Origin of the sequence: Leptospira alexanderi serovar Manhao 3 str. L 60 (assembly GCF_000243815.2) — a bacterium.
Lineage (GTDB): Bacteria > Spirochaetota > Leptospiria > Leptospirales > Leptospiraceae > Leptospira > Leptospira alexanderi.
Map to the genome: position 1 here is coordinate 32,501 of NZ_AHMT02000036.1, position 56,694 is coordinate 89,194.

Sequence of the window (56,694 nt, forward strand, 5' to 3'; positions counted from 1 at the left end):
CAGTTTTTTTTAACTGATATAAGAACGGACCGTCGAAGACAAACGATTCTCCTTCTTGATAGCGATAGAATAAATGAACGGGAGAAGTTGGTTTCTTTTTCATATTCGATACCGCTTCCTGAGAAGAACGAATTACGTTATAGCCCGGGAGGTTTCCTAATTTCTTTGTTTCGGAACTTTCGGCGATCCAAGGAGTATCCGATTTCTTTACCCAGGGGGAATTGTTTTTTAAACGTTGTGCGTCTTTCAAAAGCGTTTCGACCCAAGCCGGATCCCCCACCGAAAGAATTCCGGTAAAACCGTGGGCAAAGAAGGATTGTAGTGAAAGAAAAATTCCGGCTCTGTCTTTTTGTCCTCCGAGCGAGTCTGTCGAAAGAGTGACATTCGCATCACAAAAACCGGGAAGCGCATAAGAAACTTTTCCCGAGAAAGAATTTATTTTTCTGATCGAGACGATTTTGCCTTTTTCAATTCGAATCTCAGAAGGCTCGGAATATTCTTTTTTTCCGGGAAGAAGATATCTTACGGGGTTTAAGATTATGGATTCGGAATTCACTGATGAAGTGATAAACAGCAACATGAGAGAAAAAAAAGAAGATTTTAAAAGAGCGCCGATTTGTTGGAATCTTGAAAAATGCCTCTTTTTTCCCTTTCCTAAAATGACTCTCTTGACAAACAAAACAGATTCCGAAATGTTCATGGATGATGGAGCAGGAAGTCCGAGATATATCCGACAATATCCGGTTAACAATCGAGAACGGAAGAATTCTGTCTCTGAAAACCCACAGGATGACTCGTTCTGTCGAAGAGCATATCCAAAAGGCAGTCGGACTGATTCTGGATAGAGTAACTCATCCTACTTTAATTCCTACGGTTTATACTATAATAAAAGAGTTGGTGATCAATGCCTGCAAAGCAAACCAAAAAAGGATTTTTTTCAAAGAAAAAGGTTTGGATCTAAACGATGTTTCCGACTACGAAAAAGGAGTCAGGGAGTATAAGAGTATTTTCAGCGAAGAGATGTCCGAATCTTACGGGCAAAAGGCGAAGAAAGAGGGATATTATTGTCTGATTAGTTTTTATTACTCTTCGGACGGAATTCGTATCGAAGTAGTCAATAATGCTCCCATTACAGAACAGGAAGAAAAATCTCTCCGCGAGAAATTAGAAAAAGGGATGCGTTATAACGACATCGCGCAGTTTTATTTGGACAACGAGGATAACACCGAAGGCGCCGGCCTCGGACTGGCTCTCATTTTAATTATGCTCAAAGGCGAAGGAATCGATCCTTCCTACTTTAGAATCATCATTCGAGAAGACATTACGATTGCAAGATTGGAAATCCCTCTCACCCCTAATTTTCAGAGTGTCCGAAAAACTCGATCATAAAAATTAAATGCGGCTTCCTCTCTCCGTTTGTATTATCACACTCAACGAGCAAGACAATATAGAGCGTTGTCTTAAACCTCTAAATTTCGTTTCTGAAATCATCGTAGTCGATTCCGGTTCTAAGGATAAAACCGTAGAGATTGCCAAAAAACATAAGGCCAAAGTTTACAAAAGAAAATTCGACGACTACGTCAGTCAGAAAAACTTCGCTCTTTCTCTCGTTAAAAACGAATGGGTTTTAACTCTAGACGCGGACGAAGAAGTCTCTTTGGAATTAAAAGAGGAAATTCTGGCTTTGTTTCAAAACGGACTTCCCGCTGCGGACGGATATTCCACTCCGAGGCTTACTTGGTATTTGGGGAAATGGATCCGTCATGGAGGTTGGTATCCCAACCGAAGGATTCGACTCTTTCACAAATCCAAAGGAAAATTCGGAGGTGGACTCGTTCACGAGACGATTCAACTTCAAGGTATATGCAAAAAATTGAATTCTCCCGTATATCATTATTCCTATAAAAGTATCGGAGATCATGTCCGTTACATCAATGCGTATTCCGAATTAGGCGCTCGGGAAAAATATGGAGCCGGGAAAACGAGCGGTCTTTTTTACGCGTTTCTGGAGGGATTCTACAAGGCGTTTTGGATGTATTTTATTCGATTCGGATTTTTGGACGGGAAACAAGGTTTTGTTCTGGCGATTTTGGGATTCTATTATAATTTTCTAAAGTATATTAAATTGTACGAATTGAATTCGAAGGATAAAAAGAAAGTTTAAAACGTCCGTATCCCGGAAGCGATGTCGTTTCCCGGGATACGGATTCGTTTTGACAAGGGTTTTTCGTCGAATCATTTTTCTCGACCGAGTAAAGTCTATACCCAAGGATATGATAAGTTTAACGTGAGCAGGGTCGTAAGAAAGTTTGGGCAAATAAGAAACTAAAGTGCAACGACTCCCTGAACTCAGGCGCAGAGCTTTCCTGAACTCAGCAAACACCTTCCTATGGGTCGGTGTTTAGGTTGCTCTGCGGGTCGTCGTCACAACTCGCGAATTTCATAGATAAAATGACTCGCGACCGCGCTTTAACTCAATGTTGCCGCCTACGATCGCAACATAATGCTCCAATCGCTTTTGCATTTTGTTATACCGAAGTTACGTTTTTTTAATCTCCATCCGAATTGGAAGGGAGGGCGTTTGCTCCTAAGATTCCTATGATTTCCGTCGCAAAGATTATGCGAAGTTCCCTGAATCTTAAATAAATTTCCGTATTTACGAAGTTGAGATTCCCGGCGAGGTCTGTCTTAAGTGTTGCGGATGAGTTAATTCTTTCTTGAATGAGAGATTTTAATGTGGTAATTTTCGTTTTAACGCGAGCATCTAACGCGCTGTTTTGAAACTGAACGAGATAGCTTAGGGATCTCGCTTCGTTATCTCCCGCATTACCGTAATAAACGAGTTCTAATCCTTCTAAAGACGACAATAGGTCTTGATAGGCGGTATCGCTATAAATTGATTCCAGTTTTGCGGGATATTGAGTCGTTCCTGCAACCGTGAGACCCGCCGGAATTCCGACTCGAATGTCTTGATTCGTATATTCCAACTGAACTAATCCGTTGATGAACGAGTCAGTCGCATCCTTGATTCCACCGAAGGAACCTTTTCCTGAAGCCAATTCTTCCGCAAAATTCCCGGAAGAAGAATTCCAGGAACCAAGAAGTCGTTGTGCGTCCAATTGAATCACATTTGCGAGAGAGACGATGTAGGCTCTTCTTCCCGCATTTGCATTTGCCGCGTTAATTGCGGCAGTCGTATGCACCCCGTTACCGTCATCGAAAATGAAATATTCCAATGCGGCAAATCCCTTTCGAGTAAGAGGGTACGAATCGACCGTACTCGTGTTGGGATTGGTTGCGGCGGCTAGATTCAAATCGTTTGCCGTCGGACGGTTGTTTTCTCCTAAAATATAACCGTCCAATTTGTGAAAGAAGTTCGAAGGGAGATAGGACCGGTTGATATAAAAGGTTTCGGATTGTTTGAAAATTCTTCTCGCGGCTAACCATTTCGTTTGAAGATCCGTAAGGGTGGTCGCGTTCTGATTCGCTTGGTACGAAGCAGCGCTCGTTTTTAACTCGTCGGCTGCGGTTAGAAGACGGGCGAGTTGAGGAACGGCGACTCGGTTGGCCGTATAATTCAGAAATTCTCCTGTACTTGCGTTTGCAAATAACGCGACTAGTAAGGTTTCTGTTCCCGTAATTTTTCCGAAGTCTCCGCAGCGAATTTTCGAGAATACGATCACCATGCTCAGAGTGAGAATTTTAATTCCTTGGGCGAGAGATGTTCTCGTCCAAGGAATATTCATAGATTCTAAAATTCTCATAGAGATTCCAGGAATAGAATCAACTTATCCCGATCTTCTTTCGGAAGATTGACAAATTTATTTCTGGATGTCAAAGCTTCTCCCCCGTGCCAAAGAATCGCTTCTTTATGGCCTCTTGCACGTCCGTCGTGAAGGAGATGGTTATGACCGTTGACTTTTTGGATGAGTCCCGTTCCCCAAAGAGGAGGAGTTCTCCATTCCGTTCCGGAAGCTTCGAAGTCTTCCCGGTTGTCTGCGAGATCGGGTCCCATGTCGTGGAGAAGAAGATCGGTATACGGTTTTATGTGTTGAAAAGAAATTTCAGGAAATCCCTCCGAGTGACCTGTGAAAATATAAGGTTTATGACAGGCGTTGCATCCGATTTCCGAAAAGATTTCTTTCCCTCGAATCACATCGGGACGGGTCCAGTTTCTTCTTCCGGGAACACCCACAAGTTTGGTATAAAAAGTCACTAACTCCGCGGTTTTAGTCGAAATTTCAGTTCCTTCGGGGGTTCCGTTAACGCCGGGAGGGGAAGCGAAACAAGCCGCCTGTGCGCCTACGCAGTTTTGATTTGGAAAAAGAGGGCTCGTGATTCCTATATCTCCTAAAAATGCTCCCTGATTTTGTTGTGATAAATTCGGTTCGTTGGCTTTCCATCCGAATCTTCCCAATACTTTCTTTTGCAGTTTTGCGTCCCAAACGAAATTTGGCTTTCCGGAGATTCCGTCACCATCCGAGTCGTTTTCATCCGCAAAGGAAAGGATGGTCGATTCTGGAATCGCTTCTAAAAGTCCGAGTCCTGGGATCATAGGAGATGTCCGAGGAGATTGATGTACGACCGGAGGTTGCCCACCAAAATTCCAGTTCGAAATGATGAACGTAGGTCTTCTCAGAGAATACGCCTCTCCGTCGGGAAAATGTCCCGGTTCTTCCGCAAAGTTTACGGTTGTAGTCGCTTCCGCTGGGACTCCCGCAATTCCACGATTATTAATCTGAAGTCCGTAGTTGTCGAGTCCTACCGGTCCGCCTGTGATCGGATCTTTTCCGTTTTGGCTGACTCGAATCAACATAGTGGAAAAAACGTTGCTTCCGCTGGGAGGAGGAGTTCCTCTTCCGTCCTTTACGTGACAACCGTCGCAAGAGGTGCTGTTAAAAACCGGTCCCAATCCGTCGGAAGCGGAGTTTCCGCCTTGAACCCAAGTTCGGTTGAAGAATGAGTTGCCGCCTTGAAAGTCTATGTTTCCGTCTTCTCGGAGGTTTGCTGCGGCAAGGTCGAAGGCGTTTACGGTGGTATCGAAAACCGTCGTCAAACCGCCGGAATATTGTTCACCGGGATCCATATTTGCAAGGATAAGTAGAATCAACGCCAATTCTTGATCGTTGTTTTTTTTATGGTCGAAAATTTTAAGGTTACACTGAGTGAGTAAACAGAATAGGATTCCGCTCAGGAATCCTATTCGAATTTTTGAATTGATTGAAATCATAAAGGGGAACTCTTTTTTCGTCATGATCTTTTGATTTTCATAATGATTGATCTTTCCTATTTAACTTAAATAGAAAAATCGGTGATCGAAACGCCAACTCCTTTTGCGGCATCTGTGATCGTTTTTTTCATCGTATCTCCGATCAGTTTCTGGGTATCAAAAAGGATTTTATACTCGGAATCCGTATTTCTGATAATTTGGTCGTATCTTCCCGTTAAAGATTTAGGTGGGCAAGTAGTTGTGTAATTCGGATCGGCTGTTTGTTCCGGAAGATTGATGCAAAATACATCTCTGGATGCAATTGCCTGGGCGGCGATCGGAGGAGCGCTGAGAGTTCCAAAAAGACTTCTTAGTCCCGGTCCTGTGGAAACTACGGTTCCTTTTTTCAGTTCGTAAGATCCGGACCAAATGTTCAATACGCTTTGAGCATTGTAGTAAAAGTCAGCCTTGGTAGTATCGCTGAAACAGGAATGTTCTTCTTCTTGTTGTCCATCAAAGGTTCCGGTGAGTCTTTCTCCACCCCATTCTCCTGCGATGAATTTTCCAAGACCCTGAAAGATGGCAGTGATTGCGGCGTTAGGATTGGATTTCAGTGCGTCCGAATATCCGGAACCGTCTGCAAATTGGTCTCGGATCAGTCCTAATTGAAGAACGAGTCCGTCGGTAACGGCTTTCATATAAGCTCTTTTTTTCTCTCCGTCTGTTCCTACGCCTCCTGTAAGTTCCGCTACAGTACGCTGTCCTGCAATTTCATTGATTCCTCCGTTAGACAAGTCTTGTCCCCAGAGAATATATTCGATTGCGTGCCATCCTACCGTGATTGCGGTTTCGTCGTCACCATCGACGGCTCCGTTGTTATTTGCCGCAGCGTCGCCGTTTGCGGCTAAGATTGCATCATAAGTTATCTGTGCTGCGTTATTACCTATGTGACTATCAATCGCACTTTCGTCTAACGGCCACGAGTTGATCAGTCCCTCGCATTCTTCTTCTCCGGATCCGTCCGCGTTGCTTCCACAACCTAAGACGTCTACGTTATCGATCGGTCCGGAAGAAAAACGGAATGCTTCGGTTACTAGATAAGAAGCTCTTGCGATGATGTATAGATTTTTAAGATTTGCATGATCCGCTGCGCTCGGGTTTGCGTTTGCAGCGAATGCCGTTACTGCGGTTTGCAGTTTGACTGCGTCTTTGTAGCTTTGATCGTACGATTCGTAGCCGAGCTGTAGATAACGATCTACTACTTGAGCTTTAGTCGCAGTTGGTTGAAATCCTAATCCAAGTAGAGCCAGCAGGGAATCGTTCGATTTTTCTCCCGGCTTACAGTTTAACAGTAAGAGCTGCGCTACGATTGAAAGAAAAAAGGGGAAAGTAAATTTTTTGAGATTCATTCAAGTTTCCTGAAAGTTTTTAAAAAGATCCCGGCAGCGTTATCCGCAACCGGGGAATTTTCGATGAACTGGTTGTTATGATATTGATACCAATTCTCAATATCAAAATTATAGTCAAACGAAAATTTTGTTTTAGGGTGAATTTGTGGGAACTCCCACGAAAAATTTCTAGTTTGAGGGGAGTTTATGCACTTTTCGCATAGAAGTCCGGATCCGAGAGAGAAATTCTTTCTAGAATTGTGGGAACTCATACAATTTTTCGATTCTTGAGGGACTGAAATTACTAAAAAAACATAGATCAGAGTTCAAAAGTGACACCGACATTGATTTGGCGAAACGGACCGACTTGAATTCCTTCGGGAAGGCGACCGGAAATGTAACGAACATCGGCTAAATTCTTTCCGGTAACAAAGAGATTCCAACGTTTAATCGGGTCCTTATAACCCAGAGAAAAGTTAATGAGCCCGTATGCGGGGATCACACCGGTTTCACCGGAGCTGTTCGAAGTAATATTAAGATATTGTAATACTTTTTTGCCGAGAGGATCTGTGATCAGATCGGCCCAGTATACGGTTCGGGTATTTGAGTCGTCGTGATATTGGGCGGAGAAATATTGATATTCTACTCTTGAGTAAAAGCCCTTTTGATGGATAAAACCGAGAGCGAGGGTCACTGTGTCTCTGGAAACGTAAGGGACGTAGTTGCCGTTTTTATCCTTCTGAGTGACGATAAAATCGAGAAGAGATTGATTTGGTGTGATTTTTGAGGCGTCGATGGAATACTGATTCATTCTTGCGTCCGCTCTTGTGTAAATCAAATCAATCGGAAGTTTGAAGGAGGCTTCAAACAATTTGGCCGGATCGAACGTGACGTTGGTTTCCAGACCTCGACTGTAAGTTCTTCCTCCGTTTTTTGCGGAGGAGGCGGAGTCGTTTCCGGAAGTGGAAGAAGTGATTATGATCTGGTTGATGTAGTTCAGATCGAAGTAACTTACCTGGGCATTTAAGTAATTTGTAATATCTCCTCGAAAGCCGGTTTCGTAGTTATAGGAATATTCTGGATCGATCCGATTGACGATACCGGAGTTGTTCAATGCGTCCTGATATCTCGGAGGTGAAAAACCTTTGTGCGCGCCTGCAAACCAAGTCACATCTTTATTGAGGTCGTAAGTAAGCCCGAGACCGGGAATTACAACATGATACGTGTGTTTGCTTCCTTTATCCACTTCTTGGGAGGGGGAATTCGGAAGAGGTTGATTGGTAGCCGGATCCAGGGACTGTTGACGAAGAATTGTTCTGTTTTGTGAAAACGATTCGTAACGAATCCCGGGAATCACCGAAAAACGATCGTAGAACTTGAGACTGTTTTGAGCGAAACCTGCGATGGATTTTGTGTGATTGACTTCGTGATCTCTTATATTTCCCGATTTGGAAAGGGAATATTCCGAAGAAGCGGCTCCGGTTGGGGGTTTGTCAAAGCCGTTGCCGAAGATCGCATAATCGGGAGTAGGCGGCCCGTCTAAGTATTTGATATCCGCAGTTTCATAGTGGTAACGCAGACCCGCGTCGAGCTGATTCTTGATTCCAAAAAACTGATAGTCTTGTTGATAGCGGGATTCCGCTCCTACAAAACGATAAGAACGGTTTCTGTGACCTACGCTGTCCAACATGTAAACCGTATCGCCTGGGCGATTCACAAACGGTTCCGTATCGTAGGTTTTAATTACGTTGCCCGGAATAGCACCGAAGTTGGAACCCGTGTTTCTAAGGTAATTCTGTCTTGCCCAGTTCCTTTCCGTATATGCGGCATAAACTTTTGTCACGAGTTTAGAATGATCGGCGAGTTTCCATTCGTGGCCGATATCGCCGGAATATCTCTGAAGTTTTCGGTTATCCTGTTCCGCAAAGTTGGAAGAAGAATGATTCCAAAACTGGGCGGTCGTCAAGCCGAGATAAGTCATGTTTGCATCTTGGGCGGTTGCTAAAAATTTAGAAGTAAGAATATGTTTTTCATTCAGATCGGTAATGGACTTAAAGGAGAATTCATGCAATCGAAAGTCTTGGTGATCTCGAAATCCGTTTCCTTGTTTTCTAAGAAACGAAATATCGATACCGGTATTTCCGAACGTTCCTCCGTAAGAAACTTGAGAGGAAAAGAATCCGTAGGACCCGCCTTGTGCGGACACGGAAAGAATCGGTTCTTTCGAAGGACGTTTTGTGATAAAGTTAACCACTCCGCCGATTGTAGAAGGACCGAAAAGAATCGCCCCTGAACCTTTGATGACTTCGATTCTTTCCATACGATCGATATTTGGCGTATAATATTGTTCCGGCGCGGAGTAAGGATTGAGAGACGTAAAAATTCCGTCTTCTAAAATGAGAACTTTTCTTCCGAGATCGTTGTTCACTCCTCGAAAACCCAGGTTTAAAATCAAACCAGTATCTTGGTAACGGATGGAAGCTCCGGGAACTCTTCTCAGAACTTCCATCGAATCAACCGGTCTGGTCTGTTCCAAAAATTCCTTCTCAATGACGATCGCCGAGCCGGGAATTCTTTTGAGGTCGACCTTTCGTTTTCCTATCACCGAAATGGCTGCGCGTTCCGATTCTTCTCCGTTAGAAGAAGGACGTTGTGTCGGATTTTCTTCTGATTGTGCGAAAACTCCCCAAGAAAGTAGGAAAAAGAGAAAAATACAAAGATACGAGATTGATTTTTGTTCCATTTGGCTTTAAATTTTGAAAATGATTCTCAATATTTGTCGACGGCTTTTAGAGTCAAGGGAGAATGAAGTGAAAAGATTCGGGTTCGAAGGAAAAATTTAGGAATAAGACTCAAAAGATAACGGAGTTTATGGGAACTCCTCGAAATTCTTTCTTGAAGACAAGTGCGTAATTTCATCGCAAAACTTTTTCGACCATCCGCACGTGTCTTGATCGTCGGATCCAAATCCGCGGCACGGATTGTTTTTTCTAACTCGCTAAACGCGATCTTACCCGGACCCATCATAGGAGAAAGCAACCATTGAGTTTTTACCATGTCCCTTGTGGATTGTAATATGGGATTTCCTGCATTTTCAAAATGTTTCTTTGTAAAAAGAATGTGGAGTGTTCCAACGATAAAGACAGTTAGAAAGTTCAGGGACGTACTCTGTAGGAACTCATCACCAACCCCACAAGTTAAGAAGTTTGGGATCATAAGGATCAAAAGCTGATATTTTTCAAGTGTTCCGACGTGTCAGTGATTAGGGGTTAGATTTTAGTGGATAGAACTTTATGTACAATAAAACGCAAGTGTTCCGACGTGTCAGTGATTAGGGGTTAGATTTTAGTGGATAGAACTTTACATACAATAAAACGCAAGTGTTCCGACGTGTCAGTGATTAGGGGTTAGATTTTAGTGGATAGAACTTTACACAATAAAACGCAAGTGTTCCGACGTGTCAGTGATTAGGGGGTTAGATTTTAGTGGATAGAACTTTACACAATAAAACGCAAGTGTTCCGACGTGTCAGTGATTAGGGATTAGATTTTAGTGGATAGAACTTTATGTACAATAAAACGCAAGTGTTCCGACAAGAATGAGGCTTTTTACTTGCGAAAAGTATCATTTTCTGATAGAGAAAAATTTCCCGAACCTTTCCACCCCCACCCAAAAATAAGGGGAAACTCAGGCACAACGCTTCCTGAACTCAGCAAACACCTTCCTATGGGTCGGTGTTTAGGGCGCGTTGTGGGAACTAAGTTTCACGGTGGATTTTGTCGTAATTCCGACAAATTGATCTTGAGATCCCATTGCTTGTGGGTAGGGTTATGGTAGGAACTCCTACGCTTTATACGAACTTATGGAATGGTTGTAACTGACTTTTCTTAAGGTTTTTGGACAGGTTCTTAAGAATTCCGGAAGTAGTTCGTATTAAAAGATCACTGCGAGTAAAGCCGAACCGAGAAGATCGGACCGGAATAAAAATGAAAGATTTCATCCTTTTCAAATTGAACTCGTCTTTCTCTTACGAATCCAATACACTAAGATTCCGGACCAAACCGCCGATAAAATCAAACCGCCCATTTCCCTCGTGACTTCGTCGTTAAAGGATAAGTTTTGGATTTGCATCGCAGCAAGTACGGTTCCCGCTGAAAAAAGTACCAAAAGAAATAGAGACGTTCCAAGCCAAAGTTCCGTTTTTTTAGGATATATTAAAAAACCTGCATATAATGCGACGATACTCATATAAAGCGGAATCCAAAGCCAAGGATCGGGATCGTTCCACTGAAGTCCCGCAAAAACGAGCCAGATCGAAATCGTAACGATTGAAAAAATTTTCATGATTCGTAAATCCATTTGAGTTCGTAGAGATCCTTTCTTCGATTGGAAAGATTTCGAACGGAACCTTTTTTACGGAGTTCCTTTAAAAGATCCAAATCCAAGTCGGCGATCAAAGTCATTTCCGTATTCGGAACGGATTCCGCAGCCACACAGTCGTGAGGAAACGCGAAGTCGGAAGGAGTAAAGACCGCGGACTGAGCGTACTGAATGTCCATATTCTCCACATGAGGAAGCGCGCCGACGGAACCGGAAATCACGACGTAACATTCGTTTTCGATCGCTCTTGCCATCGCACAGTGCCTGACTCGGTTGTATCCGTTTTTCGTATCTGTGTAGAATGGAACAAATAGAATGTCCATCCCTTGTTCTGCTAAGAACCTAGGAAGTTCCGGGAACTCCACGTCGAAACAGATTAGAATTCCGATCTTACACGCGTCCGTAGTAAATACCGAAAGATTGTATCCGCCCTTGACTCCCCAGTAAAAATCTTCGTCCGGAGTTACGTGAAGTTTATACTGCTCTTCGTAGGTTCCGTCCCTTCTGCAAAGGTAGGAAACATTATGAAGGGTGTTATCCCGATACTCGGGCATACTTCCCGATATGATATTAACGTTGTATGAAACCGCAAGTTCGACCATCTTTTCGATGATGCTTTCGGTGTGACTCGAAAGCGCGCGCATCGCGTCCGAAGGGCTTCTGTCGTTGTATCTGGCAAGCAAAGACGCATTAAAAAATTCAGGAAATAATACGAAGTCAACGTTGTATCCTGCCACGGTATCGACGAAAAATTCCACCTGATGCATCAATTCCTCGATTCCCGCCACGGGACGCATCTGCATCTGAACGACTCCCACACGGACGACGGTTTTTTGTCCTCCGATCAGGGCGGTCTCTTCCTTCTCGTAATATATATTCAACCATTCTAATAGAACTGCATAAGAGCTGAAACCTTTGGTATGTCCGAAATATCCCCGTTTGAGTTTTCGAACGTGGAATCCGTTTGCGAGTTGAAAGGAAAGAACCGTATCGTAGATTTCCTTGTCTCTTACTTTTTCGATGTATTGGGCTGGAGTCATGGAATCTTCGTAGTTTTCATAACCGGGCATCCAGGCTCCGACTACGATTCTCTTGAGATTCAGTTTTTCGCAGAGTTCTTTTCTTGCGTCATACAATCTTCGCCCAAGACGCAAACCTCTATACTCCGGATGAACAAAAATATCCACACCGTAGAGAGAATCTCCGTTTTCGTTGTGATTTTTGAGATCGCCCTTTCCTACGATTTCCTCGTAGGTGTGATTATCTCCGTAATCGGACCACTTGACGATTTGGCTGATGGCCGCCCCGACGACTTTTCCGTTGTCTTCGATACAAATTTGTCCTTCGGGAAATTTAGAGATCTGAGCTTCGAATTGATTTTTTTTCCAGGCTCCGTCGAATTCCGGGAAAACAATATCCATGATTTCCTTTACGTCCGGGTAATCTTCCAGAGTAAGGCTTCGCATAACAATCCTGTGCTCGGATTGAATTTTTCTTTTTTCTTACTCGGTTTTTTGCCGCCGGAACCGTTTGTGGAAATCATTGGAACACTTTGCCCGGATTCATGATATTTTTAGGGTCCATGGATTTTTTGATTTCTTTCATCAAGAAAATCTCCGCCCGGGTTCTGGAAAAATGGAGAAAGTCTTTTTTTAAAAGACCGATTCCGTGTTCCGCGCTGATCGATCCATGATATTTTTGTAATAAACGAAACATATCCGGATCCACATTCTTGCATTTTTTGAAAAAATCCTCGTTGGAAAGATCTTTCGGTTTTACGATGTTCAGATGAAGATTTCCGTCTCCCACATGACCGAAAAGAGCGATTTCAAAACCGGGATATTTTCCGTTTAACAGAGTTTCCATATCTGCGAGAAACGGTTCCATGTTTCTCAAAGGAAGGGAGATGTCGTTTTTATGAACGGTATATTCGATGGAAATACTTTCGCTGATTCCTTCTCTGTATTTCCAAAACGTTTCCGATTGTCTGGAGTTTTGCGCTAGACTTCCGTCGGAGATTAGACCTTTTTCCGTGATTGTTTCCAAAAACCCGAACAGTTTTTCGTCGTCGGATTTGTCCGCAATCTCGAATTCCATCAAAACGTAATATGGACTGGGAGATTGAAACGGATCCGGAATTCCGAGATGGGCCTTTACTTTTCCGAGACAGTATTCGGTAAAGAATTCGAATGCAAGCAAAGGGACCTTAACCTGGTGCGTTTCTTTGAATAAGGAAAGAATGGAGGAAAAGTCCGGAACCGCCACGAGTAAAACTCGGTTGTCCAGAGGTTTTGCTGTCAGCTTTAAGGTTGCTTCGGTAATAACGCCTAACGTTCCTTCCGAGCCGATGAATAATTGTTTCAGATCGTATCCCGTATTATTTTTGAGCACCTCTCCGTTGAATTCTAAAATTTCTCCGGTCCCTGTGACAACGGTGAGTCCTAACACCCATTGACGAATCAGACCGTAGTGGACGACTCTGACTCCGCCCGCGTTTGTGGCGATGTTTCCCCCGATATGAGAAGAACCGGTGGACGCAAAGTCCACCGGAAAATAAAAATCTTTTTCTTCAACTTCCTTGTGAAGATTTTTGGTGATCATTCCCGCTTGAACTTTGATACTTCCGAAAAAAGGATCGAAGTCCAAGACCTTGTCCATTTTAGAAAGGGAAAGAACCAGTTCCTTATTTTTTGCGATCGCTCCGCCCGCGTATCCGGTTCTTCCTCCGGAGGGAACGATCGAAAGCTCGTTTTCGTAGGCATACTTTACGATTTTTGCAACTTCTTCCGTCGTAGTCGGAAAAGCGAGAATGTCGAAATCTGGTTTATAAACCTTGGTTCTGTCCGTTCCGAAAGAAAGAAAGGTCGTTTCGTCAAAGTCTGGATCGTTTCTAAAAAATATCTTTCCGGGACCGATCAGGGATTTGAGTTCCGATTTGTTGGTTGTGGAGATCGTGGTCATGTTTGTTTTTGAAATATTATTCCGCGAAGATCATTCTTTCTATTTGGGAATCTACCGGTTTTTCATCCTTTCCTAATATTCTTTTTATGTAATGCCCATCCGGACGTAGGAATCTCGCTTTAACGTTATCCTGCAGTTGAACGTCCAGGATTTTTTTGATTCGATCCTTGTTCTTGCTTTCCACGATTGGAAAAAGGACTTCGATTCTTCTCTCGAAGTTTCTTGGCATACAATCGGCGGACGCGAGAAAGATGGACTCGGAACCGTTTGAATGAAAGTAATAGATTCTTGTATGTTCTAAAAATCTTCCCACAATGGAAAGAACAGTGATGTTTTCCGAAATACCCTTGAGTCCCGGTTTGAGACAACAAATGCCTCGGATAATTAGATCGATTTTTACTCCGGCCTGACTGGCCTTATATAAGGAAAGAATGATATGCGGATCCACCAGCGAATTCATTTTGAATATGATTCTTGCCGGTTTTCCCGCAAGCGCATTTTTTCTTTCCTGATCGATCATCGTGATAAACGTCGATTTCAGATTATGAGGAGACGCGGATAGGAAATTCAGGGTCGGCATCTTTGCATAACTCGTGATCGTATTGAAAATCGTAGCGACGTCTTCCGTAATCTGCTTATTGACCGTAAAAAAGCTGAGATCCGTATAATATTTGGACGTGGTGGAATTGTAATTTCCGGTTCCAAGGTGCACATAACGCACCATATGATCGTCTTCCTTTCGAACAATCAGAAGCATTTTACAGTGAATTTTTAATCCGACTAAGCCGTAAACTACGTGAACTCCGCGGGCTTCGAGTTTTTGAGCCCATTTGATGTTTCTTTCTTCGTCGAAACGCGCCTTGAGTTCCACGAGAACGGTCACTTGTTTTCCGTTCTCCGCCGCTTCTCCCAAATACTGGATGATGGGAGAATCTCCGCTTGTACGATATAGAGTCATTTTGATTCCGAGAACTTTGGGATCTTCGGAAGAGATTCTGAGTAGGTCCTCGATGGCCGAGAAGGATTGGTATGGGTGATGAAGAAGTCTGTCTTTCTTTTTAATCGCTTCGAAAATCTTTTCGGGGGTATCGAACTTAAGGGTAATTTTCTGTTGAAAAAAAGGATACTTGAGTTTGGACGTATGATCCAGACCGTAAAAGAACATTGCGTCGTTTATGTTCAAGATGGAGGCGACATCAAATACCTCATGGTCTTGAAGTTCCAAAAGTTCTCTCAATGTGTTTTTAATAAAGGGAGAAGTTCCCTGATGAATGTCCATACGAACCGCGTCTCCCCAGATTCGGTTTCGAAGTTCGTCCTTCATCGTGATGAGTAAGTCTTTGACAGACTTTTCTTCGTCGATGGAAATGTCGGCGTCTCTTATGATTCGGAACGGATAGATTTCCTTAACGGTCATACCGTAAAAAAGATCGTCTACGTGTAGTTTGATGATTTCTTCCAAAGGGAAAAATCTTCTTTCTTCTCCTTTGCCTTTCAGTTGTAGAAATCGCGGAAGTACCGACGGCACTTGTACGACTGCGAACAAATCTTTTTTCCCACCGGTCTTTTCGTCTTCGGTGCTTAAGACCATGGCGAGGTTCAAGGATTTGTTGAGAATATGAGGGAAGGGATGGGCCGTGTCGATTGCAAGAGGGGTGAGAATTGGAGATACGTCTTCCTTATAATAATTTTGAATCTGTTTGATCTCGTTGATCGTCAATTCTTCCGGATTGAGAACGAGATGGATTCCGGCCATTTTCAATTCTTCTAATGTTTTGGAGAAAGTTTCATACTCTTCTCGGACGAATGCGCGGACTTTATCCGATAAGTCGGAAAGAATTTCGGATGCGCTATCTCCGTTTAAACTTCTTTCATCGTTTCCTTCCTTTACGAGGTTACGAAGTCCGGCGACCCGGACCATATAAAACTCATCGAGGTTTGTTTCGGTGATACTTAGGAATTTCAGTCTTTCCAAAAGCGGGTTTTCGGGATCGTTTGCTTCTTCCAATACGCGTCGGTTGAAATCGATCCAGGAAAGTTCCCGATCAAAAAATATATTCGGGTTATTCAAATGAATTTCAGGTTCGTTTTTGTCGGAAGAATCGCTTTGGATTGCAGTCATTGGAGTTTGGTCCTGTACTTTTGGTTTTGACATTAGAGTTGTTGAAAAATTAATTCTCCATTTATTTTTGTTTCACTAAAATGAACGATTGAAGCAGTTTTGTTAATCCCACAATTGAATTTTTCAATAACTCTATTAGATATCCTGAAAATTTTCAAAAATCCCTCAGTCTCGGTTCTACCAGGGGTTCTATTCCTGTTTAAACCTGCTTAACCGGGAGTCAATAATTCTAAGAAGATTTTGATGAGTTGATTTTTGGACCCCTTTAAATTTTGGACGGAGTGAGACATCGAATCGTTGATTTTTCTTTGATTTGGGAGTCCCCACATTTTAGTCTGGTCGGTGGAATTTTTCCGTGCATCGTTTTGATTCGTAAGGTATTCTTTCATTTCTGAACTTGAGGAAGAATTAAGATTCCTACTTTTTAAAACTGAAATTCCTAAATCGATGAAAAAGAAATGTCCGGGACCGTATTACCAGTTCTTAGATTGTAGCCTTCAATTTCGGATAGGGAGAATGAATGTCATCGGAAAAGATAATACGAGAAATATGGCGTTTATTCGGACGCGATACAATGTGGGTGGTTACAAAAAAAGGGGACGGTGTAACTTTCGTCCCCCCGTCCATTTCAAAATGAAAATTCGCAGTGGAGGAACACAACCAGGGAGGTTGTTGTCCATCCATTGAAAAGTATCGGTCGTAGGAGTTCTCACATTAGGCTTCGGGTTAAAAAATATGGATGTGAATTAAAAAACTAAAAAATTTATGCGGTGCAAAACCTTTGACTTTTAAGGGGTAGAGTTTTTCCTGGCTATCATTATGCTGACCGTCGTAACTCTACTGTTTCTGGCCATTTATGGGATCGACATTGTTGCTCTCTTTTTTTTCGGGATTCATACTTATATTATGGTATATCTCTATAAAAAGAACCATGCATATTGCGAATCCGAGCCGGACAAAATCCTAGACGTCAACAATCCGAATTTGCCGGTAGTAACTGTACAACTTCCAATCTTCAACGAATTCTATGTTGTGGATCGTTTGATTGAAACTACAGTGGCTCTCAAATATCCGAAAGACAAACTTGAAATTCAACTTTTAGACGATTCCACGGACGAGACGGTCGAAAAGTCTAGAAATCTTATCAATCATTACAAAACGCTCGGATTTGATATCCATCACCTTCACAGAGCCGGAGCGGAGCGCACCGGACACAAGGCCGGAGCTTTAGAAGCCGGAATGAAAGTGGCACGGGGAGAGTATATCGCAATCTTCGACGCAGATTTTATGCCGGACCCTGATTTCTTGATTAAAACCGTACCTTACTTCGAGGATCCTCAAATTGGAATGGTTCAGGTTCGTTGGGGACATATCAACGCGGATTACAACGTTCTTACCAAAGCGCAATCGTTCGGAATCGACGGGCACTTTATGATTGAGCAAGTTGCAAGAAACGGTTCCCATCTTTGGATGAATTTTAACGGAACCGCCGGAATCTGGAAAAAGGAATGTATCATCGATTCGGGAGGATGGGAACACGACACTCTCACAGAAGACTTTGACCTTTCTTACCGTGCGGAAATGAGAGGCTGGAAATTCCGGTATTTTAAAGATATTGAATGTAAGGCGGAGATCCCGGCGATGATATCCGCTTACAAATCCCAACAGTTCCGTTGGTGCAAGGGATCGATCCAAACCGCGGTTAAATTGCTTCCCAGAATTTTTCGTGCGGATCTTCCCTGGAGGATCAAGTCCGAAGCCATCGTTCATTTAATCAATTATTCCGTTCATCCGTTGATGGTGATTAATATACTATTCAGCGCTCCTTTGCTTTTAATGAATTACTGGTCCGGATTTGACTTTTATGATCTTCCAATAGAGATTTTGATGGGGACCGCAGCGATTCTTTCCGTTGGATCCGTGGGGCCGATGATTTTCTATGCGTATTCACAAAGAATTCTCCACAAAGATTGGAAGAGAAGAATGATTTATCTTCCTATTCTTATCATGATTGGGACCGGAATTGCGATCGTAAATACGAGAGCTTGGCTCGAAGCGATTCTTGGAATTCAATCTTCTTTCAAACGTACGCCAAAACTCAAAATCGAGAAAAGTACGGATGTTTTGAAAGAAAGACTGAAATATACGGTTCCGTTGGACTTTCACGTGGTGCTTGAATTCCTAATGGGATTCTATTGTTTAGGAACTGTGTTTCTTTCCTTTGTTCTCGGAAAGCCGCAGATCGTAGGATTTTTAGTAATTTATGCACTCGGATTCTTTTACGTAGGATACTTATCTTTGAAGGAAGCTGCTTGGAAACTCGGAGCTTCCAAACAAGGGTCGACGGAAGAACTTCCGGCGCAGGCGTAAAATCCCATACCACCCCCAGGAATTAAGAAGGTTTTTGGGATCATAAGGATCAAAAACTGATATTTTTCAAGTGTTCCGACGTGTTAGTGATTAGGGGTAGATTTTAGTGGATAGGACTTTACATACATTACATACAATAGAATGCAAGTGTTCCGACGTGTTAGTGATTAGGGGTAGATTTTAGTGGATAGGACTTTACATACATTACATACAATAGAATGCAAGTGTTCCGACGTGTTAGTGATTAGATTTTAGTGGATAGGACTTTACATTACATACAATAGAATGCAAGTGTTCCGACGAGAATGAGGCTTTTTACTTGCGAGAAGTATGATTTTTTGATAGAGAAAAATCTCCCGAGTATTCCCGTCGCCTCCCACCTCCACCCAAAAATCAAGGGAAACTCAGGCACAACGCTTCCTGAACTCAGCAAACACCTTCCTATGGGTCGGTGTTTAGGGCGCGAAAGGTATAACTCAGCAGAACGCTTCCTATGGCGCGTTGTGGGGCCGACTTTTCACAGAGGATTTGTAGTAATTCCGACAGATTTATCTTCGGATCCAAGTGCTTGTGGGTAAGGTTATGGTAAAATCCGGGCACGGGCCCCATGTTTTAGGAATTAGCGAGTAGTAGTTCCTACATTGCAATGGTTATAGGGAGCCCTGACCAATAACAAACTTGCATCTAATCGAAGGACATACTTTCGCGCGTTTGTGGGGAAGCTATGGTGGACCCGTCTAACTAGAAGAGGATAAGGTGAGATCCTTCAAGCTTTGTTTGGAAGTTCGAGTGCTTATGCTTGACTTTGCGCTTTTTTCTGAAAAATTGACAAAAAATCGCTACTTTTATAGGAATCCCGATGAGTGAGAAAGTTTACTGCGCTAATTGCCTGCACTGTGTGACCGTAAGGCAGTATGAATCCGAGGCGGACAAATATATTCTCCGCGTAAAATGCACCAAGAAAAAATGGTCTAAAAGATCCGGAGAAGAAAAGCTCTATAAATATTTTACCGTTGCTCGCCGTATGCAAGTGAACTGTGAATTTTATGAGCCGATGGGTGAAATTCTTCCTTATATCAAAAATCTTAAGAAAGAACTCCCGATCAAAGACGAAATCTACATGGTGAAAACTCTCACCTAAAGAGTTTTGAAGCCCTCCGCTTTTACTCTCAAACCAGGATTGGTCCACGGAAAATTTTCCCGTAAGACCGTCCTGGAAGAACCCTTTACATTGTTTCCCGAACCGGGAGCCCTTTATCTAAAAGAATTCCCCACTCGTGTGCGTGCGGGAGAACCTCTCGTTCGGCAATCCGTCGGAACACTTTTGTCTCCGGTAGACGGAATCGCAAGTCTCATCCAAGGAGAACATTCCACAAAAATTCGAATCGTTCAAGATGGGAGTTTTCAATTGTCGGGTGAGATTCAAATCGATCCTTCTTTGAAATTGAAAGAAGCCTTGGAAAGAATGGATGAGCTCGGACTTATTTCCCTCGATTTCCCTGACACCACGTTATCCTCTCTTTTTAAAACGTTTCAGTCGTCTTTAATCGTTCTTTCTCCGTATACAAAAACCCAATCCGTCGACTTCCGAAAAATTCTTTTGAAAGAATGCAGAGAACTGCATATTCAATTTTTAGAATATATTGCGGCCTGGTTTCCGGGAGCTATCATCAAGGATCATATCTTGTCTCCCGTTCCTTTTCGAAAGTACGAATACCCGACTGGTTTCCCCCAATATTTCGTAAAAAAGGCGCTTTCCGAAAAGGTATTCCAAAAAGAGAAGATTCTTTATCTAGGACCGGAAACCCTCTATCATCTTTATAGAGCCTTGTTCAAAAAGATTCCTTATATCGAAAGACATATCAGTATCTATTACGTGGAAAAAAACGGCGATCTCAGAAAAGAAGAATCTCCGATCAAGTTTAGAGACGGACAGAGTCTTAGTTTTCTTCTTCTCGAAAAAAGGAAGGAATACCCGAATTTCACTTTTAATTCCTTTTTTGACGGAGGGGAATTTCATTCCTCTTCCGAGGAATATTTTTTAGATATTTACAAACATCATTCCATTATATTCGTTTCGGATAAAATCAGGGAACAGAAAGAATTTCCTTGTATCGAATGCGGAGAATGTACTTACAACTGTCCTCTGGAATGTAATCCGGTTTCCCTTGTTACCGGTCAGGGGCGATTTTTTGCAAACGCTTGTATCGAATGTGGGATTTGTACGTTTCTATGCCCTTCCCGAATTTCACTCAGAGATCGGATCCGAAACGTAAAAAATGCAAAACCGGAGAATCGGAATGTCTGATTATCTCCTTGTCACGAAGACCGGTTTTTTTCGAAAATCGGATCCGTTTTTTCCGGATATTTTGATCGGATTGTTTTCAATTGTTGGAATCGTTTTGTTCGGAACCGCTCCATTATGGATTTGTTATGTAATAGTTCTTGCTACTTGTTTCGTTTATCAATTTGCGATCGTAAAACGTTCGGTGTATTCTCTGAAGTGGATCGTTCATACGGGGATTTTCGTTCTTCTTTTGCCGATTCATCCCGGAACGGTCGTTTGGGCCATCCTTGCCGGAATCGTCGGTATTTTTTTATATTCTCCCTTGGAAAATTTCTTGAGGATTAAGGCTCCTCTTTCTCTGATTCAACTTCTGATTTTTTTGTTATTTTATCTTTTATTTCCGGCGGTTGATGTATTCTCCGGGATTGCGGATAAGCCGAGTTTGTCTTTTAGGAACGAATTCATCTCGGATCTTTTCAGTGTTCTTTCTTTTTCGCAGGATGGTTATTCTCCTTGGAGATTTTCTGCTTTGGAAACGATGGGGGCGTATTCGATTCTTTTCCTGATTCCGGTATTTTTAAAAAAACCGAGTTCTTTTCGGGTTCCCTTGATCTTCGGAGTTGGTTTGGTTTTGGGAATCGGAAATCTTTCTTTGGAATATGCCCCCGTTCTTTTGTCCGCTTGGATTTCGTTTGCAATTCTTTTTGCCGCACCGGGAAGAAATCTATATACTGCTTGGATTTATTCCCTGATCGGAGTTTTTGTGATTGTGGTCCTTTTTTATGTTATCCAAGTTTTAGTCGGTATTTCCTTACCGCTTTTCACCTTTTCCGTTTTCTATTTTTTCATTGAAGCCAGTTTGATCCGTATATTTCTGGGAAGCAGAGTCGATAATTTCGGACAATTGGAATAACTCGAATTGTAATTAGAATGATGATTGTGTATCGTAACAAATATAAACGGAAATACCAAATTCACGGAGAGTTGGGAGTATCGGTATGAATCAACTATTAACTCTTCTTCGTCCCGAAACAGTTATTTTTAATTTGGAATCCGGAACCAAAGAGGAAGTTATCTCCAGACTTTTGCAGAAAGCGGTCGATACGCGTCAGATCGACGCCGAAAATAAGGGAGAAATTTTGGAGTCTCTTCTTGCCCGCGAAAAGTCAATGTCCACTGGGATCGGAAGCGGTGTGGCGATTCCTCACTGTTCGGTCAATCTGGTGGACGAACTCAAATGTGTGATGGGACTCAACCCAAGCGGAATCGATTTCGATTCGATCGATCACCAACCGGTTCATATCTTTATCCTTCTCATTGTCCCGAAAACCAAATTTCAAGAACACATCAAAACTCTTGCACAGATCGCAAAAGCATTAAACGTAAAAGAAGATAGGGAAAAACTCATTCGTTCCGGATCCTTCGAGGAAATCCAAAAAGCTTTTTCTCGGAACGTATAACTGTGAGGGGGGAAATCTCCAGGTTCTTTTTATTTCTTATCGCGTTGATTTTTTTTTCCACTCTTTTCGGACATCTCCGCTCCTTGAACCAAGAGTATCTTTACGCGGATTCCTCTTTTTCAAAAGAAGAAGCTTTTCTGAAACGAAAAACTTTTTCGTCTCAGATGCTCTCTTTTGTAAAAGGACTCGTAACGTTTCGATCCGGTAAGACCATTTCGGGAGAGTCCGTTTGGAAACATATCTCTTCGAGAATTCTTCCGACCTTGCACCTCGCGATTTTTTCTGTGGGCTGTGGGAGTTTTTTTGCGATTTCTCTCGCACTTCTCGTTTTTGAAAGCGAGAAGAATACTTTTAAAAATGGTTTTCTCTTTTTGAGTAATTGGATTCTTTCGACTCCGATTTTTGTCGTAGCTATCGTTCTACTTCTGATTTTTTTCGTACAATTGGAATGGCTTCCTCCAGGAGGATACGAACCTTGGAACACCATGTATGTGATCCTCCCTGGAGTTGCTTTGGGTTCCAGGGTCTGGGCGAGAATTTATCAGTTCGCTTTGAGTTTTACGGAAATCGAATTGGATTCCCCGTATGCGAAAGTTTTAAGAGCAAGGGGATATTCTAAAAGTAGAATATTATGGAATCATGTTTTATTAAAAATATTTCCTTTGCTCTTTGTTTTGATTCTTCTCGATTTTAGTTCCCTGCTTTCCGGTGCGATGATCGTGGAGGAGATATTTTTCTTTCCCGGAATCGGTAAATCCATGTATTACGCGATTCAGACGATGGATTCGGAATTACTTAGCGCGCTTCTCTTTTACAGCGGTCTTACATTTTACATCTTCAGTAGGATCTCTATTCGATTTCAGGAAAATCTTACCGGTAAGGAGAGTCTTTCTTGATTTCACTCGGCAATTTTCTGAGAGTTCTTTTTGTGTTTTCGGTTTTGGTCGGAGTTTTTTGGAAAAGTCCGCCCACAGACGTTTTTTTGGAAGACAGCTTTTGTTCCGTGGCTTGGGATCACCCTTTTGGTTGTGATCGTTTGGGAAGGGACGTTTATGGTCTTTTTTCATACGGAACCATTTCGACTTTTCTGTTTTCGCTTCCTGCCCGACTTCTTACTTTGGCGTTTAGTTCTTTGATTTGCTTGTTTCAATACTCAGTCCCGTTTACGGGAAGGTGGTTCTTTACTCCGATCTCGTCCGTGTTCGTTTCCGTTCCTTCCTTGCTTATCGCGCTTCTTACGGTTCATGCTTTGGGGCAGAGTCCTTTTGTTTTGGTCGTCGCGGTTTTGTTGGGAGATTGGGCTTTCTCCTACGAAACTCTTCAGAGTAAAATCAGGGAAACGGACGGAAGCGGATTCGTGCTTGCGTCCGTTTTTTTTGGAGCTTCGAGATCGAATGTATTTCGATCTCATATATTTCCTGCCGCTCTTCCGGTCTTAAAAGTTCTATTTACTACTGGATTACCCGGAGTTGTAATGACGTTGGCGCTTTTTAGTTACCTCGGTGTGAGCGCAGGTTCCGATTGGTTTGGTCCCGGTCTCGGAGAACAAATCTCCTTTGCCAGGGATTACGCTTATTCCGCTCCTTTGGCTTTGGCGATGCCTATTTTTGGGATCATAGGTTTGGTCGCCGTTTTGAACGTGGGAAAAAGATGATTAGAATATCCGCATTTATTTTAATATTAGCGATTTTGAGTATAGAAATTTCGGCGGAGGGAATCGACGATTATTATCGTTTTTCGGAGGGTGGGATGTCCTCAAAAATCACCTTTGAAACGGAAAGGAAACTATGTGTATTTTCCCTCAAAAATCAAAACGCGGATCCGAACCTGGATTATTTAAGCAAGGGCTACGGCGGAGTTTTATATTCCGGTTTAAAAGGACTTTTTCAAATTTTCGATCCGGAAGTGATTCCTAAAAGCATACAACACGCTTTCGGAAAACCTACGGAAAAAGTAATTTTTAAAAAGGGAGAATGGGACGGAGACATTTTGGAACAAGTGAAGAAGGCGAAAGAAACTTCTCCCGGAAAAGATCCGCGTTTTCTGTTTTTAAAAACGGAATTTCTCTCGGAGGAAACTCCGCCCGAAGACAACACTTTGTTCTTATCCGGAAAGAAATCGGGATGTTTCTATCATCTTGCGGGAACATTCGAAAAAAAAAGCGAATCTCAAATGGAATTAAAACTCGTTTTGAGATCGTCCAAAGACGGGTCTCGAAAGGAATTCAGAGCTGTAACTAGCGTTAGACGTTCTTATCAAGAATTAGACGGTTTGATCGGAGAGATTAAAAAGGAACTGATCGGGAATAGCACTGTTTCATTCTCCTTTAAATCGGGAAATATGGATGGTGTTCTCGTATTTTTGGATGGACAGTTTCTCGGTAAAACCCCTTTGCAGAGATCGGACATTCTTCCCGGAAGTCATAGGGTCAAATACTATAAGGACGGTTTTCAAAGCGAAGAAAAAAAAGTTTCGATTCGAGACGGTGGGAGTTTTGAAATCCTTCTTTCCAAGATTCCGAAAGAGGGATTGATCTCCGTCGTTTCAAATCCGGAGGGCGCAAATGTTTATCTCGGTTCCGAATTTTTAGGTAAAACTCCTTTGAGAAATGTTCGCGTCAAAACCGGATACAACCGTCTTCGACTTTCGATGGAAGGTCACGTGGACCTTTTAAAGGGCGTGGAGATTAAGAAGGACGAGGAAACGAAGTTGGATCTTATTTTAAAACCGGGAGACACTCTCAGCTATTATAAAAATAAACAAAATGTTTTTTTAGATCATTCTTATAATGATTTTTCGATTTATTCCTTGTACGGAATCCTTTTGTTTTACGCCGGTTATTATTACTTCAATTTAAAAGCGAACGACTTATACGATCGCGCTCGCAGTCGGGTCAATTTTACCAATCTTCTTTTGGCGGCCAGCGTCGCTCCGCAAGATCAGTTTATCGGATTGTACCTCTATGAGGAAAGAATCATCCGTGAAACGAACGCGGACGCGGGCAAATATCAAAAACTCTCCGGGAACTTCGGACGGCGCGAAGGTATCACCGGAGGTGTGATGGTTTACGGTATGGCTGCGATGTTGATCTTAGCCGCAACTTTTTATTGGCTCGGTTTGGACGAAGAAACTTTAGACGTAGGGGTTGCGCCGAAACGGATTCATAACCCTTATGCGATTTCGGGTCAATTCGTTGAGATCGATTCCTATGCGAAGTTTAACTTTAAATTTTAAATTCTCCGTGCCTGAAAATTTGGGATAGGTTCAATGATAAATCGAATCGGAAACAATTGGAAATAAACGAAAACTCCCGAGAATCAGGGTCGACTTTTGTATCTCGTCTAAATTCCGTAAAATGGATTTGAACTCGATACTGTCGATTGTCTCTTCGGAGCCGCAACTTTCGGGAAGAGCGAACCCGTCTTCCTTTAAAAACCGAAAGTCGAAAATATCTGATTTGTTAAGCGCATTCCGCAGAATTTTCAAAATTTCGTCTCCATCCTTGTCCTTCAGCAAACCCGTATAAACCTGAAACTTTCGCGTAGGATACAGGACGGATAAGCTGCGTAACGTTTCTCTAAAAGCATCCGGATTGTGTGCCGGATCAAAAATAAGTAGGGGAGAATTTCGTAAAACGCTTAATCTTCCCGATGGAAGGGTCATGTATTTTTCGAAAGTTTCGAAACTAAGCGCGTTTGAAGTCAAGGAGACGTTTTCAGATTTGACGAATCCCGAATCGACGGTTGGGCGCCTTGATTTTGGAAACCATTCTAAATTTAAAATATTCTGAAATACTCCGTAAGAGAAGCGTTTATTTCTGGAGAGATACGTTCCTTCGGGAGGAATTTGAGGAAATATCTTGCAAGGAATCTTATTTTGAGAACACCAGGATTTGATTTTTTCGTTTAGGTTCGATTCTTCCTGTTCGATTGCAAAAAGGGCTTTCGTATTAGCGGTGCAGATTTCTAGTTTTTCGTGCAGGATTTTTTCTTTCGTATTTCCTAATATTTCCCTGTGGTCCATACCTATGACTCCCAAAACGACTACGTCCGGATCACAGAGTTTTGTCGCATCCAGCCTTCCTCCGAGTCCCGCTTCGTAAATTTGGACTTCCGCGGATTCTTTTTCGAAAAAAAAGAAGGCGGCGCAGGTAAAGAGTTCGAAAAAAGAAAAGGATTTTAAAGCTTCTTCTGCTCCAAGGGATTTCCATTCGCTTAACAATTGATCCAATTCTTTCGTTTGAATGTCCCGGAAGTTTTGCACATTTGTGCCGATTTTAATTCTTTCCAAAGGAGAGATCAAGTGTGGCGAGGTATAAAGCCCTGTTTTGAAACCGAAAAGTCTGAAGTATTCTCCTAAAAAATGCGTGATGGAACCTTTCGCATTTGTTCCTACCACGGAAATTCTGCAGAGAGTGGATTGACTTCTTTTATTCAAGTCGAATTGATTTAAAACCTTTGCGAATGGTTCGAGAGAATATCCGGTAAAAACGTTAAAGTTTCTGGTCTTTTCTAAGTTGGAAAGTCGGTTGATAAATTTGAAAAAGTCGGAATCTGCGCTCATCGATTTGTTAATGTTTGAAATAAACGTTCTCTAGTTTTGAGGATATCATCCGCGTTAGGCGAAATACCGGTGAAAAGTTCGAACTGTTTCATCGCCTGATATAAGAGCATCTCCGATCCGGGAATGATTTTCGCTCCGACCTTTTTGGCGGCTTTAACTAGAGGGGTCTCCAAAGGATTATAAACGATATCAAAGAGAGTCATGTTCGGATTAAAAAAAAATTCCGGAAGGAACGGTCCCGGAGCCTGGCCTTTCATTCCAAGTGGAGTCGTGTGTATCACTAGGGAAATTTCTTCCTTTCGAGAAAAAAGGGAATCCTGAGTGATATATTCTGTTCTGACGTTCGAATTCTCGGAAATCAAAGAACAGATTTCTTTCGCAGTCATTTCATTTCTCGAACAAAGGAGTAAGTTTTGAATTTTGCCTGAGACGGCTAAATTGTATGCGATTCCTCTCGCGCTTCCTCCGCTTCCAAGAATAACCGTCTTGCCGACGTTTAAGGATTCCGGAGATAATTCTAAAATGGAACGATAGGCTCCTTCTCCGTCCGTATTGTACGCATGAACCGAATTTGGACCGATCAATAAAGTGTTGGATGCTTTCATGATCGTGGACGTGTCGTCCGCTTTGTCGGCGAGAGCAAAGGCTTTTTCCTTGTGAGGGATTGTCACTGAAAGACCGAGTATTCCCGAGTTTCGGAATTCCTGAATTGTTTTTGAATTCAATTCAGAGGTTTCAAAAACGAGATAAGAGGCGTCAATTCCTCTATCTTTATAAATTGAATTGTGGATCAGAGGAGAAAGAGAATGTGAAAGTGGAAAACCGACTATGCCGAAAGTTTTAGCGGTTTGATTTGTTTTGTTCTTCAAATTTGGTTTTCTCATTGCTTGGAATTACAAACATGTTTCGGGATTTCGTTTTCTTGATTCGTTTCTTGTTAAATAAATGAAATGGACTCAAGACTTTTGACTTTTTTGCTCTAAAAGAAGCAAGTTTTAGAACAGGTAGTAAAATGAGTCGACTAAAAAGACAATTTCCTAGAATGCTGTATTGGAATGAGCCTACTGAATTTACCTGATTCTTTTTTACATGGACAGAGCGGACAACTCTTTTTGATGCCGCTTGCTTCTTTTTCAGGTTCGCCATGGTGGACGACCATTCTTGACGTTTTATTTGTAGTCGGGATTTCCGGCGGACTTTCCTGGTATTATTACTATTACAAGCGTAAGGATCTTCTCGGAGGATTTTGGGGAGCTCTTATTGTTGCACTTCTCGGATCTCTTATTATCCTTTCCTTGCTTCAGGATTTCATCCGTTCGGTGGTTCTTTGGTTGGTTTCGCCTAAGTTTGGGATCTACCAAATCTCAAATGTAAACTTACTCGCGGTTTTGTTGGGCGGTCTTCTCGCTCTTTACATCATGAACCGCATCAATCACAACAAAGAAAGAAGAGATTAATCCTTAAACAGGAATTGATTGTGTGTCGATATCGATCGCTCGAAATTTTAGGTTTTGATCGAGACTTACATATGTACGATCTATAAAAAACGAATTCAACGTTCGAGTATTTCTCGTATTACAAAACTTACATCTGCGAATGTACTGTGCTTGTTTGTGAGTTTATAAAGAGATCTTATCGATTTTTCAAGCTACAGTGTCGTATGGAAATTTTCTAATTCCGATAGCATTGATCCTTGGTTCTATTTGTACGCTGTGGAAAAACAATACCTCGGCGCCGACATTTGCGACGATCGGAGTTCCGGTTTTTATACATGTAAATGAAACAAGCGAGTTCATAAAAATCATCGGGATTAAATTTTATAGTATTTTAATATACTGATGATTTGCTTGACTGGGTCTTTCGAAGGTTCTTTGCGAAATTTAAGTTACTATAATATTTATACAACGGGTCTTCGTATTTGGAAGGCTTTTGAATTGTTGCGTTGACTCGCTCGTTTTGAAATTCGAACTTTGAGAAATAACGTCTAAACCGAGAAAATATCCGGACAATATCATACTTTTTGATTTTAAAGAGATTCCTTCCGGAGATGTTTTATAACTCTAACTCGATAAATTATCTCGGAATCGCGATAGAAAAAAACTGGTCTTTAAAATAGTTTCTAAAAATATGCGAACAGCGCATAATTTTATGAATCTAGGAGTTCGTCTTAAAGTGAAGAATCTATACGTACTTTTGTATTCCTTCTTGGTTCATTCTCGGTTTGGACTCTTTGTCCCGATATTATTTTTTTTATATTCTTGTACAAGTTTAGAATTGAATTCCGTAAGAGGAGGGGATTCGTCGAAACCGATCCTAAACTCCCAAAAGAATTCTGATATTTCGGATCATTCTTCTTCAAATTGTACATCGAATGGTAAAAGGTATCAATGGTATGTTCTTTTTGGTTCGGTTCCGATCAATAAAGTGAATTATTCGGAGATCCTACCCGATCAAAATCGCACTTATCGAGTGATTCTTAAAACAACTTGGTTGGACGGAATACTCAGCACGTTCTTGGGAATTGCCGCTTCTGTTACGCGTAAAACGATTGATGTCGAAAGTTGTGGTTCTAAAGAAACTACTCTTGCAAAACCTCCTGTTACGAACGATTCGGAGAAATCCGAAAAAGAAGTTTCCAAAGTTGATATGACAGGAATCAAGGAAGAGTTTATTAAACGAAATGAAAAACAATGGAAAGAGGAATTCCAAGAGAAGATTCATTCTTCTTTCAAAGAGGAACTGGAAAGTTCCTGGAACAAAGAAGTGAAATATTCGAAAAGTCTTTCCGTCCTGTTTTTGAAGTCGGGTGAAATCGTGAAAGGAACTGTGACCCGAATCGATGAAAATGGAGTTAAATTGTTTTATAAGGGCAAAGAAAGAAGTTTCCAACGTTCGGATATTCAAAGAGTTCGATTTCAAGATTAAGGCGATAAAATTATGGCGAATTTTCGAATGCTTTCTTTTAGGATCTTTCTTTCTTTTTTTCTACTTTTAAACTCCGCTTGTTACTTGAATCCTTATTTCAGGGATTTTGTCTCGCCTGAACAGGAAAAAGATTCTTTAGTCTCTCTGTTACTTATTTTGATTTCGGGAACCCAAGTCCCTCCGGTGATTCAGGGGGAAACTATTTTTTTCCCTTCGACCGGTCTTACTTGGATGCGATGTTCCCGTGGTCAAACCTACGATGTTGCTACGGATTCTTGTACCGGATTTTTAGTTTCTCCTCAATATTGTTCTACTTTGGACAATCAATGTAATGGAACTCTGGGAGGGATTTTGACTTCGGGACCTGCTTTCAATTCTTGTTCTACTTTTAATGTTTCCGGTAAGACGATGACGTGGAGAGTTCCCACACATGCGGAATTAAAGGGGATCGTTTATTGTTCTAACGGAACCGATCTGACGAATTCTCAGGATAAAACCTGCACAAAGACGGGAACTAGTTTTGAAACTCCCACGATCCGAAAAGATTGGTTTCCGGGAAATCCGACCGGAAGTCTGGTGGAATTTTGGACTAGCACAAGTGATCCTTTAAATTCAACCACCGCTTGGAAGGTTAATTTTACTACCGGATCTACAAATACGACTACAGCAAAAAATGTTTCGGGTTATCTTCGCTGTGTGAGTTCCCGTTAAAGTTCGTAGTTTAACCATAAAATTTTAAAGTCATAAAGTTCTTACTAGGCGAAGAACAAATTGATAAAAAAATTATTTCCAACCGGGAAACAACGGATGTTTTATATGTTTTTGTTCGGTTTGAAATTGTACAGAATAGAAGAAGTTGCAAAGATCGGTCGAGGGAATTTCCGTTTTTTCTGGATATTAAAATCGAAACAAATAGAAAGTTTCATCATTCTGATTATGCTCGTGTCGCCTTTCGTACTTTAAGTTTTTTGATCGTTTCAAAATCCGAGGTTTATCGATAAGAAATGAATATGTGAGTTCTGATCGTAGATAAATTGATTTTTCCGGAGACACTTTACTTTGGTAATGAGTTTTCTTATGTCGAAAAATTAAAACGAATCGTGGGAAAAAGTTCTCGGAATGAGAACGAGCGAAAAAGAAATTTTATTTTTTTTATAAGGCTTATCTGAGTGGATTGAGTTTGAATTCTTGTCGAATTTAAAAAAAGAGTTTCATAAATGGCGCAAATCCGCAAAAATGAAAGCGATGGAGCAAGATGAAGTAAAACATCGGATTATGGATAAGGCACTTGAGCTTTTTCTAAAATACGGTTATGCAAAAACCAAAATGGAAGAAATCGCAAGGGTTTTGAAAATCTCCCGTAAAACTTTGTATAAACATTTCGAAAATAAAAATCACCTTCTTTTCGAAATTCTTTCTCACAAGCATAACTTGATGAATACGAAACTCGAACAGATCAGCGAGGATGATTCTTTGCCAGTGCATGAAAAAATCCAAGCGATCAGCGAATTCAAGTTCAGCCAGTTTCCTACGGGAGCAAACGAACTCATTATGGAAATTAGGGATCAGGCTCCCGATCATTATGCTTATATCAGGGAAGTAAAAATGGAGTCTGTTTCTAAAACCGTTCAGGCGTTGGTGGAACAAGGAATCGAAAAGGGAGAGATTCGTAAAGATTTGGATCCGACGATTTTTGCCGCACTTCTTAATTCTGCGATCGAAATGACGGCGACTCCGGAACTTCTTTTAAATTCTTCGTATTCGATGATGCAATTGCAGGGAGAAATTCATGAAATACTTTTTTACGGAATCATGAATAGTTCCGAGCCTGTCGAGCAATCCTAGAAAAAGCACGAGGTATTATATTTCTTTCGATGGAACTTGAACTTGATCGAAATTCAAAGTCGCGACCGTTTTTAGAGTGAAAGCTTCTTCAAAAAATTCTGTCCGCGAGCGTTACCCGGGATCGGAATGAGCGCTAAAAACGTTACTGAATGTAAGAAAATGGAGGATTATTTCGAGATCCTATCAACGTGATATCTGTTTTTATTACCTTCCTTTTCGAAATGAATAGTTGCTTTTTTTCGAAATAGTGAAAGAATTTTTTCTTCAAATGTATTTGAGTCATAATGGATTTTTATTAACGATCCAGTTTCGTCATCCGAATCTTGTTCTTCGTATAAGATAAAACTCTTTGAGACATTGTTAATTTCTCGAACGAAGCCTTTAGCTATTCGATTTTCCCAGTCTACCCGAATATCCTTCTTTTGGCTAGTAGGTACAATGAAATTGATCGCTTCTCTCATTTCGGAGTGAACTTCGATTGGTTCTGATTCATTAAACTCAGGGAGGATACGAATAATTGTCTCCGATCCTGGTACAGGCGTTAAACCTTTAAAAGCGCGAACCGCGCCATCTCTTTTTTTCTCATCGCCCTGAAAAACCTTGTTCAAGGTCCTTACTAATTTTTCCTTTGGTTCGTTGAGAGACTCATACAAAACTTTGAATTGTTTACTGATTCCTTCTCGATCAAATTTTTCATTTGAATAGGCTTCCTTTGAATAGTCAAAACAAAGAATTGTACTTCCTCTCAAAACATTTACGAGATTAAGTTTAGCTTTCTTATCGAATACTTTCAATGTTCGTTGAAGAGAAGATAATATTGTACTCGCGTTTCCGACAGGAAGAAATATTTCATCCAATGAGCCTTTTACAGAAACAGAGTATGAATACTGCATAGAGCGAATCTGATTAAACTCTAAAGCATTTTCAATGTCTTTCATTAAAGAATATAGCCTCTCAATTGAATACGAAGTATCAGCATAATATAATATATCGTCTTTGATTTTCTCCCGAGTTTCCGCAAGAAATTTCAATTTTGTAGCAATTTCATCTACATATGAATCAAAATTTTTTAAAACAAAACTTCTATCTCTAACTGGATCCTCATATGCATTTGAATTCATTGTAGTACCTCATTAAAAGATAAGCAAACTAAACCTACTTTTTCAAACCGATTGGTTAAGCTATGATCCTTGCGAAGGTCGGTCACACTTGGCTGGTTAAGAAGCGATTCCTCATTATTTGGATCACTTAAAGTAATCCGACCGATTGGCTCCAGCCATTCTTTATATTTCTTTGCTTGGTCTCCATTTTTTGTTAAATGGTTAGTAATTGCTCTATGATCAATGTTAACACCAGTTCCAAAACAGGCGAGGATCTTTAGTTTTCCAGTTATAGAACTATGATTTCTCAAATAAGATCCGCCTAAAACAATATATTTAGGAATTACGCCATTTGATCTCAAATCTTTACAGTAAATCTTTAAAATCTCCAAAGTTTTATTTTTATTTGCCATTGCATTATAACACTTTTTAAAATCCTCAAAGGTAGGGAAAATGAGAGGGGGTGGATTTTTCAGATATCCTGTATGCTCATCAAAATCATTTAATTCCATAAATCTTCTTTCTTCTTTTTATCGTCATATATTATTTATAAAAATAGAAAAAAGACATTCAATTCTTTAATTTAACATTTGATTGTGTATGTAATTTTATTATGTCGCTTTTAATTCGTATGAAAATGTTTTTCCCCTTTAATCCCAGCCCAAAGTTATATTAACTTTATCTAATTCATCAACTGTTTCTATAGACTGAAGTGAAACTTTTAAATTTGCAGCTTTTTGCAAAAGTAATGTCTTACGAATTGCTCCGTCATTTAAGACTTGTTTAATCTGGTTCGCCGTATGATTACGATATTCCTTAACCCCATTTTGATCCGTGCATTTATAACTAACGGATGAATTGAGAGAAACCAAACCGACTAAGTTAAGTTGATCGTCTCGGTCCGAAGTATAAAAATAAGGTGCGCCTAATGCAGAGGAAGTAAAACCAGCAATAATTTTAGATTCACATATAGAATTTACAAGTTTAATCAAAGAATCTTTCTTTTGAATGAGATCAACAATCCAACCATCCGTTTTTGTATAAATTTGGAATGGCAACAAAGAACCATCTTCGTTCTTTAGAGGTTCTATATCTGTTTCCGTTTCCGGATTAATTTGTTCTTCCCAACTTTGTAAAATTCTTTCTTCTTTTGAGATTTTGTTATAAACCTTTCTCGGTTCGAAAACTTGCGCGATTCCATTTTTGATTTCTGCGAGAAACGATTCTCCAACCTTTGGGTTATAATGAAGCGAATATACAATTTCGTGCTTGTTGGGATTAAAATTTGCCCATGCGTCAACGCCTGCCATTTGGTTTGAATCTGCGTTAATCCAAATGACTTGTTTATTTGATTTTTCTAATATATAATTCATGCTACCCTCACTTTGTATTTTACTGCGATGTATGCCGGTGTTGTTTCTTTTCCGTAACGAACTTGGTTAGCCCCATCATTTATGGGCTCTAAAATTGCCAGGTTCACATTGCCAGCTGCCGTTCCGCCTGCATTGAGCCAGTTTGATCCGGAACCCCCAATCATGCCGTAAACGTTATTATAGGAATAGTTATGCCGGTGCCCTTGGAACATGTCGTCTCCTCCAAAACCGATAGATCCCCCATCATAATTGTTATTAGCGCCATTTTTCCTGCTCCCATGCACCCCGGCTCCTCTGGCAAAAATACCACGACGATCCGGAACGTTAAACGTTGTTGATCCGTCCCCGAATCCATATTCAATATTTACAATCATCTCCCCGGTTTGGGAAGACGTTAAATCTAAAATAGAACCTGTTGGTGTTGTAGATATTTGGAAATCATTTGTTGTCGGGTTACGAACATAATAGCTTGTTAACGCTGCTATTCCACCTCCCGTAAAAGCAAATTTCACCAACTGACCTTCCGTGCAACCGTGTGCGGTTGCATTGATTCGATCCGTTGCCGGAGTGATTCCTGTCACGTTACGGCGAACTAAATTCCAGAGTGCGGAAAACGTGGTTCTTGAAATGGATTGGGCGTTTGCGTCTTTGAATAAGGAAGGAGAAGCAATGTTCAAATTGTCTTCTATGATACTTCCCAAAGGAATGAGTAGATTTGTTAAGCCTAATATATCACTCTGCCTCGTTGTTTCTTCTGTACTGATCCAGCTTTCAATTGCATTGAGTGCGCTTGTTATACTCGAACGCATCGAGCCGCTGAAACGACCGACTAACGCAGTCAAGGAGCCTACCTTACTATCCGTGTCCAACTTCACATTCGTAATCGAGTTGTCGCGTATATTGCCTGACTTGATACGACACAAAGACCGAAGATCATTCAAAATAGAAATTGCGCCGTTTAAACTACGAATTTTAAAAAGAACTACGTCTTCGGAATCAGTAGCTTCTTTAAATAGGATTTCGAAAGAATTTTGCCGGTACGTATTTGCGTATCCGGTAGAATCGAGATAAGGGGAAATATCGGTTTGAAACTTGTGACGCAAAACTACAAACGAATCTAAGTTTTGTCGCGTAACAACTAAACCGCTTTGCGCGGCTACGTGGATCCGTCTACCTTTGGAATCAAACGCGACAATCTCCGTAAGGTTGATTGTATTGGGAAGAGATCCGGGCGTAAGATCACCACCGGACAAAACTTCACCTGTGACGAGATCGGAAAATCGCTCTATGATTTCGTCTTCCATACGGTTGTGTTCGGTTTCAAAATCACCTTGAAAAACCGGCTTACCATTTGCCGGAAAATTCAAACCTCTTAAATTACTCATAATAAACTCCTAATATACTAACCAATCAATTTCGGCGCCTAACAACGTTTCAGACAAACGAGCTCCTTTCCAAGACTGTCCGTCTTCCGGAGTCGGAGAAGGACCGGAGGGATTTAGCTCCTCCCAGATTTCCCAAACGTTTCCGCCGATATTCACCGCATCTAAAATACGAATTAGATTTTGACGGGATTTTTTACTGATCGAAGCGATATAGATTCGGAAAGCATAAAAACAGTAATCACGAGATCCGAGGATGGTTCCGATCGGATCTCCCATTCTATATTTGAAATCAAAAACTTGTTCGACTGAAATCTGATCCGTAGAAAGTCCCGTGATCCTTGCGATTAGATTTTTCTTGGTAAAAAGAGTCGGCGGAAGACGGCGATACTCGGCTAAAAATAAAATTCTAAGATAATACGAACTATCCGATTCACCTGGCTCGCGAGACAAACCATAACGAGCTCCCCACCAATCGAGACCCTTACCGTCGGCGGAATCTACCCAGATTTGTCTGTACAACCAGTTGGATCGTTTGAGTCGTTCCTGAATCACAATTAAAAATGCAAATAGAACTCGATACCAAAGACTATTGGAAAGGCCACCGGTTCCGTTTTCGTTCATAGAAACCGGTGAACTTGTAGTTTGACGAATGGAGCGTCTTAAATTTGCCCAAACCAGGGAATTGAAATCGAAACGAAAACGACTCATGAATACACCGTTGCCGTAATGTCGAAACCAGAACCTTTAACCGCAAGGCTACCGGCGGGAACGGAAATGTTGTCTCCGTTGTCGACGTCACACTGAACTGCGTCCGGCAAATTTAAAAGGTTGGAACGAAGCGAGTTGGTAACAAAATCGTCCCCGTCCTTGAGAGAAAAGAAAAACGTATCTACGATATTTTCGAGCGTGATCGAATCCGGAATCGATTCGGCAGAAGCGAAGTATATAATAAAAACCTTATTAATTTCGATCGCGTTGATATTTTCGCAGACAACTTTTGCGACCCCGCCGGGATTTTTGCCTTCGCTATCAAAATGCGTTTCTACGATTTGCAACTGCGCGGATGAGATTGCTCCACTGGCTCCTTTGAGTAGAAGTTTTACAACTCCCGGAATTCCAATTGCCTTACTGCTTTTAAATATGGCTCTCTCTACAAAAGAAAAACCTAATGCTTCGCTTACGTACCACTCCGGAGTCCAAAGGGAAGAAGATTTGATTTCAGCCTCTTGCAAACGAGATCTTACACTTGCAATTGTTTCTCGGTCTCGCGCTACAAACTCAGGGATCGTATTTGGGTTATACACAACGTCACAGTCTTCGATATAGTCGATAATTTCAGAAATTGCGTTTTGGGCAACGTTGCCTTTCGTGCCGGGAAGAAGAGCTTCACAAATCACTTCCACCGTATGAAACCCTCTTGAATCTACGGGCGCTGTAGGAGGAATTTTTGATTCTTGCGTAATTTGAAACTGAATCTTATGATCCGCGGTACCTACGATTTTTCCGACGGGAATCAGAACTTCGTAAGGAACGGCTGTTTTAGAACCGATTCGGATTCGGTGTTTTGCATTAGTCGCTTCTTTCCATTCCAGACCGTAGCGTTTTAACCATTCGTGTAAGTCTTCTTCTTCCGCCGTGTGATAGTGGATCGCTTTTTGGAGGGCTACCAAATTTTGATCGATGAATAGATAGATTGCGTTTGCAAGAGACCTTAGAATCGTACTCGCTTTGGAGTCCCGAGTAAAATCATGGCTTTCGAAAACCTTAGAATTAGAAACGTTACGCTCGATCTCTCTCTGTACGTTTGATTTTGTAGTGTATAATATCATGAGTTCCCCCCAAGATTGAGAGAAAGCTCTTCTCCGGTTTTTAATCGGAAGTAAATGGAAAGTCCTTCTTTGAGTAGGGAAATCTTAATTGTGTCAGAATCGATTTGAGAAAATTGAGATAGAATTCTAAAAGCGTCATTCATCCTTTCTTGAGGACCGCTATCGTCGTCTTCGTAAAGATGCTTTCTTTGACGGCTGTAGATTTCTGGAAAGTCAATGTCGTCCGCAGGAGTCATGTCGAACGCTTCGATTACCATTGAACGCACGACTTCTATTTCCGATTCCGTCTCTGCAAAATCAAAAGTTTTTGAATCGAGTAGTAAGTCGGATGTAAGTGCGTCGGTTAAAAAATCCACAAAATAGAGGTTATCTGTGGGACAGAAGACCGCAAGCGATTCGAGTAATTGGTCGGAATGAATGTCCGCTATGTCGTCTATTTTTTTGTGCGAGATAGCCGACCGAAGTTCATTCTTCGACTTCTTTTTTAAGTTCTTCGATCGTATCCTGTAGATAATTTGTTACCCTTTTGAACGCCTCATCCGTTGCTATTTCTCTAAACCCTCGATACTTAACCCTTGCTGGATAAACAGAAATGACCTTTTGATCACTGCATTCGAAGACAAGAGCCCAGCCAAAAATGTGCAAGAAATGATTTACAAATAATAGTAGCCCGGTTGATCGAAACTCATCCCAATTTTTTTTTGTTACCATATCGTTCATTTTTATTCTCTTTTTGTTTCAAAATTCAAATTTGAGATAGCAAACAAAGTTACGTCTTTCCATATTTAAGATTCGAAACTTTTAAATCGACTGGAACCGAAGGGATGGGTTTCGAAGAAATAGCTCCGGCAAGTCCAGCTTTGTAAGATGCGCCTCCATCCATTGGAGTTGTAGGTGACGCTTGAATCGCGGTGTAGAGGGCTTGTAATGATGTGACGATTTCGTTCATCCAAGTTTCTAAAGCGTTTGTATCGACTCCGGAAATGGTTGCGTCCCCGACTTCGACTTTCCCTTTGAAGTTGATTTTGTTTTGAATGGAGTCTAACGCGACTTCTAAAGTGGGACCGTTTTTTAAAGTCAGCTTTCCTTCCGTAAGCTTTGCAATGACGGAAAGAAATTGAGAATGATCGATTTTAAAACCTTGTTCGTCTACTTCAATCTCACAAAGTTCGGCGATCTTTGTTTTGATTTTTGCGGTCTTGGTAAAACCGATCGCTATTGCTCTACTTGCGTTGTTGTCTCCGAAGAGAATAATACAACGACTTCCCGGAGCGGGTTTGATCGGCCAAAACCAGCGTATATTTTCTTTATTGGCGCCGTTGACTGTCGCAATCAAAAGGCCCGGTTTGCCGGAATCGTCCGGTTCTTCCTGAACACGAACGACCGTTGCCATCGTTGCCCAGTTGATTGTAAACTCACTAAAAAAGAGAGTAACTATATCTTGGGCAACGCTCATACAGCATCCTTGAATTTCACAACCGCCGGATGGATGATTTGTCTAAACGTTGCATTTTTAGCGGACCAAGTTTTAATCACTTTATCTACAAAAATGTCTTTCGATCTAAGTTTATCATCAGGATCAACAAACGTTATGATTTCTGAATGTTGTACCGACGGAACTCCGAAGGTCTCAAATTCTCCGACAAGACCAGTCCCCGCAATCTCGTGATAAATTTCCTCCGCTCTTTTTTTAAGTTCGGACAAGGAGATTCCGTCCAAGTCAAAAACCAACTCTTCACCGCCGTTTTCCGTGTACGTAGCCTCTTGCATTCTTCCGGTATCTATATTATAACTTCTTAATTTGACTTGGATCGGCCTACTTTCCCGCGTGGAGAGATTGTCTTTGATTACGTTGTGACCCAATTGAAAGACTTTCTTTTTAGCGGGAGGTGAGATTTTCGTTGGATTCTGAACTACCAAAAAACTATTCCGAAAAAAAGCGTCGATTCCATATTTTTTTAGTCGATGAAGTACGAAAGCGGCGCGTTTTCCTGCGGTTAAAATATCATAACTTAATCGTATTGAAGCAATGGTTGGGTCAATTTTAGGAATTACATCCTCGGCGGAAATACAACGATTAACGATTGAAGGTATTGTCATCTTATCAATATTAAAATTTACAGTTTTGAGTTGAAGATCATGCATATTGTCTCTACAAACAATTTCCAAAGGCATCTTTGGAGATATGCTCACAATTTTTCCTTCAAATTCAAGGGATTCTTTGTATCCTTCATACCAGGCCCACCAACGCACTAAATCACCTTTTTTGAATGCTTTGCTGTCATATCCTTTCATCTTAGGAAGCTTGATTGTCAGCTGAGAGTGTGGTTCCTTTCTTCCGGAAACAAGTTCGGCTTCCGAGATTTTGTGAAGAATTTTACCACCGATGAGTAAACGTTGTCTCATAATCAATGCCATGTTTTGATTCTCTCCTTAGAAGTTTGAAACGTTCTTCGATCTACGAGCGCTGGGATTGTAATCCTACTACCGATCAAATACCGAAGGATTTTTCGCCCGTTTTGATTTCGGATCCGTTCACTAAAATGTTCTGTAGAATAGTAGAATAAACTTAAGGACTCATAGCAGTCGTCTTCGAGCACAGTATGATCCAAGTCAGAAGTAGGAAGATCCATCCGAATTTTTAAAGCGATTCCTTCTTTTAATTTTTCAGGCCAATCAAAACCGATTTTTTGGATCAAGTGCGAATTCGAATCTTTCAGTAGCGGCCACAATGTCCAATCTCCCCAGTATAGGGCCGAGATTCTTTGGAGAGTATCGTTCTCTTTCACGTAATGGACGCGCTCGTTCATTCTGGAGGAGTCTCCAAATCAAAAGATGGATCATCACTGATTGCTTCGATTCGTACGGGAAGTTCAAAACCGCGATCTTCGTCCGGGAATTCAATTCGTGTTAAAGCGATCCAAATAATTCCGAGTGCGTTTACTTTAGGGTGTATAATGGAAACGCATTCTGTTTCTTTCCATTTTGAAAGAATATCGCGCAACTCAGAAAGAGCGCCTAACTGCATTCCGGTATTACTAACGAATTCAAATTCAATCGTAAGCTGCCAATCATGAAAACCTACAACTTCTTTAATTGTTCCTTCTCGACCGGGAACGGTTGTCTTGGAATAGTTTTTTTCCTGAGAGATCGTAACCTTTGTTCCCCGAGGGCAACTATAACCGCCGATTTTTACAGGATCTAAGTCACTCCCTGTAACCGCTAAAAAAGAACCGCCTGGAGCTGGGTCTAAAAACATTATTGAGTTCCTCCAAATTGAAGTGCGTATGGGGTCATAGGATTTCCTTGATTTGCTAATTTTTTGATTTCGTTTGTAAATGTATTTCCAACCCAATCTCCAGCGTCTTTGTATCCGGAAGAATTGTTCTGAAATGTCACTTTGTCGACGAGACTTTTGATCGTGATTTGAATCGCTTGTTTACCGGCTCCACCCGGATACCCTTGTAATGGACTATTCAGTAAAGAAGGATCTAATTTAGGAATTTCTAATGCTTTGGAGTATTGGGCTTGATTGCTTAAATCAAGCTTTGCTCCTCCCGTTTGGGTCAACATCTTGTCAACGCTTCCCATTCCCTCTAAAACGGATTTTGTCGTGGAAGTTGCTGCCGGTTTGACATCGACGGTCTTTAAAGCTTCTTGTGTCACTCCGATCGCTACTTGATCACCTCCCATACCAAAGAAACTTTTTACGGCAACCACAGCTTTGTCGATCCATCCCGTAATTGCGGCCCAATTGTCTTTGATCTTTACTAAAGCCGCAATGGTCCAGCCGATCGGACCGGTTAAAAGTAAAAGGGCCGATATTAGATTTTTGTGTTGGTTCCAGGCGTTTGAAACGACACTCGTCCATTCATTCCAATAGTAAACTGCAGCGACAACTGTACCTACCGCGAGCATAATTCCCGCAACGACCCAAGCGATCGGGTTAGCCCAAAGAGAAGCATTCAAAAGATTCGAAGCCCACGTAAGCCCGGTAGTCACTCCAGTTTGGATTGTCTGCCAAGCGGCTAAGGCTTTGGTTTTACTCGTCATGATACCATATAGAAACGTCAGGGCTTTCCAAGAGTAAATCGCAGTTCCTACGATACCGATTAACGCGTATTCTGCGACAGCTAACGCAATGGTCGCGGTTCTATTTGCAACTTTTGCCGCCCAGTTCTTTATAGTTGCTATGGTATCAAAAATTTTTGCAGCCGCCGCGGAACTCGTCACAGCGGTATACATTCCTACAATTCCAACGAGCGTAGTGAATGCGCCTCCTAAAAATAACGCAACGGATCCGCCGATTACGAGATAGGAAATAAATTTCCTGAGCCCGGGACTTTGGTCTAAAAATTTAGTCAACCCGGACAGCATATCCCCAAAACCTTTTACGATGGAAAGAATCGGACCGGAGGAAATATCTTGACCGAGACTTGTTTTTAAACTCTTCCAAACTTCCGATGTTCGATCCAATTGAGACGACAGGTTATCCTGGTTGATTCCCGCCATTTTGTTTAAGGCTTCCGCAGTGCCGCTTAAGTTTGCATTTTGGATTTCTCCAATTGAAGTTTTTAACTCTCCCATTTTGGGAAGGAGATTTTCAAGCGCGGCCACAGCTTCTTCCGAACCGAGCGCTTTTTTGATTTCGTTTCTTGCATCAAGCTTCAGAACCTTATTCCCTGTAGCCTGATTGACTACAAAGGAATTCTGATATTTTTGATTCATCTCTTCCAAAAGTTCGGGCATGGATTTGATTTGACCTTGTGCGTTTTTTGCGCTGAGTCCGAGTTTTTGAAATCCTTCTCCCACCGAACTTAAAAAAGCGCGGTAAGAGGTTCCGGCGACTCCCGGAAGCATCGTGTTTTGAAGCATTCCCAAAACTGCCATCTGCTCTTCGAGTTTTACACCCATTCCCGCCGCAGTTGCACCCAGCCCTTGCATTGCCGCTTGCATCTTAGCGCCGTCCGTTTTGAACTTTTGAACAGATAATGAAAGTGTATTCGCAAAACGTAATGCAAATGCGGCGTCCGATTCGTTGTACATCTTTTTAAACTGTGAGTGTGTCGTACCAAAAAGGTCCGCAAGTCCTGCAAAATCTCCTTTGGTTGCGATTGCGGCCTTACCCAATGCGCCCGCGACACTTGAAAGTTCGGCGGGGTTTAAAGTGGATACGGCGGACTTGATATCATAGATTCCGGACAAGAAGGTTTCTTGAGCGATTCCCATGTCTCCGGTCATTGCGCGCACTTCCGAAGAGATTTTCGTAACCTCGTCTTTGGTAACACCTAGCGATTCAATGTTCTTTTCGAGTTTACCGGCTTCGAGACCCGCTTCTATAAGAGATTTGGACATGTAGAGTCCGGCAGATCCGAGCTCCAACATTTTCTGTCCCGCTTGAACCATTCCCATCGAACGGTCAAAAAGTCTTGCGGACGCGGATGTATCATCCATACTCTTTCGAACATTTTTCCAACGCGTCTCGATTTCACCGAGACGACTGGATACGTAATCCTTGAGACTTAAAACAACACCGAGTTCGAATGTATCCATTTGTACCTACTTGTAAAGGTAAAGCAAATAGACCGTGGACATATAAAGGTTTGTTACAAGAGGTAAGTATTTTAGGAATTTATTTTTATTAAACGGAATGACAATTAACGCAGGAATGATTCCCAGAAAAGGAAAGAAAGACCAAAGATGTAAGAAAAAATAGATCACTCCGGCAAACGGAATCAAATCGCTCGCTGTTGGATTTTTTGGATCAAAACCTTTCCAATCTTTCGCCATCTTTATCTATTCCTATATCCTAAATTACAAATCCTTTGTAAACAAGATTATCACTTACCGAATGCTTTTGCGATTCCTTTAGCAACTCCGACTGCGATGATCTCGATAATCCTTTCTTGTGTCCACTGAACGTCTTTACTTCTTCTTGCAATTTCTTCCGCGTCAAACGGATCCGGAATCGGAGTCTCGGGAGATAAGAGACGAATTAAATTTTCAAACGCCCCAAATCCCGAACGAATTTCCGCTTCCCGATCCGCTAAAGCTTTTTTGAAACCGCCTCTTGATTTACTTTTGCCAGATCGAAAATCTTACGGCTGATTGAAGAGGCAAGCCCAGGAGCTCCGTTATTTGTCCAACCGGAAAATGTTGCAGCACTTGGATACACCAAACAACGATTTACGAAGTCAATATCGGCTTCGATCGGATCTAACTTTTTACTACGCTCCGAAACTTTGGAAAGCGTCTCTCTGGAAGGAATTCTACACAGAATGGAATACTCGTCCACTTGAATGAGATGAAGACCGCCCTTGTTGGATAAAAACTCTTTGATCACTTCAATTTCCACTTCGTGACGTTTCAAGAAACCTTCGTCTATCGAAACATACTCTTTGGGAAGACTTGCGATCGCCTGTTGATAGTCGTCATGTTTTTGAGTACCTTGGATTTCCATTTTTTGATTCTCCTTGTAAAATATATTAAGTAAATGTAATAATCGGATAACTTGTGACCGCAAGATCCAGATCTGTCTCAGCAGCATCCGCCCCAGTCTCAAAGGGGAGGGAAAACTTTACAATCTTCGCCGCTGGGACGGTTAAAAGCAGAGTTCCTCCTTCCACCTCACAACGTGCAGTAATCGGAGAAGGTGGAAGTTTGAGAAGATCCCCACCAAAAGGGGTAGCGAGTTTGATCATATATTTCAACTCGTCGAGTTCGATCGTGGCCTTTGCCTGACGTTTGTAGGATTTTACAGACCAAGAAACCGGCTCCCCGCCCTTACCGAGCTTAAATGCAATGTCCGCTTCGTAGTCTAAACTAAATTTACTGAACTTGATTAACTCTCGGCCCAACATGTTTAGAGTGAAGTTCTCAAAACTTAAACTCTGCGGTAAAATATCTCCTGGATTTGGCATTTTGAATTTCTCCTTTTAGTTTACTTATGCCAACGCGAATTCAGTAGACCACTGGATCGCATCGATTCTGTCTTTGATGTACATCTTGAGAGTCGCAGGAAGAATTTTTCTTCCGTTGACCGTCTTGATCGGTTGGAACTTGATTTCATGACCGGAAATCTCCGCTTCTCCTGCTCTCTCCATTTCGGAAGATACCTTCGCGTCGACCGTAGCCTTGAGATAGTCGAGGCCTCCGCTTCCGGAGTTGGTTTCCGTATCCGATTTTAAAAACGGAAGAGATTCGCGGTAAACGATCCGGTGCATTTTGTTTGCACGACGAAGTTCCGGAATGTATCGAAAGTCGGAAGTTGCGCCCGCCATGAGATTGTCACTTGCAATAAAGACACCTTGGTAGTCGGGATAGATTTGAAGAATAGTCAGGCCCAAATCATCAAACGCAGTTTTATATCCTTTGTAACCTTCGTTCCAATAACGAATTCCTATGAAGGTTCTGGATTTGTTTTTGGCAACCCAGGCGGCACTAACGTTGACTCGATGAGCCGCAAGTCTCGCGCATAGAAACGTAGCGCCATTCTCCGATCGCTTCAGCGAGTTCCAAAGACGCGTTCCATCCGCCATTTGAGTTGATCCCACCTGAAATGTAACGGCCTTCCGCTCCGACTACGCATACCCTTTCATTTTCGAAAGAGTCCCACTCGTCTTGGATCCGAAGAAAATACGATTCGATCAATTCCGTATCGGTCTTTCTGTCCGTTTCCAAAACCGCGAAGATTCGGAAAAAATTTTGAGTTCTCATCTCTTCCAAAAGAACCGAAACGGAAATGGCAAAAGAACGACTAACGCCGCCAAGATGGTGAAACCAGTAAAAAGGCGTGTTTCCTTGGTCTACGGTTTTCAATGCTTGGATAGCGAGAAGTCGACTTTGTTCGGAAGGATCAGGGCCCTTGATGTTAAACCGAAACGTATCTCCTACGTGAAACGTTTCCGCCGGGGTCGTGCCGTTTTGAAACGTTGCCGTAATTCCAGCAGAAAGCGCGACTGTTCCGCTTCCAGGAATTACGATCGGAGGGCCGAACGTATCCCCACCGTTTTCACTTTTACGATATTCCGCTGTTCCGAGCGCCCCCGCTTTAGAAATTCGAATTACAACAGATCGGTTTCCGACTGGAACTCCTGCTATGGTAGGGACATGCGCGGATCCGGTATTTTCGATATCAGGAATCACCGGGTCCACCGAGCCAGCTTGATCGTTTTCAGGTCGAACACACAGAACCGGAACGGGAACTTCGCCGAGCTCTTCGTCAAATTCTTCGAAGTGTTGTTTTAAAGAATCGACTAACTCCCCCCTGATGAATACGTCCTTTCCTTGCTGGTACGAAGAAATGAGGATAGGAGCATTTGCATCGCACCCTTCTGCTTGTCCGATTTTTGCATGAACCTTATCTTCATGCGGAAAACTGTTTCCGAGCCCTCCTGAGACGTGTGTGGTTGAAACTGATCCTATGGCCATTACTGTGCTCCTTTTGTTATAATAACTTTATGATATATGAATATACTTTGAAGACTGTTCATTCGTCATACTCTTTCCGGAATCGGTCCTTCAATTTCCAACTCGATTCCGGCCAATGTTTCTTCTTCCTCGATCGTGTAGAGCCCGTCCTTAAAGATAACCTCTGCATACAGTTTGTAGTTTCCGGTTTCTTTTGCAGGATCATCCACGAGTCCGGTTTTTCCGAGACGAACCTCGATTGGAATTCCGTCCGCTGTTTTGATCCACGTCCGAAGGCTCACAAACAAAAGGCACTGATCCAAAATCCCACGATTCAGGATCGTACTTACAACGTCCGCATCCGGTTCATTCAGCCAGAAATCAACGGTGTATCTGAATTCCTGTTTCACATGACGCACCGCGTTTTTTAAAAACGCGGAATTCCCGCGAACGATTCTTTCTAAACGATGTTTGATTTTTCTTCCTAAAGTGTTTGTAGGTTCTGAGTATTTTAGAATCGCACACGGAATTCTTTCTTGAATCCCGTCCAAGGGCGGCTGGTACTCAAAAAAACGATCGGGCGGAATCAAAACAGTTTCTCCGATTTGAATCCCTTCCACCATTTCGCGGATGTAATCGATATGAGACTTTCTCATTTTTTGAAAATCTCCTTCAAGGCGTCCTTGAAATTTTGAATGATTAATTCTTTAGAATCTTCTAATGCAGGTCTGAAATAAGGTCGGGCCGGAATGTTTTTTGTCTTGAATCCGAATTCATGAATTCGAGCGTATGGAGAATTGGTTCCCACAACAACAGTGGAATCATTTTCTTTTACGATTTCAAAAGAAGAGGAAAGTTCTCCTTCCTCGATGAGAGTCAAAGGAGATTTTCCTTTCTTCTCTTTTCTTTCTTTGGTTGTTTCGGAAAGTTCCGGCCAACCGGATTTGTATTTTTGGGAACGAATCCCTTTCGTTATGTTCGCTTGTACAATTGCAGCGTTTTTGTCTTGGACCTTTGAGAGTTTGTCTTGTCCTTTCGAAACCGCGTTCTGAAGTACGGGGCCGAACGTATCCGTTACGGTAAGGAATTTCATACTTTGTTTCCTCCCGCTTTTGGTTTCGTTACTTCGATTCGAATCAAAGAAAAACCTTCTAGTTCTTGCACCGGGTGAATCGTATCGATTAACCATTCCGATCCGTCTTTCCCAATCCTGCATTCCGGTCCGATTATAGTTTCCAAGTCTTTCGGAAGAATCTGGCACACGGCGCGGTATTCTTGTCTTTCACCGACTTCGTTGTCGGATTCTGCATCCTTCCAAATCCAAACACAAGAAATGTCTTCGCTGCTCCTATACGTCGTTTTTTTAGAAGCATTCAGTCCGGAGGTCCCGAGAACTTGAGTCGGAGTTAAGATTTTGATTTTGGTTTGCGCTCCTTTTTCAAAAGCACGATCAAGCAAAGCCTGAATGCTCATTATGCAACCCCCGGAGTTTCAGAAGGTTGTTTTCCGAACAAAAGAAGATAAGCTTTATTACGAAATCCTTCTGCGATTTCTCCGCGTTCTTCCGCGCTCATTCGAGAACGTTTTACGCGCGTTCCTTCGCCGCCGCCGGTGGAAACTTCTTCCGGATCGAAAGTACCGTTGTATCCAAACTCTTCCACAATTTCGGCTTTGATGAGAAGGACTTCGGCTGTAAGAAGCGCTGGCGAATACAGCAGAGGCCCTTCATTCGGTATCGTAACTCCCCAGTAAAACATTCTTACACGGGCAAGCATCGCCGCAGACTCGAGGAACTCCTCATAGGCAGACGGGGAATCCCCGTCTCTTGTATCGGAAAGATCCAGGGTCTTTGCTTGGATCCTGAGTTGTTTTTTCAGTTCTGCGACTTTGTTTAACATTTTCTGAATATTCCGATTACGGCTTCTTCGTTTTGTAGTGACAGCTTGCGGAAAAGAGTTTCGCAAATGCGAAATCGTAACTGATTACGGTTCCTTCGATTTGTTCTCGGATGAACCGATCGCTTTCCACGAGTTGCCCTGCCGAATCTTCGTAAAGCTCCAAGGTTACGTCCTTGTTCCATGTCAAGATCGTATCGTCGTCCATGTCCGGATGAGTTTTCCAGTTCACTCCGAAGAAGCTTTCAACCTGACCGGTCTTCACGTATCCTTCGAGAAGGTTCATAGACTGGAACTGTTTGAAGTTCGTTTCGTCGGTGAGCATCTTCTCTAAAAAGTTTTTGGAAACGACTGCGTGAGTGAATTCGACTCCTTGATCTGCGGAAAGGAGAAGGTTGACTACATCGGAATATTTCCAAACGTTTGCGACAGTTTGGGATGTTTTCGCTTCCGTTCCCGTATTTCCGTCACCAGACTTAATAACTCGCAAAGCTTCTTTCGTAATTTGTTGGGAAAGTTTCCAACCGAAAACTTGAAAGATATTTTGAACCTTGAGAATTTGCATTCTCTTCAAAGACTCATACGTGAAGTCGATTTCGAGTCCTACGGGACTCGTTTCGATTGCTTTATCTTGAGTTTTGATTGTTGCTTTCGGAAATTTTCCGCCGCTTTCCTTTGCTTTTTTCTTCGCGGTAAGATCGGATCCCTCGATATCAAACGCTATGGATCTCGCCGCGCCTTGACTGATTCGAGTTTTCACGGAATGCGTATCTTCCAATTTTACCTGGAGTTGCCCCATGTTCATTCCGATGTAGATGTTCTGGTTTACAAACTCTGGAAACAAATACTTGGATTGGTTGGACGCTTTGATAAAGTCATCTACGGAAAACGAAGCTTCTTTGATAGGGACGTCATTCGCCATGAGTTGACGTTCGAATGCGGAAAGACCTTTTCCAGAAGGCGTTTCCGGATCGTATCCGAACTGAGTTTCTTCTTTTTCCATGAACTCGTTCATGGAGAGACCGGCTTTCTTTGCGTCGGAATATGCTTCGGCTTGTAAGTCGAGACGAACAAGTCCGTTGCCTAATTTTACGTGTGGCACTTTCTTTTCTCCTTAAATAATGCAGGCCATTTTTTTGGTTCCCGTATCAACGGAGATAACGAGAACGCGAGTTCCGGTCGCTGCGGTTTTGATCTTTCCGGTTCCGTCCGCTTGAATATTCAAGAAACCTAACGTCGGATTAGATCCAGAATACTCGTATTCGAAAACCCCAAAGATTTTTAGTCCGAGAATTTTTCCCTTCTCATCTACCGTTACAATTTGCCCAACTGGACAGGCCCTGCTTTATGACGAAAAATCTTTTTTGAATTTGATCGATGAATTTGGAATCAATGAACAGGCCATCAGGGATAGCTATAAAAATTTATGGCGATAATTTTTTATATACGATACATCCATAAGTTTTCAAGAGGAGATTAAGATGAAAATATTTATACCTGTCGAATTCAAATATATCGAACCGAAAATTCCCGAAGATGTCATTGATAATACGACTCTTCTGATTTCGTTCGTGCTTCAAGCGCGGTCCGCCTTTATCTCTGCGCTCAATGTTTGGTATAATAGAGAATACCCATTGAGTGACGCAGATACAAAGGAAGAATTTCAGCAGGGAGTTTTGGATATTTTAAAGAATCCTAATTTTTACGAAAGGGAAGTAACTCAAGCAGCAATTGATTACAAAGCGCAGGAAACTCGTGAGGAATTTTCATGAAATCACGACAGAATAAAACGACTTAGCGGACTTAACATAGGTGATAATATGGGATTCGATAGAAAATCTATTCTTGATAAAATCAATAAATTACTTGCTCTTTCCAATTCACCAAACGCCAACGAAGCAAAAAGCGTCGCAAAGCAAGCTTCTGATTTAATTCAGAAGTAAATAAGAATTTCGATTCACAGAGTGACGCATTTCAATCAGGTTTTGATGAATCTCTAAAAGTAAGTTTATCAAGGCAAGTAAAGGGACCTCTAAAATTATTGGGTTAAAAAACTTTGAAAGAATTCAATATCGAATGTCCACATTGTAAGAAAAAATTCGATTCGCCAGAGTCCGAAGCGATCCGAATGGCCCGTGTCGAAGATCAGTGGATGAACCACTGTGAGGATATGTTTAAAAAAGGTTGGCGTCCCGGGAAGTTTGAAAATCTTCCCGACTTCTTAAAGACAAAGCGAATCGGGTTTTATTATGAAAATTTAGAGAAAAGAATCAAAGCAAGAAAAGAACAGACATAGCAGACATCAAACTTTTCTAAAATTGCTCCCTTTGATTGTTTTTGCGATACCATCCTGAATGGAAGAGATTCTTAAATACTTGCCTCTTTTTTCTCCTTTATCGGTATTTCTTTGGTTCTTAATCAGAAAGGAAGTGAAAGCTCAAATATTAAAATTTCGTGATGAACAAAGGGAATACGCCGATTCGAAAATAAAGGAAGTAAAAGACGAATGTAAAAATCTTTTGTTTCAAGAACGGTCAAAAACAGATCGTATTTCGGATCGGATGATGGAATTAGAAAAAACGCATACGATGGAAATCGCACTTCTTCGACAAACGGCTTCAACAACTGACAAACGGTTAGATACGATTGAAACTCGAATCGAAAAGCTCGATAGCAAGTTTGACGAGAAATTCGACGAACAGAAAGAACTCCTCCACAAAATTCACTCAAAGGTTCAAAACGGAGGAATCACAAAATGATCTTACAAATTCTAAATCTTTTACTTCCACTCATTAGGAAACTTCTAAATCTAAAAACGATTCAAACAAATCAAAACTATTGGAACGAGTCTCGACTCGCAGAAGCTTATACGAATAAGATTTCGAAAGAAAAAACGTTTGATTCTATTTCAGAAATTGCAACACAAAAGAATCCGCTTTTCTTTGCACCGGTGTCAAATCCTCATATCACCTCGAAATACGGATGGCGGTACTTAAATATCGACGGAAAGAAATCCAAGCAATTCCATTTAGGAATTGATCTCGGAGGTTATAACGACGTATTTGCTCCCGAAGACTGCGTGATCAAATCTATTCTCGGGAGGGATCCACAATATCCGGTAAAGTTTCGCTTTGAAATACACACCTGGGTCAACTTGGTAAAATCGGGTGAAGTTCCGGAAGATCGCGCTTGGACTCCCTTCGTCCTCGCCGTGGGCGTTCATTCAAAAAACCTTTATAAATTTAAGCACGTTGATCCAAAAGTTAGGAAAGGCAGAAAAGTCAGCGCAGGCGATCTGATCGGAAAATCCGGAAATTTTGGATATAGCTTAGGTGCGCATCTGCATTTCGAGGTTTGGCCTTGGGATGAGAAGACTCAGGATTGGAAAAAAGAAACCGATCCCGAAAAGTTCTTAAAAGAAAAAGGACTGCTATAAGGAAGGCTTTGTATGATCGAATCTATTATTGAACTTCTGCCCACAGTCCTTTTGAACGGGCTTTATATGAGTCTCGTTTTGACTGTTTCGCAAGTCTTGTTTCGAAATCTCCCTTATCGTTTCTTACTTAAAAACAAGAGACCCGTTGTGTTTGTAGTCGCTACGTTAATCGCCGTTCCATACAACATTTTTTACTGGATTACGATGCCGGAAGCTTTCACGTACTGCGTTTCGTTCGATTCTGTTAAAGAAGAGATTTGCAAAATTCTTCCAGGTTGGACGCTCGCGGTTTATCAATCGATTCGACTTTTCGTTTGTTATCTCGCTACAATTCTACTCTACAATAAAATCGTGAAGAGTGTTTTCGAAAGATCCGGACTTGGGCATGCGCAACCGGACACCCTTGTTAAAAAAGACGCCGTCGATATCGATTAAGAGGCTATCATGGATCAAATTATTTTTAAAAGTCTAAAAAACTATAAGTACCAACTTGTAAAGCCGTATAAATTTCAAACGGATATTCGGACAAAGATACCTGTACAGTTGGGAAACCCAGACGTTAAAATTTTTGTGGATATGACTCCGGACGGTCTACTGAGTATAGACGCCGGATACGCATGGGACGGACCGAGCGGACCTACAATTGATACAAAGACCTTTCTACGCGGCTCACTTGTACACGATGCCTTGTATCAATTGATGCGAGAGAAAAAATTAGATTGGCAGTTATACCGGGATCCAGCAGATCAATTGTTAAAACAAATCTGCCTTGAAGATGGTATGAACTCTTTTCGAGCCGCGTACGTCTATCGATTTGTGCGTTGGTTCGGAGAATCTTCGGCAATACCAAGGAACGCAATAGCGGAATTCGAAATAGCACCTTAAAGGTTCCTAAATTTTCTTTGATATTTTTCGCTTTTCTTCTTTATATATAATAATAATCTATTATTAGAAATCTCGCTAAACCCACGTATTTTCCGAAATAATCTTAAAAGAACTGAAATTCAGTTACGTTTTTAGCGCTCGTTCCCGACGGGGGTAACGCTCACGGACAAAATTCACTTCGAAGTCGCTTTGTGAGGAATCGCTTTCATCTTATTCCATACGAGCTGAATTTCACTCAGAGTCAGTTCTCCTCTTCCCGAATCTTCCGAAATTTTCTTTAAGATCGGTTGTAGTTTTCCTGCTTGTTCCAAGGTGATATCTTCTCCGGCGTCTTTCAAAATACAGAAAATCGCACTTCTTCCGGATTGGCTTGTAAATTCGATTCGATCTCCTTCAGGTCTTCCGATCAAAGTTGCGTCGAACGCGCGATAGGCGCCCTTTTGCAGATGTCGAGTTTTAGCGACGCCGTCTTGATGAATTCCGGATCGATGAGAGATAACGTCTTCGCCGATCAAAGGCGCCTTTTCATAGATGGGAACATCCGAAAGGTAAGAGACCAATCGAGATGTTTCGTAGATCGCCGAAAGGTTTAATGGAACGTCAACGCCGCAGTTATGAAGGGCGATCGCAACCTCGTACGTGTTCGTGTTTCCGGCTCTTTCTCCAAGACCGTTTAACGCAGTCTCCAATTGAACTGCACCCGAAAAGTAGGATTCAACTGTGGTTGCGGTTGCCATTCCCAAATCGTTATGCGTATGCACAGAAATTTTTGCGTTTTCAGGGAGCATATTACGAACGGCTTTTACCATAGAAACAAAAAGCCAAGGACGATAACGCTCTACCGTGTTCGGAAGATTGATGATATCAGCCCCGTAGCTCAACGCCGCTCGAAACGCTTCCACGGCGAAATCTAAATTCTCCAGAGAGTCTCCGAAATGTTCACCTGAAAATTGAACTTCACCTTTAGAACCGACAAGGCTTTTTGCGAAAGAGACGGATTCGGAAATTTTTTCTAAAACTTTTTCAGGACTTAACTTTAAAACGTTTTGGATCGTAAATGCGGAGATCGGATATACGATATGAATTCTAGATTTCGATGCGTGTCGAATTGCTTTCCAAGAAGTTTCTATTTCCTTCTCGACTGCTCTGGAAAGAGAGGATATTACAACATTATCCGGCGCGATGGAAGAAAGATGACTGCATGCTTTGAATTCTTGAGAATTAGAAGACGCGAATCCGACTTCGATTCCTTGAACGCCTAACTTTAAGAGTTGTTTGAAGATCGTTTCTTTTTGATCTAGATCCCAGGGTTTGCGAAGAGCTTGATTGCCGTCTCTCAAAGTTACGTCCATAAAAAAGGGCGGATGTTTGGGAAGAGGGTTTTGAAGAATTTCCAAAAAGGACTGTATATATTTTTGATTTCCGGGTGTTAAAATGTCCTGAATGACGTGTGCGTTTTCTTGTTTCGAATTTTGTGGCATTGTTTTCTCCTTTTAGAGGCCGATTCCAGGAGTGGTTTTTTTCCGAGTGAGGAGAATTTTCCGGAAACAAAAAAGCCCACTCAAGGAGCGGGCTCGTGTATTTTTTTACAACTCTACCGGCTCCCCTAACTAAGGAGGAGAAGAAGCTGAAGCTGAAGCGGTAGTAGAGTTATATTGCGGAACATGCAGTATCAGGCTCGGAAGAATTCTGAAAAAATTCAAGAACTTTTTTCTTAGGAATCGTAATTTCAAAAACGACCGAATGTCCGAATTTTATGGATACGATCTCGTTTTAAAATCCGGCGAAGACTTTGAAATAAAACCGGTTCGTGTTTATGATAAAAGGATATTAGGGTCGTTGAAGAATTAAAGGAGAATTGTATGCGAAAAATCACACCGTTTCTTTGGTTTGACGGAAAAGTCGGGGAAACAACCTGAGTCGAGGCGAACTCGGTCTTTTCGATTACAAATCAAAAAGGCGTCCAATCCATTCGCCTTTTGTCGGTTTTGTTTCGTTTTTCCGGAATCGGTAGAAAGCGTTAAACTTTCCGAAATTTCGAAATGATCTTGGATTTTTCACGAAGGCAATTCGCGCGATTTTGAACAAAATCTTTTTCGGATTGATAGTTTAAAGATTTTATACTTTGATCGTGTTTCCACGGTCCATAACTTCGTGTCCATCCTCTCGTTTTATATCTAAACCAAAAATGAATCGTAAACGAAATTGCGAATGCGCTTAATAAAATATGCCAAAGATATTCGGAATCCCGAATCAAATACAAAAGAAACAGCAACACGCAATGCTTAACGATTCGAAACCAGGACATGTTTTTACCTTATGTTTATAAACGATTTATTCAAACCTTGGGAGAGAGAATCAAGGAGTCTTATTGCAAAGATTTACCGTAACTCGGTCGACATGTGTTTTGTCTAGTCGATTACGAAAGAACTCGGTTAAGAGGGAATTTTTTGTAACGGCTCAATAAATTTCCTTTGAAGATCTCGGGGCCTTTTACTATAATATCTGTAGGTTCGGATTGAATGGGAGCAAAAGACTATGTCTTACATGGCGGTAGGGTCCAGGCAGATTTTATTTTCAGATTCGATTGCACCCGTATCAACTGGTTCTTCTTCGAGAGAGGTCGTAGCGGTTCAGGACAATCAGGTTGAAAGTCCGGATACGCAGGTCGTTCCGCCAGGGTCCTTACCTCCTTCGGTTGGTAACAATATTGACGTTTATGTTTAACTTGGAAGTGCGATGATCCATTTTTTATTTTCTCTGATTTTGATGTCTCTCGTCGTGGAGTTCGTTTTTCCTTTGATTCATCCTGATTTTCACGTAGTAGGTGGCTGGCTCAATTCGATTATCGTTGTCGTTGCTTTCGTAATCATCAACACAATCTTACGACTTATATTGATCATCATGACTCTTGGAATCGGAATCGTATTTTATTATCTGAGTTTGGGTTTGATTGGATTGATCATCAATGCTTGGGTGATCTTGATTATCGGGGATTGGTTTCCGGAAACCTTATCGGTGCCAGGTTTTTGGTATGCGTTTTTGGGGGGAATACTTTTGGTTCTGGCAAATTACGTGGGCAAGACGGAAGCCAAGGAAAAAACAAAGGAAAGAACGAATACTTAAAATCAAAGCCTGTTTGAAAATAACTTATAACGACATAGAACGAAGTTTCGAAGCTAAGCGGAAGGTTATGAGATAGATCTTAGACTCTTATCGCTCTAAAATAATCTTGAAGAATGGAATCCACTTGTTCGTAAGTGTAATAACCTCTTGTTAGGATTCCACTTTCGGATCCATCTGAAAAGACTAAACTCGGAAAAGCGCTTACTCCCAAGGAAAAACCGAAATAAAAGTCGTTTTTGGTTTCCATATCGGTGTCCTTATCTTCGAATACGGATTGAAATTTTTTGGAAGAAATTCCGAACTTTTCCGCAAGAAAAACAAAGGTCTGAAAGGAGGTCGGATCTTGATTTTCGTAATAAAAGGATTTGGAAAGAGTATTCAAATAATCGAATGCTCTTTCCGGTTTTATTTTTTGAACGCTGATAACCGCTTTACAGGCGGGAAAGGAATCGTATCGAAAATCCTTTCTATCGAGGAACTTGGATTGAAACGGTTGTTTTGTGATGGATTCGGCGTCTTTCCATTCGTGCTTTAAGATCCTTGATAATTCGGGCGTTAAGAACTGGGCTTCGTCTTCAAAGCGAAGGCCGCCTAGAACCAAAGAAAATCGGATTTTGTTTTTGTATTCTTCCCGGATTTTTTGGAGGACCGGTCCAAAGCCGTAACACCAGGGGCAAAGAGGATCGGCCGCATAAAGAATAGAATGTCGGATTGGTTCGCTTTGATTCATACCGTCTTTGAGTCTTTCAATTTTACCCGCGAAAGCTTATTGGGATAGTATGAGCTCCTACATTCTCGATTTGCAAGAGGATTTTGACAGATCTTTAGGATTTGTCGCGTTGCTTGAGTTTGTAAATGAATTGAAACAATTTCCGGACTTGAAAAATCGCAAGCATTAACCACAAGACAGGAAGAAACTAAAGTGAAAGGAAAAGTGTACGTAGGATTGTATATGCACAAAGAAACGATTCAAGTCTTCTTATTGAATGGGCGTCGGAGAATCTTATAAAGGAGCATCGAATCAAACACACAGAAACTTAGATGAAGAGAACCTACAAAAGTGTTCCCCCATAAAATCCGTAAAATTACCAAAGGAGTAAATCTGTGGGAATCTTGATTTCACGATAAAACTTTCAAAAAGTCGGTCGATTTTTCCGTATTGATCGATTCTCTGTACGCAAAAAAGGCGGGAACAAGCCCGCCTTTTTCCTCATTCTTGCTTAAGAATTTTCAAATTTCATTCGGGTGCTTTATATAATACACTGATAACCACAGTGTCCCGAAGAGAACCCCCGCATATGCTAAAACCACAGTGACGATGTCGATGACTGGTAGAAGTGTCGCGATCGGAGAGATTTTGTCTGCTGTCATTCGGGTCGCTTCTCCCAAAATCAAGAACAAACCTCCTAAACCGATCAGGTGGTATCTACCCATCGCTTCTTTTGTCACCCGTGCAAAACGGGCAAAAACAGGAACTGCCAACAAAGCAAGCGCAAAGATCGTGATTGCATTCATTGTGAATCCTCCTTATTTCATCTAGTTAGACTCGAAGACGTTTTAAAAATGATTGCGATTTTTATTTTATTCGGCATATTATATAATGATCGTTCAAATTAACGTTAGTTACTTCGATTTAGAAAATATCTCATAAAGACGTATGACGTTTTTCGTTGTTTTTTAAATAAACAAGATAAAGAAGAATTTGGTTTCGGTCGATTTGTTTCATTTTTTAAAATATATTCAAAT

General features: G+C 41.6%; 58 protein-coding genes and 6 pseudogenes (1 of these 64 running past the window's edge). 23 read left to right on the top strand and 41 right to left on the bottom strand.

Annotated elements, in window-relative coordinates; genetic code table 11:
• Positions 1-700, bottom strand: a pseudogene (locus tag LEP1GSC062_RS24790) (hypothetical protein); it reaches 730 nt to the left of the window's first position.
• Between the two features lie 2 nt (positions 701-702).
• Between LEP1GSC062_RS24790 and LEP1GSC062_RS11945 the strand changes: the two are divergent.
• On the top strand, positions 703-1,389 hold the full coding sequence (locus LEP1GSC062_RS11945) for a hypothetical protein (RefSeq protein WP_020984373.1): 687 nt from the start codon (positions 703-705) through the stop codon (positions 1,387-1,389).
• Positions 1,390-1,396: 7 nt separating this feature from the next.
• Complete coding sequence (locus LEP1GSC062_RS11950; RefSeq protein WP_010576223.1) at positions 1,397-2,164, top strand: glycosyltransferase family 2 protein; 768 nt, start codon at positions 1,397-1,399, stop codon at positions 2,162-2,164.
• A 385-nt stretch (positions 2,165-2,549) separates the two neighbouring features.
• Here LEP1GSC062_RS11950 and LEP1GSC062_RS11955 read toward each other — a convergent pair whose 3' ends face one another.
• The 10 genes and pseudogenes from LEP1GSC062_RS11955 to LEP1GSC062_RS23655 form a co-directional block, all read right to left on the bottom strand.
• Positions 2,550-3,764: an imelysin family protein gene (locus LEP1GSC062_RS11955; protein WP_010576222.1), complete on the bottom strand. Its 1,215-nt coding sequence runs from the start codon at positions 3,762-3,764 to the stop codon at positions 2,550-2,552.
• The gene (locus LEP1GSC062_RS11960; protein WP_020984391.1) at positions 3,761-5,254 is read right to left on the bottom strand and encodes a di-heme oxidoreductase family protein; all 1,494 of its coding nucleotides are present in this window, start codon (positions 5,252-5,254) and stop codon (positions 3,761-3,763) included. The genes LEP1GSC062_RS11955 and LEP1GSC062_RS11960 overlap by 4 nt, the downstream gene beginning before the upstream one ends.
• A gap of 41 nt (positions 5,255-5,295) precedes the next feature.
• Positions 5,296-6,618: an imelysin LruB gene (lruB, locus tag LEP1GSC062_RS11965; protein ID WP_010576220.1), complete on the bottom strand. Its 1,323-nt coding sequence runs from the start codon at positions 6,616-6,618 to the stop codon at positions 5,296-5,298.
• Positions 6,619-6,916: 298 nt separating this feature from the next.
• Positions 6,917-9,340 (bottom strand): TonB-dependent receptor family protein, encoded by a 2,424-nt coding sequence (locus tag LEP1GSC062_RS11975; RefSeq protein WP_039941940.1) that lies wholly within the window; start codon positions 9,338-9,340, stop codon positions 6,917-6,919.
• Positions 9,341-9,366: 26 nt separating this feature from the next.
• The gene (locus tag LEP1GSC062_RS23205) at positions 9,367-9,813 is read right to left on the bottom strand and encodes a hypothetical protein (protein WP_139356860.1); all 447 of its coding nucleotides are present in this window, start codon (positions 9,811-9,813) and stop codon (positions 9,367-9,369) included.
• A 789-nt stretch (positions 9,814-10,602) separates the two neighbouring features.
• Positions 10,603-10,956: a transmembrane 220 family protein gene (locus LEP1GSC062_RS11985; protein WP_010576215.1), complete on the bottom strand. Its 354-nt coding sequence runs from the start codon at positions 10,954-10,956 to the stop codon at positions 10,603-10,605.
• Positions 10,938-12,520 (bottom strand): annotated as a pseudogene (locus LEP1GSC062_RS11990) (GNAT family N-acetyltransferase). Before LEP1GSC062_RS11990 ends, LEP1GSC062_RS11985 begins: the two are co-directional and overlap by 19 nt.
• Complete coding sequence (locus tag LEP1GSC062_RS11995; RefSeq protein ID WP_010576212.1) at positions 12,517-13,938, bottom strand: FAD-binding oxidoreductase; 1,422 nt, start codon at positions 13,936-13,938, stop codon at positions 12,517-12,519. Before LEP1GSC062_RS11995 ends, LEP1GSC062_RS11990 begins: the two are co-directional and overlap by 4 nt.
• Positions 13,939-13,954: 16 nt before the next feature.
• A complete protein-coding gene (gene ppk1, locus LEP1GSC062_RS12000; RefSeq protein WP_039941946.1) occupies positions 13,955-16,093 on the bottom strand; it encodes a polyphosphate kinase 1 in 2,139 nt (712 codons plus the stop codon).
• A 176-nt stretch (positions 16,094-16,269) separates the two neighbouring features.
• A complete protein-coding gene (locus LEP1GSC062_RS23655) occupies positions 16,270-16,449 on the bottom strand; it encodes a hypothetical protein (protein WP_162142166.1) in 180 nt (59 codons plus the stop codon).
• A gap of 430 nt (positions 16,450-16,879) precedes the next feature.
• Between LEP1GSC062_RS23655 and LEP1GSC062_RS12010 the strand changes: the two genes are divergently transcribed.
• The 8 genes from LEP1GSC062_RS12010 to LEP1GSC062_RS12045 all read left to right on the top strand — a co-directional run bounded on the left by LEP1GSC062_RS12010 (position 16,880) and on the right by LEP1GSC062_RS12045 (position 25,411).
• Positions 16,880-18,430 carry a cellulose synthase family protein gene (locus tag LEP1GSC062_RS12010; protein ID WP_010576210.1) on the top strand — a complete coding sequence of 517 codons (1,551 nt, stop codon included), beginning with the start codon at positions 16,880-16,882 and terminating at the stop codon, positions 18,428-18,430.
• Between the two features lie 859 nt (positions 18,431-19,289).
• A complete protein-coding gene (locus tag LEP1GSC062_RS12015) occupies positions 19,290-19,571 on the top strand; it encodes a hypothetical protein (RefSeq protein WP_004459036.1) in 282 nt (93 codons plus the stop codon).
• A 6-nt stretch (positions 19,572-19,577) separates the two neighbouring features.
• Complete coding sequence (locus LEP1GSC062_RS12020) at positions 19,578-20,738, top strand: oxidoreductase (RefSeq protein WP_010576209.1); 1,161 nt, start codon at positions 19,578-19,580, stop codon at positions 20,736-20,738.
• Positions 20,731-21,630, top strand: a complete 900-nt coding sequence (locus tag LEP1GSC062_RS12025; protein ID WP_020984395.1) for a hypothetical protein — start codon at positions 20,731-20,733, stop codon at positions 21,628-21,630. The genes LEP1GSC062_RS12020 and LEP1GSC062_RS12025 overlap by 8 nt, the downstream gene beginning before the upstream one ends.
• Before the next feature lie 85 nt (positions 21,631-21,715).
• Positions 21,716-22,177: a PTS sugar transporter subunit IIA gene (locus LEP1GSC062_RS12030; RefSeq protein ID WP_010576206.1), complete on the top strand. Its 462-nt coding sequence runs from the start codon at positions 21,716-21,718 to the stop codon at positions 22,175-22,177.
• 2 nt (positions 22,178-22,179) lie between these two features.
• On the top strand, positions 22,180-23,073 hold the full coding sequence (locus LEP1GSC062_RS12035) for an ABC transporter permease subunit (RefSeq protein WP_020984366.1): 894 nt from the start codon (positions 22,180-22,182) through the stop codon (positions 23,071-23,073).
• Positions 23,070-23,831 carry an ABC transporter permease subunit gene (locus LEP1GSC062_RS12040; RefSeq protein ID WP_010576204.1) on the top strand — a complete coding sequence of 254 codons (762 nt, stop codon included), beginning with the start codon at positions 23,070-23,072 and terminating at the stop codon, positions 23,829-23,831. Before LEP1GSC062_RS12035 ends, LEP1GSC062_RS12040 begins: the two co-directional genes overlap by 4 nt.
• Entirely contained in the window at positions 23,828-25,411 is a 1,584-nt protein-coding gene (locus LEP1GSC062_RS12045) for a PEGA domain-containing protein (RefSeq protein ID WP_020984382.1), read from the top strand. The genes LEP1GSC062_RS12040 and LEP1GSC062_RS12045 overlap by 4 nt, the downstream gene beginning before the upstream one ends.
• A 30-nt stretch (positions 25,412-25,441) precedes the next feature.
• Here LEP1GSC062_RS12045 and LEP1GSC062_RS12050 read toward each other — a convergent pair whose 3' ends face one another.
• The gene (locus LEP1GSC062_RS12050; protein ID WP_020984355.1) at positions 25,442-26,740 is read right to left on the bottom strand and encodes a folylpolyglutamate synthase/dihydrofolate synthase family protein; all 1,299 of its coding nucleotides are present in this window, start codon (positions 26,738-26,740) and stop codon (positions 25,442-25,444) included.
• Complete coding sequence (gene aroE / locus LEP1GSC062_RS12055; RefSeq protein ID WP_020984378.1) at positions 26,737-27,609, bottom strand: shikimate dehydrogenase; 873 nt, start codon at positions 27,607-27,609, stop codon at positions 26,737-26,739. Before aroE ends, LEP1GSC062_RS12050 begins: the two co-directional genes overlap by 4 nt.
• Positions 27,610-27,804: 195 nt before the next feature.
• Between aroE and LEP1GSC062_RS12060 the strand changes: the two genes are divergently transcribed.
• From LEP1GSC062_RS12060 to LEP1GSC062_RS12080, 4 genes are all read left to right on the top strand, one after another.
• On the top strand, positions 27,805-28,197 hold the full coding sequence (locus tag LEP1GSC062_RS12060; protein ID WP_085988141.1) for a hypothetical protein: 393 nt from the start codon (positions 27,805-27,807) through the stop codon (positions 28,195-28,197).
• Positions 28,198-28,912: 715 nt separating this feature from the next.
• Positions 28,913-29,665, top strand: coding sequence for an LIC_13076 family protein (locus LEP1GSC062_RS12065; protein ID WP_020984367.1), 753 nt, complete (start codon positions 28,913-28,915; stop codon positions 29,663-29,665).
• A gap of 12 nt (positions 29,666-29,677) precedes the next feature.
• Entirely contained in the window at positions 29,678-30,376 is a 699-nt protein-coding gene (locus LEP1GSC062_RS12070; protein WP_020984405.1) for an Lcl C-terminal domain-containing protein, read from the top strand.
• Between the two features lie 525 nt (positions 30,377-30,901).
• A complete protein-coding gene (locus tag LEP1GSC062_RS12080; protein WP_039941967.1) occupies positions 30,902-31,510 on the top strand; it encodes a TetR/AcrR family transcriptional regulator in 609 nt (202 codons plus the stop codon).
• 167 nt (positions 31,511-31,677) lie between these two features.
• Here LEP1GSC062_RS12080 and LEP1GSC062_RS12085 read toward each other — a convergent pair whose 3' ends face one another.
• From LEP1GSC062_RS12085 to LEP1GSC062_RS12195, 24 genes and pseudogenes are all read right to left on the bottom strand, one after another.
• Complete coding sequence (locus LEP1GSC062_RS12085) at positions 31,678-32,631, bottom strand: hypothetical protein (RefSeq protein WP_010576195.1); 954 nt, start codon at positions 32,629-32,631, stop codon at positions 31,678-31,680.
• Positions 32,628-33,122 (bottom strand): hypothetical protein, encoded by a 495-nt coding sequence (locus tag LEP1GSC062_RS12090; protein ID WP_010576194.1) that lies wholly within the window; start codon positions 33,120-33,122, stop codon positions 32,628-32,630. Before LEP1GSC062_RS12090 ends, LEP1GSC062_RS12085 begins: the two co-directional genes overlap by 4 nt.
• A 138-nt stretch (positions 33,123-33,260) precedes the next feature.
• Complete coding sequence (locus LEP1GSC062_RS12095; protein ID WP_010576193.1) at positions 33,261-33,983, bottom strand: DUF4376 domain-containing protein; 723 nt, start codon at positions 33,981-33,983, stop codon at positions 33,261-33,263.
• Positions 33,980-35,368, bottom strand: coding sequence for a hypothetical protein (locus LEP1GSC062_RS12100; protein WP_010576192.1), 1,389 nt, complete (start codon positions 35,366-35,368; stop codon positions 33,980-33,982). Before LEP1GSC062_RS12100 ends, LEP1GSC062_RS12095 begins: the two co-directional genes overlap by 4 nt.
• A 9-nt stretch (positions 35,369-35,377) precedes the next feature.
• The gene (locus tag LEP1GSC062_RS12105; RefSeq protein WP_010576191.1) at positions 35,378-36,076 is read right to left on the bottom strand and encodes a hypothetical protein; all 699 of its coding nucleotides are present in this window, start codon (positions 36,074-36,076) and stop codon (positions 35,378-35,380) included.
• On the bottom strand, positions 36,073-37,197 hold the full coding sequence (locus LEP1GSC062_RS12110; RefSeq protein WP_010576190.1) for a baseplate J/gp47 family protein: 1,125 nt from the start codon (positions 37,195-37,197) through the stop codon (positions 36,073-36,075). Before LEP1GSC062_RS12110 ends, LEP1GSC062_RS12105 begins: the two co-directional genes overlap by 4 nt.
• Complete coding sequence (locus tag LEP1GSC062_RS12115) at positions 37,194-37,553, bottom strand: LIC10183 family protein (RefSeq protein WP_010576189.1); 360 nt, start codon at positions 37,551-37,553, stop codon at positions 37,194-37,196. The genes LEP1GSC062_RS12110 and LEP1GSC062_RS12115 overlap by 4 nt, the downstream gene beginning before the upstream one ends.
• A 109-nt stretch (positions 37,554-37,662) precedes the next feature.
• On the bottom strand, positions 37,663-37,917 hold the full coding sequence (locus tag LEP1GSC062_RS12120; RefSeq protein ID WP_020984360.1) for a hypothetical protein: 255 nt from the start codon (positions 37,915-37,917) through the stop codon (positions 37,663-37,665).
• Between the two features lie 49 nt (positions 37,918-37,966).
• A complete protein-coding gene (locus LEP1GSC062_RS12125; RefSeq protein WP_010576187.1) occupies positions 37,967-38,653 on the bottom strand; it encodes a hypothetical protein in 687 nt (228 codons plus the stop codon).
• A complete protein-coding gene (locus tag LEP1GSC062_RS12130; protein WP_010576186.1) occupies positions 38,650-39,615 on the bottom strand; it encodes a hypothetical protein in 966 nt (321 codons plus the stop codon). The genes LEP1GSC062_RS12125 and LEP1GSC062_RS12130 overlap by 4 nt, the downstream gene beginning before the upstream one ends.
• Positions 39,606-40,007, bottom strand: coding sequence for a LysM peptidoglycan-binding domain-containing protein (locus tag LEP1GSC062_RS12135; RefSeq protein ID WP_010576185.1), 402 nt, complete (start codon positions 40,005-40,007; stop codon positions 39,606-39,608). The genes LEP1GSC062_RS12130 and LEP1GSC062_RS12135 overlap by 10 nt, the downstream gene beginning before the upstream one ends.
• Positions 40,004-40,456, bottom strand: coding sequence for a DUF6046 domain-containing protein (locus tag LEP1GSC062_RS12140; RefSeq protein ID WP_010576184.1), 453 nt, complete (start codon positions 40,454-40,456; stop codon positions 40,004-40,006). The genes LEP1GSC062_RS12135 and LEP1GSC062_RS12140 overlap by 4 nt, the downstream gene beginning before the upstream one ends.
• Complete coding sequence (locus LEP1GSC062_RS12145; protein ID WP_010576183.1) at positions 40,456-42,750, bottom strand: phage tail tape measure protein; 2,295 nt, start codon at positions 42,748-42,750, stop codon at positions 40,456-40,458. Before LEP1GSC062_RS12145 ends, LEP1GSC062_RS12140 begins: the two co-directional genes overlap by 1 nt.
• A 6-nt stretch (positions 42,751-42,756) precedes the next feature.
• A complete protein-coding gene (locus LEP1GSC062_RS12150) occupies positions 42,757-42,987 on the bottom strand; it encodes a hypothetical protein (RefSeq protein WP_010576182.1) in 231 nt (76 codons plus the stop codon).
• A 50-nt stretch (positions 42,988-43,037) separates the two neighbouring features.
• The gene (locus LEP1GSC062_RS21825; RefSeq protein WP_078131904.1) at positions 43,038-43,226 is read right to left on the bottom strand and encodes a hypothetical protein; all 189 of its coding nucleotides are present in this window, start codon (positions 43,224-43,226) and stop codon (positions 43,038-43,040) included.
• Positions 43,227-43,243: 17 nt separating this feature from the next.
• Positions 43,244-43,657, bottom strand: a complete 414-nt coding sequence (locus tag LEP1GSC062_RS12155; RefSeq protein ID WP_010576181.1) for an LIC_10177 family protein — start codon at positions 43,655-43,657, stop codon at positions 43,244-43,246.
• A gap of 25 nt (positions 43,658-43,682) precedes the next feature.
• Complete coding sequence (locus LEP1GSC062_RS12160) at positions 43,683-44,117, bottom strand: hypothetical protein (protein WP_010576180.1); 435 nt, start codon at positions 44,115-44,117, stop codon at positions 43,683-43,685.
• A gap of 24 nt (positions 44,118-44,141) precedes the next feature.
• Positions 44,142-45,627 (bottom strand): annotated as a pseudogene (locus LEP1GSC062_RS12165) (DUF2586 family protein).
• A 65-nt stretch (positions 45,628-45,692) separates the two neighbouring features.
• Positions 45,693-46,262, bottom strand: coding sequence for an LIC10173 family protein (locus tag LEP1GSC062_RS12170; protein ID WP_010576179.1), 570 nt, complete (start codon positions 46,260-46,262; stop codon positions 45,693-45,695).
• Positions 46,259-46,699 carry an HK97-gp10 family putative phage morphogenesis protein gene (locus LEP1GSC062_RS12175; protein WP_010576178.1) on the bottom strand — a complete coding sequence of 147 codons (441 nt, stop codon included), beginning with the start codon at positions 46,697-46,699 and terminating at the stop codon, positions 46,259-46,261. The genes LEP1GSC062_RS12170 and LEP1GSC062_RS12175 overlap by 4 nt, the downstream gene beginning before the upstream one ends.
• Positions 46,696-47,064, bottom strand: a complete 369-nt coding sequence (locus LEP1GSC062_RS12180) for a hypothetical protein (RefSeq protein WP_078123753.1) — start codon at positions 47,062-47,064, stop codon at positions 46,696-46,698. The genes LEP1GSC062_RS12175 and LEP1GSC062_RS12180 overlap by 4 nt, the downstream gene beginning before the upstream one ends.
• A gap of 14 nt (positions 47,065-47,078) precedes the next feature.
• Positions 47,079-47,504: a hypothetical protein gene (locus LEP1GSC062_RS12185; RefSeq protein ID WP_010576176.1), complete on the bottom strand. Its 426-nt coding sequence runs from the start codon at positions 47,502-47,504 to the stop codon at positions 47,079-47,081.
• 16 nt (positions 47,505-47,520) lie between these two features.
• Positions 47,521-48,603 (bottom strand): hypothetical protein, encoded by a 1,083-nt coding sequence (locus LEP1GSC062_RS12190; RefSeq protein ID WP_010576175.1) that lies wholly within the window; start codon positions 48,601-48,603, stop codon positions 47,521-47,523.
• Positions 48,604-48,615: 12 nt separating this feature from the next.
• A pseudogene (locus LEP1GSC062_RS12195) lies at positions 48,616-48,834 on the bottom strand (hypothetical protein); the annotation flags it as partial.
• 148 nt (positions 48,835-48,982) lie between these two features.
• Here LEP1GSC062_RS12195 and LEP1GSC062_RS12200 point away from each other — a divergent pair.
• From LEP1GSC062_RS12200 to LEP1GSC062_RS12225, 7 genes and pseudogenes are all read left to right on the top strand, one after another.
• The gene (locus LEP1GSC062_RS12200; RefSeq protein WP_010576174.1) at positions 48,983-49,273 is read left to right on the top strand and encodes a hypothetical protein; all 291 of its coding nucleotides are present in this window, start codon (positions 48,983-48,985) and stop codon (positions 49,271-49,273) included.
• A gap of 48 nt (positions 49,274-49,321) precedes the next feature.
• A pseudogene (locus LEP1GSC062_RS21830) lies at positions 49,322-49,441 on the top strand (DUF2786 domain-containing protein); the annotation flags it as partial.
• A gap of 116 nt (positions 49,442-49,557) precedes the next feature.
• A complete protein-coding gene (locus LEP1GSC062_RS12205) occupies positions 49,558-49,797 on the top strand; it encodes a hypothetical protein (protein ID WP_020984356.1) in 240 nt (79 codons plus the stop codon).
• A 58-nt stretch (positions 49,798-49,855) separates the two neighbouring features.
• Positions 49,856-50,260, top strand: coding sequence for a hypothetical protein (locus LEP1GSC062_RS12210; RefSeq protein ID WP_020984358.1), 405 nt, complete (start codon positions 49,856-49,858; stop codon positions 50,258-50,260).
• A complete protein-coding gene (locus LEP1GSC062_RS12215) occupies positions 50,257-50,937 on the top strand; it encodes a M23 family metallopeptidase (RefSeq protein ID WP_010576171.1) in 681 nt (226 codons plus the stop codon). The genes LEP1GSC062_RS12210 and LEP1GSC062_RS12215 overlap by 4 nt, the downstream gene beginning before the upstream one ends.
• Positions 50,938-50,949: 12 nt before the next feature.
• The gene (locus tag LEP1GSC062_RS12220) at positions 50,950-51,372 is read left to right on the top strand and encodes a hypothetical protein (protein ID WP_010576170.1); all 423 of its coding nucleotides are present in this window, start codon (positions 50,950-50,952) and stop codon (positions 51,370-51,372) included.
• A gap of 9 nt (positions 51,373-51,381) precedes the next feature.
• Positions 51,382-51,822 carry a hypothetical protein gene (locus LEP1GSC062_RS12225; RefSeq protein WP_010576169.1) on the top strand — a complete coding sequence of 147 codons (441 nt, stop codon included), beginning with the start codon at positions 51,382-51,384 and terminating at the stop codon, positions 51,820-51,822.
• A gap of 173 nt (positions 51,823-51,995) precedes the next feature.
• Here the strand turns inward: LEP1GSC062_RS12225 and leuA2 are convergent, their stop codons facing one another.
• Positions 51,996-53,303 (bottom strand): 2-isopropylmalate synthase LeuA2, encoded by a 1,308-nt coding sequence (leuA2, locus tag LEP1GSC062_RS12230; protein WP_010576168.1) that lies wholly within the window; start codon positions 53,301-53,303, stop codon positions 51,996-51,998.
• A 632-nt stretch (positions 53,304-53,935) separates the two neighbouring features.
• Positions 53,936-54,130, bottom strand: a pseudogene (locus LEP1GSC062_RS12235) (hypothetical protein); the annotation flags it as partial.
• Positions 54,131-54,360: 230 nt separating this feature from the next.
• Here LEP1GSC062_RS12235 and LEP1GSC062_RS12240 point away from each other — a divergent pair.
• Both LEP1GSC062_RS12240 and LEP1GSC062_RS12245 read left to right on the top strand, forming a co-directional pair.
• Positions 54,361-54,549: a hypothetical protein gene (locus tag LEP1GSC062_RS12240; protein WP_010576166.1), complete on the top strand. Its 189-nt coding sequence runs from the start codon at positions 54,361-54,363 to the stop codon at positions 54,547-54,549.
• 12 nt (positions 54,550-54,561) lie between these two features.
• The gene (locus LEP1GSC062_RS12245; RefSeq protein WP_010576165.1) at positions 54,562-54,948 is read left to right on the top strand and encodes a phage holin family protein; all 387 of its coding nucleotides are present in this window, start codon (positions 54,562-54,564) and stop codon (positions 54,946-54,948) included.
• Positions 54,949-55,027: 79 nt separating this feature from the next.
• On the opposite strand, the gene LEP1GSC062_RS12250 is transcribed toward LEP1GSC062_RS12245, so the two are convergent.
• On the bottom strand, positions 55,028-55,678 hold the full coding sequence (locus tag LEP1GSC062_RS12250) for a DsbA family protein (RefSeq protein ID WP_010576164.1): 651 nt from the start codon (positions 55,676-55,678) through the stop codon (positions 55,028-55,030).
• A 500-nt stretch (positions 55,679-56,178) separates the two neighbouring features.
• Positions 56,179-56,463: an LIC10816 family protein gene (locus tag LEP1GSC062_RS21835; protein WP_000991776.1), complete on the bottom strand. Its 285-nt coding sequence runs from the start codon at positions 56,461-56,463 to the stop codon at positions 56,179-56,181.
• Between the last annotated feature and the right edge of the window lie 231 nt (positions 56,464-56,694).

Excerpts from the sequence above, each read along its gene's own strand:
- LEP1GSC062_RS11945 (WP_020984373.1), top strand. The coding sequence starts at position 703 with ATGATGGAGCAGGAAGTCCGAGATATATCCGACAATATCCGGTTAACA.
- LEP1GSC062_RS11950 (WP_010576223.1), top strand. The coding sequence starts at position 1,397 with ATGCGGCTTCCTCTCTCCGTTTGTATTATCACACTCAACGAGCAAGAC.
- LEP1GSC062_RS11955 (WP_010576222.1), bottom strand. The coding sequence starts at position 3,764 with ATGAGAATTTTAGAATCTATGAATATTCCTTGGACGAGAACATCTCTC.
- LEP1GSC062_RS11960 (WP_020984391.1), bottom strand. The coding sequence starts at position 5,254 with ATGACGAAAAAAGAGTTCCCCTTTATGATTTCAATCAATTCAAAAATT.
- lruB (WP_010576220.1), bottom strand. The coding sequence starts at position 6,618 with ATGAATCTCAAAAAATTTACTTTCCCCTTTTTTCTTTCAATCGTAGCG.
- LEP1GSC062_RS11975 (WP_039941940.1), bottom strand. The coding sequence starts at position 9,340 with ATGGAACAAAAATCAATCTCGTATCTTTGTATTTTTCTCTTTTTCCTA.
- LEP1GSC062_RS23205 (WP_139356860.1), bottom strand. The coding sequence starts at position 9,813 with ATGATCCCAAACTTCTTAACTTGTGGGGTTGGTGATGAGTTCCTACAG.
- LEP1GSC062_RS11985 (WP_010576215.1), bottom strand. The coding sequence starts at position 10,956 with ATGGATTTACGAATCATGAAAATTTTTTCAATCGTTACGATTTCGATC.
- LEP1GSC062_RS11995 (WP_010576212.1), bottom strand. The coding sequence starts at position 13,938 with ATGACCACGATCTCCACAACCAACAAATCGGAACTCAAATCCCTGATC.
- ppk1 (WP_039941946.1), bottom strand. The coding sequence starts at position 16,093 with ATGTCAAAACCAAAAGTACAGGACCAAACTCCAATGACTGCAATCCAA.
- LEP1GSC062_RS23655 (WP_162142166.1), bottom strand. The coding sequence starts at position 16,449 with ATGAAAGAATACCTTACGAATCAAAACGATGCACGGAAAAATTCCACC.
- LEP1GSC062_RS12010 (WP_010576210.1), top strand. The coding sequence starts at position 16,880 with ATGCTGACCGTCGTAACTCTACTGTTTCTGGCCATTTATGGGATCGAC.
- LEP1GSC062_RS12015 (WP_004459036.1), top strand. The coding sequence starts at position 19,290 with ATGAGTGAGAAAGTTTACTGCGCTAATTGCCTGCACTGTGTGACCGTA.
- LEP1GSC062_RS12025 (WP_020984395.1), top strand. The coding sequence starts at position 20,731 with ATGTCTGATTATCTCCTTGTCACGAAGACCGGTTTTTTTCGAAAATCG.
- LEP1GSC062_RS12030 (WP_010576206.1), top strand. The coding sequence starts at position 21,716 with ATGAATCAACTATTAACTCTTCTTCGTCCCGAAACAGTTATTTTTAAT.
- LEP1GSC062_RS12045 (WP_020984382.1), top strand. The coding sequence starts at position 23,828 with ATGATTAGAATATCCGCATTTATTTTAATATTAGCGATTTTGAGTATA.
- LEP1GSC062_RS12050 (WP_020984355.1), bottom strand. The coding sequence starts at position 26,740 with ATGAGCGCAGATTCCGACTTTTTCAAATTTATCAACCGACTTTCCAAC.
- LEP1GSC062_RS12070 (WP_020984405.1), top strand. The coding sequence starts at position 29,678 with ATGGCGAATTTTCGAATGCTTTCTTTTAGGATCTTTCTTTCTTTTTTT.
- LEP1GSC062_RS12080 (WP_039941967.1), top strand. The coding sequence starts at position 30,902 with ATGAAAGCGATGGAGCAAGATGAAGTAAAACATCGGATTATGGATAAG.
- LEP1GSC062_RS12085 (WP_010576195.1), bottom strand. The coding sequence starts at position 32,631 with ATGAATTCAAATGCATATGAGGATCCAGTTAGAGATAGAAGTTTTGTT.
- LEP1GSC062_RS12090 (WP_010576194.1), bottom strand. The coding sequence starts at position 33,122 with ATGGAATTAAATGATTTTGATGAGCATACAGGATATCTGAAAAATCCA.
- LEP1GSC062_RS12095 (WP_010576193.1), bottom strand. The coding sequence starts at position 33,983 with ATGAATTATATATTAGAAAAATCAAATAAACAAGTCATTTGGATTAAC.
- LEP1GSC062_RS12100 (WP_010576192.1), bottom strand. The coding sequence starts at position 35,368 with ATGAGTAATTTAAGAGGTTTGAATTTTCCGGCAAATGGTAAGCCGGTT.
- LEP1GSC062_RS12105 (WP_010576191.1), bottom strand. The coding sequence starts at position 36,076 with ATGAGTCGTTTTCGTTTCGATTTCAATTCCCTGGTTTGGGCAAATTTA.
- LEP1GSC062_RS12110 (WP_010576190.1), bottom strand. The coding sequence starts at position 37,197 with ATGATATTATACACTACAAAATCAAACGTACAGAGAGAGATCGAGCGT.
- LEP1GSC062_RS12120 (WP_020984360.1), bottom strand. The coding sequence starts at position 37,917 with ATGAACGATATGGTAACAAAAAAAAATTGGGATGAGTTTCGATCAACC.
- LEP1GSC062_RS12125 (WP_010576187.1), bottom strand. The coding sequence starts at position 38,653 with ATGAGCGTTGCCCAAGATATAGTTACTCTCTTTTTTAGTGAGTTTACA.
- LEP1GSC062_RS12130 (WP_010576186.1), bottom strand. The coding sequence starts at position 39,615 with ATGGCATTGATTATGAGACAACGTTTACTCATCGGTGGTAAAATTCTT.
- LEP1GSC062_RS12135 (WP_010576185.1), bottom strand. The coding sequence starts at position 40,007 with ATGAACGAGCGCGTCCATTACGTGAAAGAGAACGATACTCTCCAAAGA.
- LEP1GSC062_RS12140 (WP_010576184.1), bottom strand. The coding sequence starts at position 40,456 with ATGTTTTTAGACCCAGCTCCAGGCGGTTCTTTTTTAGCGGTTACAGGG.
- LEP1GSC062_RS12145 (WP_010576183.1), bottom strand. The coding sequence starts at position 42,750 with ATGGATACATTCGAACTCGGTGTTGTTTTAAGTCTCAAGGATTACGTA.
- LEP1GSC062_RS12150 (WP_010576182.1), bottom strand. The coding sequence starts at position 42,987 with ATGGCGAAAGATTGGAAAGGTTTTGATCCAAAAAATCCAACAGCGAGC.
- LEP1GSC062_RS12155 (WP_010576181.1), bottom strand. The coding sequence starts at position 43,657 with ATGGAAATCCAAGGTACTCAAAAACATGACGACTATCAACAGGCGATC.
- LEP1GSC062_RS12160 (WP_010576180.1), bottom strand. The coding sequence starts at position 44,117 with ATGCCAAATCCAGGAGATATTTTACCGCAGAGTTTAAGTTTTGAGAAC.
- LEP1GSC062_RS12170 (WP_010576179.1), bottom strand. The coding sequence starts at position 46,262 with ATGAGAAAGTCTCATATCGATTACATCCGCGAAATGGTGGAAGGGATT.
- LEP1GSC062_RS12175 (WP_010576178.1), bottom strand. The coding sequence starts at position 46,699 with ATGAAATTCCTTACCGTAACGGATACGTTCGGCCCCGTACTTCAGAAC.
- LEP1GSC062_RS12185 (WP_010576176.1), bottom strand. The coding sequence starts at position 47,504 with ATGTTAAACAAAGTCGCAGAACTGAAAAAACAACTCAGGATCCAAGCA.
- LEP1GSC062_RS12200 (WP_010576174.1), top strand. The coding sequence starts at position 48,983 with ATGAAAATATTTATACCTGTCGAATTCAAATATATCGAACCGAAAATT.
- LEP1GSC062_RS12210 (WP_020984358.1), top strand. The coding sequence starts at position 49,856 with ATGGAAGAGATTCTTAAATACTTGCCTCTTTTTTCTCCTTTATCGGTA.
- LEP1GSC062_RS12215 (WP_010576171.1), top strand. The coding sequence starts at position 50,257 with ATGATCTTACAAATTCTAAATCTTTTACTTCCACTCATTAGGAAACTT.
- LEP1GSC062_RS12220 (WP_010576170.1), top strand. The coding sequence starts at position 50,950 with ATGATCGAATCTATTATTGAACTTCTGCCCACAGTCCTTTTGAACGGG.
- LEP1GSC062_RS12225 (WP_010576169.1), top strand. The coding sequence starts at position 51,382 with ATGGATCAAATTATTTTTAAAAGTCTAAAAAACTATAAGTACCAACTT.
- leuA2 (WP_010576168.1), bottom strand. The coding sequence starts at position 53,303 with ATGCCACAAAATTCGAAACAAGAAAACGCACACGTCATTCAGGACATT.
- LEP1GSC062_RS12240 (WP_010576166.1), top strand. The coding sequence starts at position 54,361 with ATGTCTTACATGGCGGTAGGGTCCAGGCAGATTTTATTTTCAGATTCG.
- LEP1GSC062_RS12245 (WP_010576165.1), top strand. The coding sequence starts at position 54,562 with ATGATCCATTTTTTATTTTCTCTGATTTTGATGTCTCTCGTCGTGGAG.
- LEP1GSC062_RS12250 (WP_010576164.1), bottom strand. The coding sequence starts at position 55,678 with ATGAATCAAAGCGAACCAATCCGACATTCTATTCTTTATGCGGCCGAT.
- LEP1GSC062_RS21835 (WP_000991776.1), bottom strand. The coding sequence starts at position 56,463 with ATGAATGCAATCACGATCTTTGCGCTTGCTTTGTTGGCAGTTCCTGTT.